This window comes from Paenibacillus kyungheensis, assembly GCF_028606985.1.
Lineage (GTDB): Bacteria > Bacillota > Bacilli > Paenibacillales > Paenibacillaceae > Saccharibacillus > Saccharibacillus kyungheensis.
The window spans coordinates 3891927-3949597 of sequence record NZ_CP117416.1; the positions used below are offsets into that span (position 1 = coordinate 3891927).

The window sequence follows — 57671 nt, forward strand, 5'->3', positions numbered from 1 at the left end:
GATATCAGAGATTATTATCAGATTGACCCCAAGTATGGCACGATGCAACAATTCGAGTCTTTACTTGATCAGTTACATGATATAGATATGAAGCTAATTATGGATCTGGTCATTAATCATACTTCAGACGAACATCCATGGTTTCAACAATCCAAAAGTGCGAAAGACAATCCTTATCGGGATTACTATATATGGCGACCTGCCAAAAGCGATGGCACCGAGCCGAACAACTGGCGTTCTTTTCAAAGTGAATCGGCTTGGACGTATGATGAGCAGACTGACGAGTATTATCTACATCTATTTGACCGCAAACAACCTGATCTGAACTGGGAACATCCACCATTACGGCAGGAAGTCTACAAAATGATACGCTGGTGGTTAGATAAAGGGATTGATGGTTTTCGTCTGGATGCGATCAATATGATCTCCAAGCATCCTGATCTTCCTGATGCTTCAGAAGAAGATCCACATCCAATCGGACAAAAACTTTATAAAAATGGCCCGCGTATTCATGAGTTTTTGCAAGAGTTACATCGAGAAACGTTTGCTCATTATCCACATATTTTGACGATAGGGGAAGCGCCTTCATTAACGATGGAGCAAGTGTTGGAATATACGTTGCCTGAACGTAAAGAATTGAATATGGTACTGGCAATGGATATGATGCGTATTGGTAAAGATCCTCATGATCCGTGGGATTCAGCTGATTGGTCAGTATTACAGTTAAAAGAATCAGTAGCCAAATGGTATGAACATGTTTTTGCCCGTGGAGAGTATGGTGTGTACTTGAGTACCCATGATCATCCACGTATGATTCCTGATGTGATCGGGCATAATGAACATAATATGACAGCCGCCAAATTAGTAGGCACATTTCTCCATCTTATTCCCGGTGTACCACTAGTGTATCAAGGTGAAGAATTGGGGCTACGTAATACTACTTACGATCGAATTGAAGATTATCGGGATCAAGGAACAATTCATTATTATAACGAAGCGATACAAGAAGGTAAGTCTTCGCAAGAAGTGTTATCTGGTATTCATAAGCGCAGTCGTGATGGTTCACGTTCGCCTATGCCGTGGGATGGAAATCGTGAGAACTTTGGCTTTAGCCCATCTGCCACTACCACACCCTGGATTCCTTTTCCAGCTAAAGAGAATCTAACCCACTTGAGTGTCACTGAACAAGAAGAACAGCGCGGCTCTGTCCTTTCGTATTACCGTCATCTGATTGCGATGCGTAAGCAGTTCCCGATTATGTCGCATGGTTCGTTTACGATGTTATTAAAAGATCATCCAGAAGTGTTTGCTTTTATAAGAGAATGGCAAGGACAACGATGGTTAATTTTATTGAATTTTGCTGATATAGAAGCCGAGATTGATTGGACACAGGAATATAGAGTCTTTCCTACTTCGATGGTCAAAATTCTCGGTAATTATCCTCATAACGCTCATCCTCCTCATCTGGAAGAAGAACATCATATTGATGATCTGCAATATTTGCGCCCTTATGAAGTATTGATTTATCGAATGTAATTACGCCACTCCAACCAACACTTATCATCGAATAAATCAATCTAATGATAAAAAAGACCTTTTTCTTCTGCACAATCAAGCAGATTAGAAAAAGGTCTTTTTAATAAAAATTTGTAGCTTCTAGCTTTTTAAATGTATAAATAATGTTTTATTTATGGAGTTAATGTTTTGGACATTTGATAGTCTGTAATCTGATAGCCTGCTTTTTCGTATACATGGAGCGCTTTAAGATTATGACCGAATACATGCAGTCCTATTTTGACTGCTCCTTCTTGTTTTGCCACCTGATCAAGTGCTTGCATCGTTGCTTGACCATATCCTTTGCCTTGATGTGCCTCATAGATCAAAATATCGTATAAAAAGGCTTGCTTCCCTGCTGGAGCATCACTGATATGTAACCAGATATATCCGATAATCTGCTCACTCGCCACCTCAACAATATGATAAATATAAGCTCCCGGTGTATCTTTTCCCTGAGGCAAATATTTGGCAAAACTTTCTTGGGCTAATCGCTGTGCGTCGGTAGCATCCCATGTACCTGCCAATACTTTTTCAGCAGCATAATCCGCTGCCGATTGATCGCGAAAAGCTTCATATTGCTCCTGATTCATCAATACTAATTCAATCATACAATAGCCTCTTTCTTTTTGCGGTTTTTAAAAATAAGATTAATGATCAACGTAATTACAAACGAACAGGTAAGACTTCCTAGCATAGCGATAGCAAAACCTGCGATATGATTCGATGAGAATGGAGCGGCAAATGCTGGAACATACGCAATCCCACGTACATTCAGTACACCGACTAACAATCCACCTAACCCAGCAGATACAATCGCTCCTCCAAATACCCATTTACTTGCAAACATAAACGGATAAGCCGCTTCTACAAATGTGCCAAAGCCAATATTAATTAGAAATCCGGGTGCGGCTACAGCGGCTGCGCCTTTATCTTGTGGAGCAATAATATTGGCAAGTGTAATCCCTGCGGATACCATCACCAAGCCTGTCATATCGACAGCTCCCAAAAAGCTGTTACCGCTTCGTTCCATTTCTAACAATACGATTGGCAAAATGGCAGCATGGTAGACTCCACCCAAAATAGCAGGCCAGATTAACAATCCAGCAATTAGACCAGCAAGTGCACTATTGGCGGCTACCAGTGTTTCTAATAAATATCGTATCCCTTCACCAGCTTGAGCGGCAAGAGGTGCGATAAAAAAGTACACCACTAACCCTGCTACAAGACCCGATACTCCACCTGCTACTATATTAACGGTTGTGGCAGGAAATCGCCATTCGACACATTTACGAAATAAATAATTGGCTAACAATCCAGCTCCGATCCCGCCAATCAATCCGCCAATAATACCACCATTCACAGACAATACACCGGCTACAATCCCAGCTACAATCGATACTTCATCTAATTCAGCCACTTGCTTAGTGGCAACCACTGCAATAATAACAGGCAATGCCGCAATCATAATATCAAACACTTTACTCAAAGCAGTCAATCCGGGAATCTGACTTGCCGCTAGAATCAACGCCATCGCTATAAAACCCGGTAGTGATGCCAGCATAATCCCTCGAATATTAATACGTGAAAATCCTGTACCTTGCTGTATCCCTTGCCCGCCGGAAGCTTTGCCGATCACCGGACGGTACGACAGACCCCAATACTTGCTCAAAGAAGTAACAAAAGAAACTGCACGCGTACGGTTCGTTGTTCCTGTGGTGCCGGACGTAGAGATCACTTTCAATCCTTTGGTTGCCGCTGCCGCCATCGATGTTCCACCTGTACCTGTAACAGGTAATTGAGCAGTTGCAGCCGCTTCAATCGCTAATCGGTTCGATCCACCAGGGCTTGCACTCATCAAAATCACACCATCGACTTCACCACTAGCAATCATCGCAGCTAATCGCTCATCTTGGGCTACAGCTGCTTGATTGATTTCTTCTAACGTGCCCTCCACACTAATCACCGGACGTTGTTCTTCTTCGTTCCATATGTATAAAGAAGCAGGGGTGGATTCTTTGATATGATCCATAGATGTTTGCGCAGCAATAAATTGGATACCTGCACAATGAAGCTCTGCTGCCTCTAATTGTATCAGTAATTCTTGCAATAGCCCTTCTGGATTTTTGCCACCAAGACTATATAAATTGCCTCCGCTACTCCCTAAGATAATAATATTTTTCATACGATCCTCCCCTGTCTATGTGTTCGATTCTAATTACTATACCTTTTTAACGATTCTGTGGTAAAGCGATAACTCATTAACCCGATATACTTAACCGGAAGTAACCTATTGTAAACGAAAAAAAGATTACTGCTAATATACACAGTAATCTTTTTTCAGTAAATATCTATGCTGTTTGCTTATTCATTATTTCTACTATTATCAATGATTACAGATCATCGCTATCTTTTTTGTCGATAGGTGTGTATTTATCCAACATTTTTTGCTGGAAATCAGCGATATCTTCATAATCTTCTTCAAATTTACGAGATATGCGAATATAGATCGGCAATAGCTCGCGGTAAATGGCAACATGTTCTTTGTATGGTTTGTGCTCATACGTTGTACCGATCATTTTAGACACTTCATCTAAAGAATCGATCCGTTTAAGAGCATACAATCCAAGTACTGCCGCACCCAGACAAGAACTTTCGATGCTTTCAGGAACGACTACTGTCTGATCGAAAATATCAGCCATCATCTGACGCCACAATTCAGAACGTGCAAATCCGCCTGTCGCATGGATTTTTTTCGGTACACCGATTTGCTCTTCTACTGCTAACATTACTGTATACAAATTGAACAAAACGCCTTCCAGTGCCGCGCGAATCATATGTTCTTTTTTATGATGCAATGCAAGTCCGAAGAATGAACCTCTTGCATCTGGATTCCATAATGGAGCGCGTTCCCCTGATAGATACGGATGGAATAGTAGTCCATCTGCGCCAGGATGTACTTTTTCAGCGATACGAGTCAGTACATCATACGCACTAAGTCCAAGACGCTTCGCTGTTTCTACTTCAGAAGCGGCGAATTCATCACGAATCCAGCGGAAAATAATACCACCATTATTTACAGGCCCACCGACGACCCATTTATCTTCAGTAAGTGCATAACAGAAAAAGCGTCCTTTAGGATCGGTTACCGGCTTATCTGTCACTGTACGAATCGCTCCACTGGTTCCGATCGTTACTGCTACAACACCCGGTTCTATCGCATTCACACCTAGATTCGAAAGTACTCCATCACTTGCTCCGAGTACAAATGGAGTGCTTTCGATCAGACCCATTTCAGTCGCATATGTCGCATGTAAGCCATGCATCACATGTGTTGTAGGTACTAATGTAGATAGGTGATCACGCGTAATGCCTGCTGTTTCTAGCGCTTCTTGATCCCAATCGAGTTCCTTCAAATTCATCAAGCCTGTCGCAGAAGCCATCGAATGGTCAGCAACATACTCCCCGAACAATTTTAGGAAAATATATTCTTTAATCGAAATGTATTTGTACGCTGCATTGGCAATTTCTTTGCGATCATGTGTAATCCACATAATTTTGGTCAATGGAGACATCGGGTGAATCGGTGTCCCTGTGCGCATATAAATCTCATGCCCTTTTTTCTCTTTTTGCAATTGACGAGAATACGCTGCACTCCGATTATCCGCCCATGTCATACACTGCGTAATCGGCTTGCCTTCTTTATCCACAACTAACATACTGTGCATCGCTGAGCTGAAAGATACAAATAGAATATCTTCCGGTGCTACACTGCTTTTGTCCATCGTTTGTCTTACAGAATCAATCACTGCACGGAACAATTGATCTGGATCTTGTTCAGCAATGGAAGGTACAGGTGTATGCAAAGGATATTCTGCTCCACCTTGTGCTACAATTTTGCCATCTTCTTCAAATAATACAGCTTTGGTACTGGTTGTTCCGATGTCTACACCGATCATATATTTTGCCGTGCTCATGATCTAACCTACTTTCGCTCTAATTTCCAGAACTTCTTTTCTTATTTAGACTACTACATTCAGTAGCAAAATTAAACCAAACGCCACTAGAGACAATAAGGTCTCCATCACTGTCCATGATTTCAGTGTCTGTGGAACGGTCATATTAAAGAATTCTTTGACCATCCAGAAACCTGCATCATTCACATGAGAAAGGATCAATGAACCTGCACCTGTTGCCAGTACAACCAGCTCAATATTCGCTCCCGGTGTCAAAGCCAGTACAGGCGCAACAATACCTGCTGCGGTTGTCATCGCTACTGTAGCTGATCCTGTCGAGACACGAATCAATGCAGCAACCAGATAAGCAAATACAATTACATTTACATGGGCTGATGTAGCCACTGCGGCGATCGCATCACCGACACCACTATCAATCAATACCTGTTTGAATGCTCCGCCACCACCGATAATCAAAATAATCGAAGCTGTTGGCGCCAGACAATCTCCTGCAAATTTGGATACTTGCTCTTTGGTGAACCCTTGTGCAAATCCAAGAGAGAAAAAGGCAAACACAGTCGCAATAAACATCGCTACAATCTCATTACCAACAAATCGCAAAAATACACTTATACCATGAGTGCTTTGCGGATCTGCAATTTCAGCGATAGATCCTGCTAACATCAGAATAACGGGCATCAGAATCGTCAACATCGTAATACCGAATCCCGGCAACGGTTTGTCTGGACGATCTAATTTATTATTCGTTGTAAATTGCTCTGCCAATCCTTCAGGCGGATGCACGATGATTCGTTTCCCAATAAATGAACCGAATAACGGCCCAGCTACTATCGCTGTAGGAATCCCTACAATCAACGCATAAATAATCGTTTTACCAATACTAGCTCCAAAAGCATCAATAGCAATCATAGGTGCAGGATGCGGAGGCAACAGTCCATGTACAGTCGATAGTCCTGCCAGCATCGGAATCCCGACACGCAATAGCGAAATATTCGTTTTGCGAATTACAGTAAATAAAATAGGAATCAGCAAAATAATACCGACTTCAAAAAAGACCGGCATCCCTACAATAATCCCTACAATCAGCATCGCCCAGGGAATATTTTTCTCCCCGAATCGATTGACCATCGTCGTGGCAATCTGTTCCGCACCACCCGATTCAGCCATCATTTTACCAAGCATGGTACCCAGACCAATAACGATCGCTATCGAACCCAGTGTCCCACCTAGACCACTTTGTACCGATTTGACCACGTCTAGTGGCTCCATCCCGATAATCAATCCCAAAAACAAGGATGCCATGAGCAGAACGACAAATGGATTCCATTTGTACTTCGCAATCATGACAATCAAAATAACAATAGCAACAAGAGCCCATACCAATAGTGTGGTTTCATGGCTCAAACCAAAAATGGAATACATTCATTTTCCTCCTTTTTCTGCTTATGTACATCTTTTCCCAAATAAACCCCTTCTATTATTACCCCAAATTAAAGATTTTTCAAACGATAATGTCATTTTAATTATTTCATGCTCATTTGTGACCGTTTACATTTTCTGAGAATACAGAAAAGAGACAGACTGAGCATACCTTTGCAGATAACACGTATACAACGCAAAAAAAGCTGTTAGCACATCATCGTTAGATGTGTACTAACAGCTTTTTTATATTTATGAACGAGGACGTGAAGAAGCAGATTCAGCTGTAAAAAAATGGTGTGAAAGACCGTCACTGAGCCCCCGCCAACTAGCGAGCAATGCTGAACATTTCATATGCTTTAACAGCGTACGCAAAATCAGTGTACCTGCTACAATAATGTCTGCACGATCTTTACCAAGATCAAATTGATTAACACGTTCTTCCAGACTAAGCGTTGCTAGCGCTTCTGCATAAAAGAAAATCGTATCCGGATCAATGCGATAAGGATCACTAGCTGGTTTGGATTGACGTTTGCGTTCTCGCTCCATTCTTGCCAGAGCACGAATCCCTCCACCCAGACCGATTAAAGGCAAATCAGGGTGCATTGCTGTCCAGGGATAATCTGCTAATTGCTGATTGATTTTCTGTTCCAACTGCGCTGTTGATTGTTCGCTCCAATGGTCTGTTCCACCATTTTGCATCGTCATATTCACCGCCCCGCAAGGCAATGATGTACTTTGTATTAATTGATTATTTTTGAAATATGAAATCTCTGTACTGCCGCCACCAATATCAACAATAAATCCTTCTGTGACATAAGCTGGCATTGAGCGCATCACACCCAAAAATCCAAAATAAGCTTCTTCTTCACCTGATAATATCTGAACTTTGATATCTGTATGGCTTTCCCAACATGCAATAATATCTTTGGTATTGGTTGATTGTCTGACTGCGGCTGTAGCTACAGCGCGAATCTGACCTGTATGATTGGTTGCACAAATATGCTTAAACTTCTGGAGGATAGGAATAACCGTTCGGATATCTTCCTCAATCATGCTGCCATTCTCATCCCTGCGTACACCGAGTCGAACCGTTTCTTTGGCTTTGTGTATCATACGACAGGTTCCATCTGCACCTGCTTCATAAATGATCAGACGGATTGAGTTTGAACCAATATCAATGACTCCGAGTCGATTCCGGTTTTCGCTCATCTTATATTCGCCATGAACGCGTCCGCTATTCCATTAATCGCCATTAACGAGTTCCTCCTTCTATCTATTTTAGGTGCTGGCTATTCCACATTCTTAACCTCTGTATACATATTTGACTTTGTAACCATCTTGTTCATTTGACACCAGATCTATATTGCCAAATGTTTAGTTGGTTATGATTTTATCAGGAACGGTCTCTCATTTCCATAATTACTCTGTAGAAACCCTATTTATTATCAAAAATAACAACAAATAGCCACTCTTTGTTTATAAAGAAGTAGCTATTTGGAGTCATTACATAACCGGTTCTATTTCAAATTGCGGATCGCCGCTTTTAATTAATACTTTGATCGCGTCTTGATTGGTATTTACGAAAATATAACGATCGGTATCGACATCTTTGGCTTGCCAGTCTTTCAGACGGATAATAAAGCCTACACTGGTCTCCTCAGGGGCTACAATAATTTTGGCAACCGCTCTGCCTTCTTCGATCCGTTCAAAATCCACCTGTCTGTGACCTAAAATCGGCCCCCATACCCACAGATTCCAACCTTTGTAATCTTGATTCGGACGCTCGTATTCCACTTCAATACTGCGAGGAATATAAGGTAACACTTCTACCAACCACTGTGCAGTCGCTTTGCCACAAGAAGCAGTAATCTTCGCTGTACCCGGACGAATACCACGTACCAATCCATCTTTGTTAACACGAATAATTCGTTTGTCGCTGGAATCCCAATATACTTTCGGGCGAGCAATAGGACGACTGTATTGATCTAGCACTTCCGCTTTTAACGGAATGCGTTTGCCACCATACACCTGATGTTCTCCATGCAAATGAATCATATGTGGCACCAAAGTCTCCACATGTAACAAAAGCGTACTTTTCACACTGCCACAAGAAGCACAGATTGTACTGTCTCCTTCGTGTAGAGCAATAATCTGTCCATTTTCACGAACGATAATATTTTGCTCATTGGAAGAACGGAACACTACAGCTTCTGCTTCAAAAATACGTCCCCGTTGATCGCGCGGAGTTACTTTGAGTTGTAACTTTTCACCTGGCTCCATAATACTTGGCGTATAATCCCACTCCAAGCTAGCTGCTACTGGAATATATTGATCTTCTTCATCGTACAATACCATCATAGATAGCTGTGGAACGATCACTTCTTGACCGACTACACTTGCTAATGGATGAATACCGGCTTGGTTCTCATTAACAACGATTTGCCATGGACTGACCGATGCTGGCAAAGACACGGTCTGATCATGAGTACTAGCGTTATAAATGACTATAATTCGGTTCCATTTATCACCATGCGCATATTCTCCCAGTTGAAACGCAACCACTTGCTTATCACTACGCAATACTTTTAAATGTTTTTCGACATCTTCTCGTTGATCCATACGAAAAGCAGGATGAGAGCGCCTTAACTGAATTAGACCTTGATAATAATCAAACACAGGACGGAAACGATGTTTATTTTTCCAGCGTAATCCATTGATCACATCAGGGCTACGATAACTATTATGATCGCCAAATTTGGTACGTAACATTTCATCACCAGCATGGATAAATGGAATCCCCTGACTGGTTAACACAATACCATTAGCTAATAAAGAGCGACGAACCCAATCATTCGATAATACATGTTCAGGATCGATATATTTGTAAGGCTCTGCCGCTTGTACTGCTTCTTCTACACTGCTTCCATCGGCTAATTGACCGTTATCCATATGCAGGAATGAAAGTGCATCATCTTGCCCGTAAGTGCGTACAAGCTTGTCCCATAGATTCAAATTATCATGAGCAGTCACATAGTTGACCGTTTCACTAGGATGATCGGTAAAGTCTCCGATAGCGCCATAAATGCCTTTGACAACATCGCCTTCTACGCCAAATGATCCTGTAGCAAATCCCTGTGTATCTCCATCGCTATCGCCTTTGATCGCTTCACGGAAATTATCATTAAATACAGCAAATCCTTTACCGCGTTGAGAGCCTTTCAATGTCTGTTGTGGAAGAAGTGACCAACCACCTGTCCACGGCTCTCCATAGATCAATATACAAGGGTCTACATCACGACGTAGCTCTTGTGTCAATTGAGTAACTGTATCTGTATCGATCAAGCCCATCAAGTCAAAGCGGAATCCATCCAGATGATATTCATTCGCCCAGTAACGTAATGAGTCTTTGATATATTTGCGTACCATTGGACGCTCTGTTGCAATCTCGTTACCAACACCAGAACCATTGGTTAATTGACCTTTTTCATCAGTGCGGTAGAAATATCCCGGAACCAAACGATCAAAAGGCCCATCATCTACAGAATACGTATGGTTATATACCACATCCATAACTACACGCAGACCTTGGGCATGCAATGCTTGAATCAGACGCTTAAATTCACGAATACGTGATGTTGGATCTGTAGGATCGGTCGCATAAGCACCTTCAGGCACATTATAATGCTGTGGATCATAGCCCCAATTGTATTTGATTTGAGTAGACTCAGGATCTTGTACTTTTAATTCATTGACTGTATGAAAATCAGCAATCGGCAATAAATGAACGTGAGTCACACCCAGTTCTTTAAGATGATCGATACCGATAGAATTGCCATGTTCATCTTGCAGACCTTTTTCAGTAAAAGCAAGATATTGACCTTTATGCTTCATACGTGAAGATTCATCAATAGAGAAATCACGCACATGCAATTCGTAGATCACCGCATCAGTAACACTGGACATACGAGGTTTGATATCATTTTCCCATCCTTCAGGATTGGTTGTCTGTAGATCTACAATAGCCGTACGTTGCCCGTTCGGAGACACTGCGCGAGCATAAGGATCAACAGCGTATTGAACAGAACCGTCAGCAAATGTAGCACGGTACATATAATACTGACCTGCAAGATCACCGTATTGCACACATTGCCATACGCCGCCTTCTTCTGCTTTCATTTTATGAGCTTCACCTGTTGTATGATCATGGACAAGACCATCTTCATCATACACACCCATATCTGTATATAACATTAGATCCATTTGAATTGCATCAGGTGCCCAAAGTTTGAATATACTTTGCTGAGGCGTATAGTGCAGTCCAAGATCATCTATATCGTAAAAGTAGTCAGCGGCTACGTCTAAGTTTCGAATTAAAGAATGATTCATTTTATCTAACATTATATTCACCACCATATTTTAGGTTAACAATGAGCATCAATGCTCATCTTCACTTCATACCATCAAGCTTTACTAACAAGTCTAGTATTTATTTACAAATGCTTATAATAATAGTATCGGAAATTTTGTCGAATTGTTGAAGGTTTGATGGAACTTTAGTCCTATGTCATGGGGGTTTTTGTAATATTCAAAACGTGCAATCGTTGGCACAAATATTTAATGAATATCATACCGACTATTATTATTTATCCGATTAGCGATTGTATAGTTGGAAAAGCGGAGGTTGTATTGCATATCGTGTGTTTATTATTTACCTCAATAACTTGCTTTTGAATACAAAAAAGGATAACAATTCCTAAACCCTATCTCTGCTACCTATGATAATACCATGATAGCAGTCTCAACAATGCACTTGTTAAAACTGCTACTACATCGATATGTTCAACCACTTTATCGCAGCAAACTATTATTGAGCTGTCAAAATAATCGGGCCATCTGCTGTAATCGCTATAGTATGTTCATACTGAGCAGACCATCCTCCATCGGCTGTGCGTGCTGTCCAGCCATCAGCATCAATCGTCATCCGATACGTGCTTTCATTAATCATCGGTTCAATCGTAAATACCATACCTTCTTTTAGACGTGTACCTTTGCCCGGTTTGCCTGTATGGGTAAAGTTAGGTTCTTCATGAAGATCACGTCCGATGCCATGACCCAATAGATCACGTACCACATGGAATCCATTACTTTCGGCATGATGTTGTAGCGGAGCCATCGCATCTCCTAGACGATTGCCTACGATAGCATGTTCTATTCCGATATAAAGACATTCTTTGGTAATACGCATTAGCTTTTCAGCTTCTGGCGAAATGTTACCGACTGCATAACACCATGCAGAATCGCCTAGCCAACCATTATATTCAGCAACGATATCGATTTTGGCAATATCGCCTTCTTGTAAAGGCGTACGATTTGGAAAGCCATGAGCGATTACATCATTAACCGATGCACAAGTCTCATATTCAAACCCATTATATCCATTGGTGAATTGTTTACCACCTAATTTGGTAATATGCTTTTTGACAAATTCATTAATTTCCATCGTTGTAATTCCCGGTTGAATCAGCTTGGCAATTTCACGATGACAATCTGCTACGATCTGACTAGCTGTTTTCATTTCTTCTATTTCTTGAGGTGATTTCAGTATGATCATTGATCGGCTTCCTTTCCACAAGCTATTTCCTTTGGGCATCTGCCCCAAATACATATTATCTCTGTATAACTGATATGGTTCCTCATACATATTACCGTCAACTGTATATTTGAGCAACCTACCGGGCGGGTCATATCATGCTAGCAATCAGTTGTTGTTTGCTGAAATAGACCAAAACACCTGATAATCATTAGACGCATTATCAGGTGTTAGGTTGCATCTATACAGTTAACGTTTTAACCTCTGTTACTTGGCTTCTATACGTTTGCCTACAATCGCCAAATGACGTTCTACATCGTCCAAAATAGCAACACGTGGCAAATGTCCCCAATCTTCAAATCCAAATTTACGCAACAAATTCAGACTTGGATCATTATGAGCAAAAACAAAACCAAGCAGCGTATGTATATGCATTGCTGGAGCTTGCTCAATCGCATAAGAGACTAATTTGCTACCGATACCTTTTCCTTGATAATCGTTGTGTACATATACACTTAGCTCTACCGTACCGTTATAAGCAGGTCGCCCGTAAAATGTCTGTAGACTTGCCCAACCTGCAATCTGTCCATCTTGCCACAGCACCCACAATGGACGACGATCAGGAACATGTTCATCGAACCATGCTTGTCGGCTTTCTACTGTTACAGGTTCTGTATCCGCAGTAGCCAACCTTGCAGGAATAGAAGAATTGTAGATATCGACAATAGCAGGTAAATCTTCTTGTCTAGCTATTTCTATCGTGTAAGGTAAATGTTGATCACTCATTTAATCTGCCTCCTTGTATAAAAACAAATGTAAAGATCAGCGTGATTGACGAAAGATTACGTGATGGATTAACGAACAAATGTGTTTTTGACACGTACAGAACGCATAAAGTAGAAAATCCAAGCAACCAGCGTAGCAATACCAAAAATGCTACTAATTGTTGGTGATATACCTACCTTTGGAATCAACAACAATGTCACAACGCTTACAGCGATTTGGAATAAGCAGTATGCAATCATAACACGTGGCAAGAATTTTTTACGTTTGTAAAAGAACACTAGATTAGTAATCATCCACAGAAACGAAATAATGGATAAGACAATTCCCATAATCATCACCAACATAAAGTTGTTGCCATAAACAGAAAATACACTATTAGTCATACCAGGTACTACCGCATCAAACTGCCCTGGATTATTGTGCATCCAGATTAAAAATATGTAACTAGGAATAGTAAACATAAAAGCAATAAGTACATAATACATATACACTTGAAAACAAGCTAACCAGCCGCCTAATCCTTGCAAAGGTGGTTGCATATACGGCGGGTATGGTGGCATTCCTCCATATTGCTGTTGAGGTGGAGCTTGATACGGATTCTGCTGAACGTCATTAGGATTCGGCGGATATTCGTTACTCATTCGGTATCATCATCCTTTCTTTTTTTGTTCTGATTATAACAGATATCAGATGATTCTATTGTACCAGTAGATGATAGATCATGTAAGACAGATCGCATAACAGATTGGAACGATTAGACCTGATACTGTCTGTGACCGAAATTGCTTTCTTATTACTCTTGCAAGCCCACCTGCTCTTTACTCCATTCCCAGAAACGAAGCGCTTCTGCATCATCCAGTGCTTTGGGCTTGAGCTTATGGATCTTTTGGCGATAATAATACAGTCCTGAATGTTGAGCTACAGAAGAATCATCTACAAGGAAAATAGCCGTTTCTGCGCCTTGCTCGGGTGTCTGGAAAAAAGGAAGATACGCTACTCCAGCCAAAATGTGCTTACCAAATCCGGTATCCCGATCTACTCCAATATTAGTCGCTACTGCTCCAGGATGCAGACAATTGATCGTTACATGAGTATCTTTTAACTTTTCCGCCATAATACGTGTAAAAAAGATATTCGCGATTTTGGATTGAGCGTATGACTTGATGACTGTATATCCGTTGTGTAAATGAGGATCGTCCCAATGAATTTTACCAATCTTATACGCCCCTGAACTGACAACAACGATTCGTCCTTGAGGGGAAGCTTTGAGTGCATCTAACAGCAAATGAGTCAGCAAAAAATGACCGAGATGATTAACCCCGATACTCATTTCAAATCCATCTTCTGTTTCTTGACGCTTCAAATTAACAACCCCTGCATTGTTAAGTAAAACATCCAACCGATCATATTTCTGATTAAATTGTTCTGCAAATTCACGAATATGTTGCAGTGACCCTAGATCACATTTCATCAGTGTAATCTGATCAGAACCACTTTTTTCACGTGCTTCTTGTAATGCTTTTTGTCCACGTTCTTCATTGCGACAGCCCATAATAACTTCATAGCCACGCTTGGCTAATTCTATAGTAGAAGCAAGTCCCATGCCGGAATTGGCACCTGTAATCAATACACGTTTTGTATTCATGATGTTCCTCCTGTAAGTGATTCTTTTCTTGTTAATAAACCAGTCCATCTATTTCTACTCATCTGCTGATTAGTAATAACATCGAATCGTGGAAATGACATACCAAAAAACTGTAACTACACCTCATTGACTACTCTGTCTGAGCAGAATAGAACAAGACGTAATTACAGTTTTTTGGTATCTAGCATTTTTTGTTACCTAGCATTATAGAATCGTTTTGATAAACATTTCGTTATCGCTGATCATTTATTTGTTTATGCAACAAATGATTTACTGCTTTAATTTGGCATACGCTTCTTCGTATTCTTTGATCAATTGATCACCACCGGCAGTACGCCAGCTTGTAATCGCTTGTTGCCAGCCAGCATCATCTAACTCACCCATAATGTATTTGGTCTGTGCATCACTAATCATCTGGTCTAGCTCTTGTCCGCGCTCTGTATAGATATCCGATACTAGATTGTATGCAGGATTAGAGATAGCATACTTGCGATCATCTTTTGATAATTTTACTCCTTTGGTTCCAAGTTCGGTATCGACCAATTCAGGTACATGATAACCTTCAATATTTAGCAAATTATCACGATAAGGCTTCACATCTCGTTGATATCCATCGAAATCGATAAATTCTGTTTTGCCGTCTGCTGTTTTTTTGTAATGTTTGCCTTCGATCCCGCGTAACTGCAATGTACTTGTAGGCTCGTCCATCAGTTTATCGAGTGTACCTAATAATTCTTTCAGTTGTGCTTCGTCTTGGACGGTCGCTTTGGGGAAAGCTAGAAAACCAAAGTTACCGGGTTCACCTGCAATACGAATTCCTTCTGGTCCGACAAATGGAGAAATATCAACCACTCCATCCGGTACTGCGGCTGTTAATAATTGTTGTGTACTTTTTCCATTGGTTGCTACGCCATTTAGTTTCATACCAATTCTACCGGATGCCATCATTTTATCGGCTTCTGTAGAATCCAGTGAAGGGAAGTCAGCATTGATTAATTTTTCAGCATAAAGACGATGCATCATTTGTAACACTTCTGTATATTGCGGTGTGATAAATTCAGGCGTGAATTTCCCATTTTCATCTACTCCCCAGCGATTAACGCCACCTAGACTGACTGCAATCCGGGTCAGAGGAGCTTGAGAACCTTCGGTATATGTTTTGAATAGTGGAAAAGCATACGTATCGTTTTTGCCATTACCGTCAGGATCTTTAGTCGCTATCGCTTTAGCGGCATTGTACCAATCATCTATACTTTTGGGCACTCCTAATTTCAATGTATCAAACCAGTCTTTGCGGTATACGATAGCAGCACGCCCTATATCGCGGAAATTCGGAACGCCGTACAATTTACCATCGACCGTGATATTGCTGTAATACTCAGGATCTTGAGCCGCTAGATTCGGATAGTCTTTAAGATAAGGGCCAATCTCCCAAAATTGATCTGAACGAATCGCACCCACTGTTGTTGGAATATAATTCAGACGCATAATATGAGGCAAATTGCCTGAAGCGATCATCACATTGACTTTATCGTTAAACGCAGAGCTGGGAATCCATTGAATATCCAAATCTTTGCCGATATGCTTTTCCAGTCCTGTCTCTACATCATTTCCAGTTTTGGGAATATCGCCGACTTGCATGAGTGAAATACGTACGGTTGAAGAATCCGCTGTTGCCGCTCCTGAATCGCTGTTCCCACAACCTGTTAATCCCAAAGCCAATACAGCAGTAAGTGTCCAACAAGCAGTTTGTTTAACCACAAATTTCATTATTATTTCCTCCCGATCATTATGGTATGAACATGGTTATTTGCTTTGCTTTTGTTGTTGCTGTTCTTTGTAGGAGCTTGCGTATTCTTGCATCACTTTGTCGCCGCCGGATGTTTTCCACAGTTCCACTTGTTGTTGCCAGCCGTTTTCGTCAATTTTGCCCATAATATACTTGGTTTGTGCATCATTAATCATTTGATCGAGATCCCCACCGCGTTCTTCATATGTTGGTGAATACAACGTCAATGCTGGATTCGGAATAGCATACTGTGTAATTTCTTTTGCCATCGCTACTCCTTTTTCACCAATTTTGGTATCTTTTTGCGCAGGCACATTATATCCTTCTACCAGTGGCAAATTATCACGATAAGGCTTCACTTCACGTTGAAAAGCAGCAAAATCGGTCATTTCTACCCGTCCATCCTCTAACTTTTTATAATGCTTTCCATCGACTCCACGCAATAACAGTGTAGACATTTCAGGGTCCATTAATTTATCCAAAAAAGACAACAGCGCTTTGAGGTCTTCTTCTGTAGGCACAGAGACTTTAGGAAATACCAGAATACCTGCATTACCGGATTGAGCAGGTACACGATAACCGTCCGGCCCTTCTAATTTGGCAAGATCGACTTCGGCATCAGGTACATTTTCTTGTAAACGTTCAAGCTGACTTTTGGCGGTCTGTGCCACAGCGATCTTCATACCGGTTAGACCGGAATCGAATTTCTTATCTGCTTCGGTAGAATCAAATACTGCAAAATCTTGATTGATCAATTGCTCATCATATAGACGCTTGAGTAGATCCATTACACCTTTATATTCAGCAGTCATGAATTCTGGGGTAAACGAACCATCATCTTCCACTTTCCACTTATTCGGTGCTCCTAGACTAACAGCCAGACGTGTTGTAAATGAATACTCGCCTTCGTTATATTTTTTGAACAACATCATGCCATACGTATCTTTTTTCCCATTTCCATCAGGGTCATTTAATGTTAACGCTTTCACATCGTTGTACCAGTCTTCTGTACTTTTCGGTACATCTAGCTTGAGCTTTTTAAACCAATCCGAGCGGTAGAGCAATGTCGCACGGGCAATATCGGAAAAGCGAGGTACGCCATAGATTTTGCCATCGACTTTGACATTATCGTAAAATACATCTGCTTGTGCCGCTAAGTTGGGATAATCTTTGAGATAAGGCCCGACTTCCCAGAATACATCGTTACGCATCGCATTGGTAACAGCAGGTGTGTAATTCACTTTTAAAATATCAGGCATATCTCCTGAAGCGATCATGACATTGATCTTGTCATCATATGCCGAGTTCGGTATCCATTGAACGTCTAATTTTTTGCCGGTGTATTTTTCGATTTGTGTTTGAATCGGGTTGCCTGCGGAAGGAATATCGCCTACTTGAGAAATTGCCATCGTGATCGTATCATCGACCGATGCTCCTTGAGATCCTTTGCTTCCACATGCACTCAGTACAGTAGATGTTGCTAATACAAGGCACATTAAAACTGCTGTTTGCTTTTTCATAAATGATTATCTCCTTTCGTTGAGGGGGTTGTGGAGGGCTGCGGGGGAGATGGTTCTTGCAGTCGCTGGTAAGACCGGGATATCTTGATTTGACCGCTGGCGGTCGATATCCCAGTCTTAAAGGCGACTTTCAGAATCCATCTCCCCCTCCGCCTAGCACAATTGGGTGGGTAGTGGCAGAAAAGATGTAAAGATATAAAGATTTTAAGATCGTTTTAATGGATTTGAGTTTTGAGTTTTTGAAAATTAGGGATTAGGGACTTGAGTTTTAAAGTTTTAAATATTTAAGGATTTAAGGATTTAAGGATTTAAGGATTTAAGGATTTAAGGATTTAATAATTATTGTAGTGCGAGTTGAGATGGTTTTTTAGCATGTGATATAGGTGTTATTGGGTTTGGTAATGATTTTTTGGTGCGACACTTGTTGTAGGTCGTTAGTGTAATGGTTAGTGATGGACATGTATGGGTGTGATGTTTGGTTATTGAATTAAATGGTGAGAATAAGGATTTGGTTCATTTTACTTATTTAAGTTATTTTAAATTACGTTATTAAGTTCTTATGGATTATGGATAGAATTTAGCCTTTGACTGATCCTAGAAGTGCGCCTTTGGCGAAATGTTTTTGTAGAAATGGGTAGACCATTAAGATAGGCAATGTTGAGAATACGATAACTGCCATTCGAATCGTAAGTGGCTGGATATCGGCTTCTTCGATGCTGGTGTCTCCGATTCGGCTTTGAGCTAGAATAACAATTTCGCGTAGCCACACTTGTACAGGCCATTTGTCGCTATCGTTGATATACAGAATAGCGCTGAAGAAGCTATTCCAGTGAGCTACCGAGTAGAACAATGCGAATGTTGCCATGGCTGGTAGCGATAACGGTAGCACGATACGGAAAAGGATTGACACGTCGTTACATCCATCGATTTTGGCGGCATCTTCCAGTCCGTCAGGGATTTGTTGGAAAAAGTTTTTGAGTACAATCAAATTAAAAGCACTGATCGCACCTGGAATCATTAGCGACCATAATGTATCGGTCAAATGAAGAGAATTGACAACAAAGTACGTCGGAATCATACCGCCACTAAATAACATGGTGAACAATACGCCGAGCATAATGTACTTTCTGCCTCGCAAATAAGGTCGTGATAACGGGTACGCCATCAATGTGGTCAGCAGTAAATTAATAAATGTGCCGAGCACTGTAATATAGATCGATACCCATAAGCTATTCAGTAGTGTAGATGTAGAGAAAATATAGCGATACGCAGCAAGCGAGAATTCTTTCGGAAAAAGAATGAATCCCCCTTTAGCGACTTCTGCCGGACTGGTAAATGATACAGCAGTGATATAGATAAAAGGCAATACCGTTACAATCCCTAACAATAACAACAAAGTATGATTGGTATAATCAAATAGCCGATTTCCTAATGTACGATCTTGTTTCATGATGTTGTCTCCTTCCGAACGATAGATAACTTTAGAATGCATAACATCGTTTGCAAAAGATTGTTTATACTATTTGATTTCTTTCTACAAAGAATAGATAAATCAATAAATACCTTCTTCTCCGCATTTTTTCGCTAACTGATTCGCTCCGACCACTAACAGCAAGCCAATCACTGATTTGAACAATCCAACAGCAGCACTATAGCTATACTGCGCTTGCGTCATTCCTTTTACATAGACATACGTATCAAAGACTTCACCCACATCCCGATTTGTGGAAGTCAACATTAAGAAAATTTGTTCGAATCCGGTATCCAAAAAAGTACCCAGACGCAAAATAAGTAAAATGATGATCGTACTGCGGATAGCAGGTAAAGTAATATGCCATAACTGTCTCCAGCGGCTTGCTCCATCCATTCGTGCAGCTTCATACAATTGAGTATCTACACCTGACAACGCCGCTAGAAAAATAATTGTTCCCCAACCTACTTCTTTCCAGATCGATTGCGAAATAATCATCGTACGGAACCAGCCTGGCTCAAGTAAAAATGCTATTTTTTGACCGGTGATCGCAAAGATTAATTCGTTTAAAATTCCGCCTTCTGTCGTAAAGATCATATAAAATACACCGACAACAACAACCCATGACACAAAATGCGGTACATAGATTAATGTTTGTACAAATCGTTTAAATCGTTCTGTCACGACTTCATTTAACATCAACGATACAATAATAGGTAAAGGGAAAAAGAAAATAATATTGTATAACGCCAGAATAAATGTATTGCGAAATAACATCCAAAACTGCGGTTCACTGAAAAAGCGTTCAAAGTGCTTGAATCCTACCCAGTTACTTTCCCATATTCCGCGGTACGGAACATAATCTTGAAATGCCATCACAATGCCGTACATCGGTACATACTTGAATATGACAAAATAAATAATCCCGGGTAACAACATAATGTATAACCAACGATTTTTGTAAAATTCCCTCCATGACATATTCGCTTGGCTTTCTTTTGTACGTATACGTGTAGATGATTTGACTGATTTGGCTTCCATCCTTCACCCTCCTTGAAAGCGTTAACATTTGTATAGACTTATTGTCGCTTCCAGAAGGATAACAGGCTATCATCCAATTTTAGCTTTATATGTAAAAAAAGAAGCTAATCCTTGCTGTATCAGGGTTTTAGCTTCTTTTTTTCGAGAAAGAATAACCTTTTATTAACCTCTATATATGCTAGATTCAACTACAATATTCTTATATTAACTTCCGACTGCGATGTTCTTCTCGATATTTACCAGGTGTAGTGCCGACAATTTTACGGAAAATACGAATAAATGCAGTCGTGTTACTATAGCTTAATCTTTCTGCAATATCGGCAATTCGCCAATCTGTCGTTTCTAACCACTTCTTCGCCTGATTCATCCGATATTCAGCTACATAATCACTGAACTTAATCCCTGTTTCTTTTTTGAATACACGACTCAAATACACGGGATGGAAATTAAGCTGTTCTGCACACATTTCTAATGACAAATCTTGCTCATATCGCTGATGAATCATCTGGATCATCTGATCGGCAATATTCATATATTGAGACTCTGCCTGACTTTGCAAAAACTGCTGTAACGGCTCAAATAATGAGTGTGTAAACCACTGCCTGATTTCTTCTACCGTCTGCAATTCTAGCAATTTATGAAGCGATGCTTTTTTGCCTAATACACTATTTACGGTTCCACCTTTTTGTTGCACAATCTCATAGACACGAGCCGCTAATTGAGTGAGCAACACCGGATAATCGCGAAAATGAATTTCTTTTTCCATCACATGAGTAATATACTCATCAAAATAAAGAGGTGTCTGCTCGTAATCGCCATTTTGGAGCGATTGAATCACCCGATCTTCTAACTGCTTGAGCTGAGTATACACAGCCACTTCCATAGAAGTACTATGATCGATATCTTCAAAATGGATAATTAATTTGTTCCCCAGACTCATTCGTTGCTTGAGCGCTTCTAATCCTTCTCCATACGCATCAGGAGCACCTTGATAATGTTCAAAAGGACGACTAATCCCGATACTCACCGATAACGACAAATAGTCTTGAACCTGTGTACGCACCCGTTCTGCTTGAGCATGATACCATAAGGTCGCATCTTCATTGTCTACAGGTTCTACCAGAATACTGACTTGAGATTGTTCTATCAATACAGGGCTAAATCGATGCTCTGCCGAAATCAATTCAGACACCATATTATTAATAGCAAATAGAAGCAGTTCACGATCCGTCTCTTCATAACGTGTTCCTTGTACTGTATCAATCTGTAATACCAATACCGCCATAGAATGCACAGGTTTAGGGAATCCATAGATTTGGCGACGACGTTCAAATTCATTAGCTGGAATCTGCCCACTAATCAGCTTGATAACCGATAATTCACGTAACTGCGGGATTTGCTCTCGAATCTGCTCTTCAAGCTCTTTTCCTGTTAAGCGCATCCGCTCTACTTGTTCACCAATATACGCAAATTCATCTTGTCGCTTCACAGACTTTTTGTCATATCCAGTGAGTGAATTGCTTTTGCCAAATGGAAACCGTAGCTGCCTGATCGTTGTAGACGATTGCTCTGCGTTCAGTCCTGCCTGATAATCTGCTGAATCTCCTGCTCCCAACAACTGCATTAATTTGGAGACAGGGGAATACATACGCCGACTGCTAAGAAAAGCTAACAAAGCCGTTAATAATAACATCGCTACACAGACACTAATTGTCAAAATCGCTATTTTTCGCGTCTGGGACGTAATCTGTCCTATTGATACCACAGATACATACACCCATCCATTTAATGTGGACGAAGAATAAGTTACGCCTACTTCTTTGCCTTCACTTTTCCAATTAAAAAATCCTTGTCGTTCCCCTTGTTCCACATGTTTAAACACTTCATTCTGCAAGCCTGGATATTGCGTATTCTGACCACTATCTAGAAATTCTTGTTGATATTGATCAAATACATAGATTTGTCCAAGACGAGTACTGCTGGTGACCCAGTTATCAATCTCATCATTAGCAATATCTAAAACTAACAATCCACGTGGCTCACCGGTTGAAGGCAATAATGGAATTTTGAACACCATACTGACTACTTTGGTTTTCTTTTGGGAAGAGATCGAGGTTAATTCATTTTCAGTCATCATATCTATATTTGACGTATATCCGTTATTAGCGATAGAAGTATCTGTTACCCAGAACATACTATTTCGATTGTGTCGATACGAGCGAAGCACAGCTTGATCGTCTGCATCAGACACCTGGCTAAATGATGTTCCCGATACCACCCAATTGTGTTCAAAGTTAATTAACCGTATTTGATCCAGCGATGTAATCGTTTGCAAATTATTAAAGCCTGTTGTTAAATTTCGTATTTTTTCAAAGTCTCCTGATTGTAACGGCTGTTTCATCGTTTCCGTCACTAATGGAGAATTAACATATTGCACTGCCGATAACTGTAACGTTTTGAGCACCTGATCTACACGTAATTGAGTCTCATTTAATAACTGTGCATTCCCATCCTGTACTTTTTGTTCCACATCGCCGGCTGCTAATGTATACGAAAATATTCCGATAACCAGTACAGGCAGTGAGCCCAATATCACCATAATCAAAAATAAACGATATAGATATTTTGACAACAATCTCCCCTCCAGATGTAGTCATCCCTATATAGAAGTGCAGTGCACATTTCGTACAAGATGGTACTATTGAATCTATGTAAAAAAATTCTATTTCTGCTTTATTTAATCATTCTATCGTATTATGCAGATTCCTCCAACCTAAAATTACAAAACATCCATATATAACAAAAAAGACTGATCGCCTGCTAGGCTTTCAGTCTTAATCTTGTTACAATACAAATAACTAGATGGTTTCTACTTATTTTGTATGTATTCACTTTTTTTAGAACTTAGTCTTGTGCATGTTCAGCATATGCTTCTGCACTTAATAGACTGGATAAAGCTTCATCCAGATTACCACTAACTTTCACTTCTACCATCCAGCCACGTCCGTAAGGATCAGAGTTTACCAGTTCAGGTTCTGTTTCTAATTCAGGATTGAAATTAGTAATTGTTCCTGTGACCGGACTAAAAAGATCAGATACGGTTTTAACCGATTCAATCGTACCAATTACAGCTTCAGAAGCAACTTCTGCACCTGATTGTGGCAATTCAACAAACACGATATCTCCTAGCTGATGTTGAGCAAAATCAGTAATCCCGATACGAACAGTATCATCACTAATGCGTTCTACCCATTCATGTTCTGCACTGTACAGCAATTGATCTTTAATCTCACTCATTGTTCATTCCTCCGGTTCATGGTTGTAATGTCTTCATGCACACAAGCGTATAGCAAGGCAGATTATACTGTCAATACTCTTGACATTGCTTTTTGAATCAAGTATTAATATAATATACATACATTCATTGCTGTTTCAATACTTAATGTTCGGAAATACATAACATCATATGTAGCGAATGAAAGTACAGGGAGAGACTGTTCAGAATCATGACAGCGCCGAAGGAGTAAGCCAGTAATGGTGAATCTCTCAGGTAAAAGGGACCTGTACCGGACGCAGCTCTGGAGAGAATTGGCATTATTCGGTCACCGACGATATCCGAATGATTACGCCCAATCACCCAAGGGGAAACTTGTTGCTTCTGACGTATTTAGAAGTGCAAGGTAACTCTCAGGTATCAAGGACAGGGAGAAAAAGAAATAGTTCAGGTATACGACCTGCTTATTTCCTTTTCTCTCTGTCTTTTTTTGTTGAGCTTTTAAGGTGTTGTGACCTTTTGTCTATTTCGCAACATATTGATAATCTTACTTTTTCGCCACAATACTAATTTGATGAGGTGACGATGATGACAACAGAATTGAAACGTACGCCTATTTTCCCTCTTTATGCTCAATCCGGTTCACCACGTTGTATCGACTTTGGCGGTTGGGAATTGCCTGTTCAATTTACAGGGATTCAAAAAGAACATGAAGCTGTACGTGAACAAGCAGGGTTATTCGATGTTTCTCATATGGGTGAAGTGATCATTTCAGGTGAAGGTTCACTTGCTTATCTACAGCAATTATTAACCAACGATGCTTCTCGTCTGCAAGATGGACAAGCTCAATACACACTGATGTGCTATCCAACAGGCGGTGTAGTCGATGATCTACTTGTATACCGTCTAGGCGAAGAACATTATATGCTTGTGATCAATGCTTCGAATATTGATAAAGATATCGATTGGATGAAGCAGTCTTTACCTGCTCATGTCACACTTGAAAATATTTCAGAACAAACAGCATTAATTGCTCTGCAAGGTCCTCAAGCAGTTGCTATTTTACAAGCGGCTACGCAAAGCGATCGTTATGCTGAACTAGCAGGATTTTCTTTTATCGACAAAGCTGAAATCTTTGGTGTTCATGCTCTAATTTCTCGTACAGGTTATACCGGTGAAGATGGATATGAATTGTATGTATCTGCTACAGATGCTCCGGTGATCTGGGAACAACTGCTACAAGTTGGAGAACCACTTGGCTTGATCCCTTGTGGACTTGGCGCGCGTGATACACTTCGCTTTGAAGCTCGCCTGCCACTGTATGGTCAAGAGCTATCCGCAGATATTTCTCCGCTGGAAGCTGGACTTGGTTACTTTGTCAAATTAGACAAAGAAAACTTTACAGGTAAAGATGCATTAGTGGCGCAAAAAGAAAAAGGATTAGCTCGTAAATTGGTTGGTGTCGAAATGATTGATCGTGGTATTCCTCGTCCTCACTATCCTGTATATCGGGATGGCCGACAAATCGGCGAAGTGACTACAGGAACTCAATCTCCTACACTCAAGCGTAACCTTGGACTTGCTTTAATTGAAGCTGATAGTGCTGCTCTAGGAACACCGATAGAACTTGAGATTCGCGGTAAAATGCTCAAAGCTGAAGTGATCAAAGCCCCTTTCTACAAACGAGCATCTGCTGTCACTAAATAAAATCACAAGGCGACTGATATGTTGCCCCAAAGGAGTCTACCTTTATGAAATCGCATCGTTATATTCCCATGACCCCACAGAATGAAGCTGAAATGTTAGAGGTGGTGGGTGCTTCTTCGATAGAGGATTTATTTACAGATATTCCGGCATCCCTTCGCTATCAAGGTACAATGCCGATGTCTGACATGCTAGATGAGTATACACTTACTCGTCATATGTCCAGTCTTGCGGGTCAAAATGCAGATACAGATCGGTATACCAGTTTTCTTGGTGCAGGCTTATATGATCATCATTTGCCTTCTGTGATCAATCATGTGATTTCTCGCTCTGAATTTTATACAGCTTATACTCCATATCAACCAGAGATCAGTCAGGGTGAACTACAAGCGATTTTTGAATTTCAATCTTATATTTGTGAATTAACAGGAATGGCTGTTGCCAATGCAAGTATGTATGATGGTGCAACTGCTCTCGCTGAAGCGGCTTCTCTTGCAGCATCTGCTACAGGACGCAAAAAGATTATTGCTCTTTCGACGATTCATCCCGAGTCCCGCGGTGTTGTGCGCAGTTATGCTCGCGGCTTGAATCTGGATGTAGTGGAAGTTCCTTATGGAGATGGAGTTACCGATATTCAAGTTCTTGCTGAAGCGATCGATGAACAGACAGCTGTAGTGCTTGTTCAATCCCCTAACTTTTTTGGCGGTATTGAAGCGATTCAAGCAGCGGCTGACCTAGCACATGCCAAAGGTGCTTTGCTAGTAGTGAGTACGAATCCAATTTCACTTGGACTACTTGAATCTCCAGGTAAGCTTGGAGCTGATATCGTTGTTGGTGATGCACAGCCACTCGGAATCTCGATGTCATTAGGTGGCCCTACTTGTGGATTCTTCGCTGTTGCTCAACCGTTAATGCGCCGTATGCCAGGACGCATTGTTGGACAGACCAAAGATATCGATGGTAAACGTGGTTTTGTATTAACATTGCAGACTCGTGAGCAACATATTCGTCGTGACAAAGCGACTTCGAATATTTGTTCTAATCAAGCATTGCTTGCGCTATGTGCATCGGTGTATCTATCTGTGATGGGTAGACAAGGTATGGTAGATGTCGCTGATCTGAATTTGCAAAAAGCACATTATGCTGCACAAACACTATCTGCGATTCCTAATGTAACATTAGCGTTCCAATCTCCTTTTTTCAATGAGTTCGTGCTTGCTTTACCAGAAGGCACTTCGGTCGCTGATATCAATACTCAATTGTTAGCAAAAGGCATGATTGGTGGTTATGATCTAAGCTTGTCTTACCCTGAATTGTCCGGTCATATCTTATTCGCAGTCACAGAGAAACGTACCAAAGCAGAGATCGATCTATTGGCAACTGAACTGGAGGCAATCCTATGACAAACGAAACTGTAGTCCATGAGACCGTTACTTCTGTACAAGGCGCTGTTGTTACTGAAAAAGCTTTGATTTTTGAATTGAGTCAACCGGGTCGAATCGGTTATTCTTTACCAGAGTGTGATGTTCCTCGGATCGATGTATCTCAATTGATTCCGCAGGAAATGCTTCGTCAAGAAGAACCTGCTTTACCTGAAGTGTATGAAGTCGATGTGATTCGTCATTATACCGAATTGTCCCGTCGTAACTTTGGCGTCGATAACGGATTCTATCCACTGGGTTCTTGTACGATGAAATACAATCCTAAAGTCAATGAAGATGTAGCACGATATGCTGGATTTGCCAAAATTCATCCGTATCAACCAGAACAAAGTATTCAAGGTGCACTTGAACTGATGCATACATTGCAAAAAGACCTTGCTGCTTTAACAGGTATGGATGCTGTGACTCTACAACCTGCTGCTGGTGCTCATGGAGAATGGACAGGTCTGATGATGATTCGTGCGTATCATGAAAAACGTGGCGAGCATCGTACCAAAGTGATCGTGCCTGATTCTTCGCATGGTACGAATCCTGCGAGCGCAACAGTGGCCGGATTCCAGACGATTACGATTCCTTCGACTCCAGAAGGTTTGGTTGATCTCGATGCACTTCGTGCTGCTGTTGGATCGGATACCGCTGCTCTCATGCTGACGAACCCGAATACACTCGGTCTTTTTGAAAAGCAAATCAGTGAAGTAGCTCAAATCGTCCATGAAGCTGGTGGATTACTATATTATGATGGTGCCAACTCCAATGCGATTATGGGAATTACTCGTCCAGGTGATATGGGCTTCGATGTGGTTCATTTGAATTTACACAAAACAATGAGTACACCGCATGGTGGCGGAGGTCCTGGTGCAGGTCCTGTAGGGGTGAAAAGCAGATTGCTTCCTTTCTTACCTGAACCTGTAGTCGAAAAATTAGAAGATGGTACATTTACTCTTCGTAGCGGTTCGCCTGATTCGATCGGTCGTGTCAAAGCATACTATGGTAACTTTGGGATTCTTGTTCGTGCGTATACGTATATTCGTAGCTATGGCCCAGAAGGTCTACGTAGAGTATCTGAATGTGCTGTGCTGAATGCGAACTATATGATGCACTGTCTTAAAGATCATTATGAAATGCCTTATACAAGCGTATGTAAGCATGAATTCGTAATGTCGGGTAAAGGGCTCAAGCAGTATGGTATTCGTACACTGGATGTTGCCAAACGATTACTTGATTTCGGGTACCATCCACCTACTGTCTACTTCCCGTTGAATGTGGAAGAATGTATTATGATCGAACCTACCGAGACCGAAAGTAAAGAAACACTAGATGCTTTTATTGATACGATGATTCAGATCGCTGGCGAAGCGAAAGACAATCCAGAATTGTTACTGAATGCTCCTTATGGAACAGCAGTCAGACGTTTGGATGAAACGACAGCAGCTCGTAAACCAGTATTGAACTGTGCTTGTAACTAAGTTCAATTCAGATTTTATTTTATGGTTGTATGAATCACTTATAGACATTGCTAGTTGATCACTTTCAATTCTATTTATGGATACGATCATAGCTCAAATCTACAATATCCAAAAAAAGACTTTGCTGATTATAGCAGAGTCTTTTTTGGATCCATCTATTGCATTTTATTTATTCTAAAAGAACTATACATTATTTCACAGCAATAAAATTTATTCTATAGTCATAAAAAAAGCTGATTTCTCTATAAAGAGAAACCAGCTAAAAGTGAATGTTGGGAAAACTATTTGTTCAAACGAAAGTTATTTAGCTATGCAAAAATCACTTTGTTTGAACAGATTCGTGCTTATAATGCCAAGCACGTAACGGAAGAAAATATTAAGCGTGGATTGCTTGTACCAGTTCAACCACTTGCTCAGCTGTTTGCATATCCAAAGCTTTAGCAGCTAATTCTTGCATATCTGCTTTAGACAATTTAGCTAATTGGCTACGTGCTGGAAGAATAGAGCTTGCGCTCATACTGAACTCATCCAGACCTAGACCAAGTAGTAATGGAATTGCTGTAGCGTCGCCAGCCATTTCACCACACATGCCTGTCCATTTACCTTCTTTGTGAGCTGCATCGATAACCATTTTAACCAAACGCAAGATAGAAGGATTGTATGGTTGATACAGGTAAGATACCCGTTCATTCATACGATCTGCTGCCATTGTGTATTGGATCAAATCGTTTGTACCGATACTGAAGAAGTCCACTTCTTTAGCAAATTGGTCAGCAAGTACTGCTGTAGAAGGAATTTCAACCATGATGCCAAGTTGGATGTTCTCAGAAACAGCAACACCTTCAGCAACCAGTTTTTCTTTTTCTTCTAACAATACTGCTTTTGCTTCACGGAATTCCATCAATGTTGCGATCATCGGGAACATAATACGTAGGTCACCATATACACTTGCTCTAAGCAATGCACGTAGTTGAGTACGGAAAATGTCTTGACGATCTAGACAAAGACGAATTGCACGGAATCCAAGGAATGGATTCATTTCTTTTGGAAGAACAAGGTAAGGTAGTTCTTTGTCGCCACCAATATCTAGTGTACGAACAACAACTGGTTTACCCGCCATTTTTTCCAAAACCGTTTTGTACGCATTGAATTGCACATCTTCAGAAGGCAATTCATCGCGACCCATGTATAAGAATTCTGTACGGTATAGACCTACGCCTTCGCCGCCATTATCCAATACACCAGCCACATCGTTTGGCGTGCCAATATTAGCAGCCAATTCAACATGTACACCATCTTTGGAAACTGTTACTTCATCACGCAATTTGCGCCATTCAGTAACTTGAGCTTCATACGCTGCACCTTTAGCACGGTACTCAGCAAGAGTTGCTTCATCAGGGTTAACGATAACATTACCTTCAAGACCATCAACGATAACGATATCCCCATTTTGAATAACTTCCATTACTTCTTTTGTACCGACTACTGCTGGAATTTCCAACGAGCGAGCCATAATTGCGGAGTGAGAAGTACGTCCGCCAATATTTGTAGTGAAGCCTTTAACAAAATTACGATCCAATTGAGCTGTATCCGAAGGAGTCAAATCTTCTGCAATAATAACCACTTCTTCACGAATCTCAGCAGGACTTTGGAAGTTTACACCCATCAAGTGATTCAAGATACGCTTGCTTACATCTCTCATATCAGCAGCGCGTTCTTGAAGATAAGTGCTCTTCATATTTTCAAACATGGTTACGAATTGAGCAGCAACTTCATTTAGTGCGAACTCAGCATTAACCATTTCAATAGAAATTTTATCTTTTACAGGGCTAATCAATTCAGGATCGTTCAGAATCAACAAATGTGATTCGAAAATCTCTGCTTTTTTAGCGCCCATTTCTTGTAACGTACGTTCTTTGATCGCCTCAAGTTCAGTTTTGGAAATTTCCAGCGCTGACTCAAGTTTAGCCAATTCCGCATCTGTATCGCTAATCGAGCGTTTGGTAATCTCGTATTCAGGATGTTCTAGACGGAATGCTTTGGCAATGGCGATGCCCGAAGACGCCGCGATTCCCAAAATATTAGCCATTGATTTCGCCTAGCCCTTCATTCACCATAACGTCAGTCAAAGCTTTCAATGCTGCATCTTCTTCTGCACCTTGTGTAGAAAGAACGATAACGTCACCTTGCTCAAGACCTAGAGACAATACTCCAAGGATTGATTTCAAAGTTACTTTTTTACCTTTAGCTTCTGCAAAAGATTCTGTAGAAGCAAATTTGTTAGCAGCTGTTACCAATGCTGTTGCTGGGCGTGCGTGGATACCATCTTCGTCAACGATTTTGAATGTTTTTTCCATTATAAAATTCACTCGCTTTCTTCATCATAGTAGGATAGTAAAAATAAATCATAACTAACTAATAACTAGATCATCCCTTATATTGTACAGCATTATAAAGCATGATGCACGTCTCAAAACAATTATTTTCGACTTTTTTCAGCAATCGCTAACATTATTCAGCAATATCCTGCAAATTCATGGTGTTTTTAGAAAAAATAAATCATTTTCTAAGTCTTGCTTACAATGCAGCTTAATAACAAAACTATAAGCATTTTGTAAGTTAAAGACGATAAGGATAGATTATTGCTGTAGCAAACATCATGTCGACCCTTATCGCACTTTAACTTACAAGTACGTATAGTTTGTTATTTTATATTCTTTTGAGATTCATTGCAAAAGTCGAAATGAATAACATTACTTGATTGTAACGATATTGCCTTCTCCTGTTTTCACATTACCTGTTTTGTGCAATGTTACTGTAGCACCTTCTGGTAAGTTAGAGAAAATGATCGGAGTGATAATCGATGGTGCATTAGCTTTTACATACTCCAGATCCACTTCAAGGATTGGTTGTCCAGCCATAACATCATCGCCTTCTGCAACCAATACAGTGAAACCTTGACCTTTCAATTTAACTGTATTTACGCCTACATGCACAAGAATTTCTTTACCGGCTTCAGACATAATACCGATCGCATGTTTACTAGGGAATACGTTAAATACTTTACCATTAACCGGTGAAGAGATCGTTCCGTTTGTTGGTAATACAGCGAATCCATCACCTGTCATTTTTTGTGAAAATACAGGATCTGGTACTTCACTAATATCCATCAATTCACCATCAGCAGGAGCTACGATTACTTCTTCTGCCAAAATGTTTACTTGATTCTCTGCTGTTCCTTCTGCTGGAACAGAGTCTACTGTAACTGGTGTTGGGCGTGGAGTACGTCCTGCAATAATATCTTGCATTTGTGATTTGATCGTATCAGAACGTGTTCCGAAAATCGCCTGCACATTATTACCCACTTCTAGGACACCGGAAGCGCCTAAAGATTTCAAACGATCTTTATTTACATTTTTAGGTTCTTTAACTTGAATACGTAGACGAGTAATACAAGCATCTAGACTTGAAATATTTTCTTGTCCACCAAATGCTTCAAGAATATTATGTGGCAATTCGTCTTTGCTATTACCACCACTACCTACTTCACTATCATCACCTGCCGGCGTATCTTCACGACCTGGTGTTTTCAAGTTGAATTTGCGAATCGCAAAGCGGAATCCGAAGTAGTAGATAACTGCTAGTACTAGACCGACGATGATAACATCCCACCATGCAGTACGGTTAGGAATAACGCCGAACAGGATAAAGTCAATCAGACCACCTGAGAAGGTCATACCAATTTTAACGCCTAGAATTTGCATAGTCATGAAAGAAAGACCAGCGAAGATTGCATGAATACCGAACAATACTGGTGCTACGAACAAGAATGAGAATTCAAGCGGTTCAGTAATACCTGTTAAGAACGAAGTCAATGCTGCGGAACCCATAATACCTGCAACGTATTTTTTGTGTTGTGGTTTGGATTCATGGTAGATCGCAAGTGCAGCAGCTGGAAGACCGAACATCATGAACGGGAATTTACCAGTCATAAATGTACCTGCTGTAAATGGAACACCATCACGAAGTTGCGCCATAAAGATTTTTTGGTCACCACGTACATATTGTCCTGCTTTATTTACATATTCACCAAATTCATACCAGAATGGTGAGTAGAAAATGTGATGTAGACCGAAAGGAATCAATGAACGTTCAATCACACCGAAAATAAATGCAGTTAATGTTGGGTTCGATTCAACCATACTGTGAGAAACAGTGTTCAAGAATGATTGGATTGGAGGCCATACAAGAACCATTACCAGACCCAAAATCAACGAAGTAATAGCTGTCATAATTGGTACAAAACGTTTACCTGCAAAGAATCCAAGATATGAAGGCAATTCAATACGGAAGAAACGTTTGTACATCGTTGCGGCTAGAATACCGACGATAATACCGCCGAATACGCCTGTTTGTAAGGTAGGAATACCAAGTACAGAAGCTACTGAGAAGTCACCTTTACCGACCATATCAGCTGTAACGCCCATCACTGTACCCATTGTTACGTTCATGATCAGATAACCGATAATGGCTGCGAGCCCGGCTACCCCTTCTCCTCCTGCAAGACCGACGGCTACCCCGACGGCAAAGAGTAGAGATAAGTTATCAAAAACAATTTGTCCGGAGTTCATCATTACTGTTGCAGTAATTTGAACCCAGTGTGCATTTAATGCAGGAATATACTGCAAAAAGTCAGGGTTAACCAGCATGTTACCAAAACCAAGCAACAAACCTGCTGCTGGCAAGATTGCCACTGGAAGCATCAATGCTCTACCTACTTTTTGCAAAACGCCAAACAGACGTCTAAACAATACCGCCACTTCCCCTCGAATAGTATAAATAGTATATTGTTGCTTCAACAAATTAAAGCGGAAAGCCACAAAAAAAGGCACGAGTGAACAACGCATCTGATAGGATAAGGATCTCGGTACATAAGGATAGACTACCCCTGTGTGCTTACAGCCTTACATCAAATACTTTGTTAACTCATGCCTGATCGAATCAGTAACACGTTAAAAAATCCGCTATTCATTTGTTGATTACGTTCTGAATTATAGCACCCACTTTTTAAATCTGCAAGCCTTTTCAATAAAAAAGGTTAAATCGATTTTGAATCTATTCTTGCGTACTTTCCTCTTCTTCTTCACGCTTCTCGACAAACCGTTGTAAATGCATGGTCAGGTAGCTTACTTCTGCTTTATAGACCGGTCGGCGTAATCGTTTTTCCATCATCTTTGTTAATTTCCATGATAACGAATACACTTCGGGATATTCCATTTTGAGCATTTCTTCTAAGCGATGAGTAGCGGCTACTTTCTCACCTCTACGGATACGTTCGATTGCAAATCGCAAATGAGTAAGTAAACGCGAATAATCCAGCGTATCTCCTGTAATCGAAATTTTGAGACTATCTTCGATAACTTTGACCATATCGGCAATCAGACGAGAATCGGCTTTGATCGCTGTGATATGTTGGTCGGTTAGTGCACTATAAATATGCAGTGCTACAAAACCAATCTCATCTTCTTCTAAAGCTACACCTAGCTTGTCATGAATTATTTCTAACGCATGAGCAGCTAATTTATATTCTAACGGATACATTTCTCGCGTCTCATATAGAAAAGGATTCTGAATCGTCATCCCTTGCTCAGCACGCTTAATTGCAAATGCAATATGATCGGTTAAAGCAATATGAATATGTTCATTCAGTGGAGTCTTACTTTCAGAATTAATATAATAAATAATTTCGTTAATGACTTCGATAATACGCTCGTCGATCTGAACTGCGAGTTGCTTGTATTGTTCCTGTTCTTGCTCATTGGTTAAAATAAACATCTTCTCGACAACATCCAAAGGAATCACATCACGCGCTTTACGGTTAAAGCCGATTCCTTTACCGATCACCACAACTTCTTCATACTGAGGATGATCAGCAATAATAACGTTATTATTCAGCACTTTAGCCACAAGTAGGCTGCTCACATTTGCACCCCTTTTACGATCACCTTCATCCCGTAAAGTTACCAAAAATTCACCATCTAGTCAATACAATCTACTCGTTAGTTATGTATACAAAGAAGACGACAAATCCTTGATGAATAAGGATTTGTCGTCTCTGCATCATTGAAAGCAAGTTTGCTTTATAGCATGATTGTTACATATAAATCTTCCATTATCATTCTTGTTCACTGGAAATTCCGATTCCTGTGGATGTTGTTTCACGATCTTGATCGTGTGAGCTTTGAGTTGGAAGTGTCAATATAGCTTCAGAACGGGCTGTCTGTTGGGGATGATTATTTGCATTTACGCCAGCCGTAGTGTTAGAAGTACTAGATTGAGCTTGCTGAGATTTGCCACCTGCAAATCCTTTAATTAATTCTTCTATATCGAGTCCCGATACACTTTTCAACATTTCTGGAGCGGTCGCCATCAGTTCTGTCACATAGTTACTGACTCTTGTTGCTCCGCCGCCTTCTCCTTTACCTGTATCCACTACAGTTAATTTATCAATCGCACCGATTGGTTCTGCAATTTTACCTGCTAATTCAGGGAGCATTTTGGCAACCAGATCAAGTATAGCGGCTTGTCCATAATTTTCGAATGCTTCTGCTAATTTCTGCTTCGCTTCGGCTTCAGCAAGACCGCGTAGACGAATCACTTCAGCTTCCGCTGTACCTTTAGCACGTTCAGCATCGGCTTCCGCTTGTCCGGCTAGACGTTGTTGTTCAGCAGAAGCTTTAGCTTCTGTTTCTATCGAGTATTGATGAGCTTCTGCTTGACGCATTTTGCGAGCTTTTTCCGCTTCGGCTGCTTGTTCCACCGAGAAGCGATCTGCTTCGGCTTTTTTCTTCACTTCTGCATCATAGTATTTCTCACGTACTGTAATTTCTCGTTCTTGTAGATCTATTTCACGCTCTTTACGAACCAACTCGATCTTCATTTGCTCTTCCATCATAATCTGTTTGGCTTTGGCTTCTTGAATATGATAGGCCTGATCGGCTTCGGCTCTTGCAGTATCTTGATCTTTTTTAAATGAAGCTACTTTTAATTCTTTTTCTTTGGAAGCTTCAGCTATATTGGTATCTCTAAGCAACTCTGCTTTTTGCCCGGCTTCTTCTGCCAGTGCTTTCTGTACTCTAGAATCTCGAACAGCTTCGGCTTCAGCGATTTCTGCATCTCTTTTCACTGCTGCGATTCGAGGTTTACCAAGCGACTCCAGATATCCATGCTTATCGCGTATATCTTTAATTGTAAATGAGACGATTTGTAGACCCATCTTTTTTAGATCACGAGCAGCGACACTTTGTACTTCTTGTGCAAATCGATCACGATTCCGATACACTTCTTCTACGGTCATCGAACCCATAATCGAACGCAGATGTCCTTCCAATACTTCTTGGGCTTCGGCTTGTAACGCTTGAATGGGCTTACCCATAAATTGTTCTGCTGCTGTAGCCACATCTTCTACAGAACTACCGATTTTGATAATAGCTACTCCATCGGCAAGTACAGGAACGCCTTGTTCGGTGTACACTTCAGGCGTTGTTACATCCAGTTTGTGCGATAACAACGATAGAAATTCAGACTTTTGAAACACAGGTAAAATAAATGCACCACCACCGCGTACAATCTTAATTTTGCGCCCTGCTCCATCATCTGAGATATTACGGCTTCCGAGAAAAGAACCGGTGACCACCATTGCTTCGTCTGTACTTACTGTTTTGTACCTTGCCCAGAATGTAATACCAAGTACGATCAATACTACAATCACAATCGCAGGTACAACAATCATTTCGTTCAAAAATGCCATAATCCTCGCCCCTTTTGGTTTGATATAGGCTTGCTTGCCAAAAAGCTGTTATACTGCTCTCACACTACTATTCCTTATAATGCATCTTCTAAAAGCGATATACCTAATGTTCCTTCTTTTTCTTCTACGATCACTACCCGCATACCGGCGGCAATAGCACAACGATCGAAACTGTATGCAATATGTAACGTGTTGCCACCTGTAAGCTTAATCATGACCTCACCGTATCCTACTTGAGGAATCGGGATAGTCACTTCTCCTATACGACCAATCATTTCTTGAATCGAATAACTTGTCGATACTTCACTATGTTCCATCGGTTTGACATAGACAAAAAATACAAACATTCCTCCGACAACAGCAATCAAAAGTGCAAGCAGTATAACAGCGACAGGAGCGAAAGAACTGTAACGTATTAACATGATTCCTGCTCCACCGAACAACGTAACAGCCGCCGCTAAAATAACAGGCTTAAACAGATCAAATCCAGGCAGATCTATACCGCCTAACACATCACCAAGCAAGTCACCGAATAACAGACTGAACAATGCGTACAAAGCACCGGTGATCAAACAAATCCAAAATAGCGTTTCCATTTCTGTTCGCTCCTTTCTTTGATTTGACGGAAAAAGGCGATATTCAGCCCTTTTCCACCATTTTTTGGCGTTATATCTATATTTACGTATTATTGGTAAGGAAAGTTTCATTTTTTTACGATATAGACAAAAAAAGCTGTTTATTCCTTATCATGACTGACAGGAATAAACAGCTCGAACATGTATGATTGTATTAATAAATGGAGAAATTATAGAGACATGCTATAGATTTTACGCACATCTTCTGCTTCTAACTTGTTAAAGTTACCAAATGCGCCAAATTTCATTGCTTTGTCTACCATTACATCGATTTGGCTATCATCGATTTCATAATCTGCTAGACGGCTAGGTGCATCGATTGAAGTCCAGAAGTCGCGCAATGCTTGAATACCTTCATTTGCTACTTCTTCATCGCTTTTACCTGTTGGATCTACATTGAATACATTCACTGCTAATTTAGCAAAACGAGCAGGATTCACTTGCAAGTTGTGTTGCATCCAGTTAGGGAACAAGATCGCTAGTCCACCACCATGAGGGATATCATAGACAGCCGATACAGCATGCTCAATATTATGAGTCGCCCAGTCTCCGTTGTAACCCATATTCACTACACCATTCAATGCCATTGTACCTGCGTACATTACAGTTGAACGTAATTCAAAGTTTTGTAGGTCATTGATCAATTTAGGTCCAGCGTCAATAACTCCACGTAGAATCGATTCACAGAATCCATCTTGAATATCTGTATTTTTTTCAGCATGGAAATAGTGTTCAAGTACATGAGACATCATATCTACGATACCATAGACTGTTTGATCTTTTGGCAAAGAATATGTGTTTTCTGGATCAAGAATAGAGAATGCTGGGAATGAATACGCACTACCCCAACCTAATTTTTCTTGTGTTTCTGTATTTGTAATCACAGAACCGCTGTTCATTTCTGAACCTGTTGCTGCCATTGTTAATACGGTACCTAGTGGCAATGCATCTGTAGGAGCTGCTTTGCGTTGTGCAAAATCCCACATGTCGCCATCATATTTTGCACCTACAGCAATTGCTTTGGCACAATCCAGTACGCTACCGCCACCAACAGCAAGAATTAGATCAATATTGTTGGATTTGCACAAGTCTACACCTTTGTGTACTGTGCTAAGGCGTGGATTCGGTTCTACGCCAGCAAGTTCAGTTACATTAGCTCCTGCTTCGTTCAAATAACCGATCACTTTGTCATATAGACCTGCACGTTTGATACTACCGCCACCATATACAAGCAATACGTTTTTACCGTAGTTACCTACTTCTCTTTTCAACTTTTCCAGTTGACCTTTACCAAAAATAAGACGGGTTGGATTATAAAATTCAAATGAATTCATTCAAAATGCCTCCTTGGGATATAACGATTAGTAGATAAAGTTATCCTTCTCTACACATATAAAAATACATCTAACACCTAAACTGTAGGATCACTGTTGTAATAAGTTATAAGTAAGTTACCGTTCCTCAGCCCTTTACAATTATATACCTTATACACATAAAAACAAAGTTTTCCGATCAAACTGCTTTTAACATCAATTTGACACAATTATATTTATGAAAACCATAAAAAAATCTACTACCTCTTATCATTACCCAGAGATAGTAGATTGACTAGCATATAATTTAACTTTTTAACACATAATTCATGCGAGTAATAAAACGACGGAACGCTTTGCGTCCTTCATCATTGCGTTTATATACACCTGCATGCTCTAAAATCTCAGCAAACTTCGTACCGACTTCATCTTGAATCGTTAATGTTGCTTGATCGTGATCCAGCTCTGTACCATATGCTTCTACCAAATGTTCAATCCATAACAAGTGTATGGCTAATGGATGGTCAGGTTGTTGTCTGATCATTTCCAATAAGGCGATATCTCCTGTCAAAATAGAAGCAATCTGATCCAATTCTTCTTTCAATCGACCTGGTAAAATCGCTAAGCCCATCACTTCAATTAATCCGATATTTTCACGCTTCAAATGGTGCATCTCAGGATGAGGATGGAAAATACCATCTGGATATTGTTCATTGGTACGGTTATTACGCAGTACAAGATCAATCTCATATTGGCCATCACGACGACGAACAATCGGAGTGACTGTATTGTGACGAACCGGTTCTCCATTTTGGATCGTTGATGCCAGAATATCCACTTCAGCGTCACTGTATTGTTTCCACGCTTCATAGATATCATTAGCTGAATTCAACAATAAAGAAGAATTGTTCGCACGTAGACGCACTACAGACATCGGCCAGTTGACCAATTCTAAAGTAATATCATCATGAACAGTATGACCATATACTTCCTCTACTGCTGCTTGTTCGATCGGGAATGTATGTCGTCCACCCTGAAAATGATCATGTGTTAGAATCGAACCGCCTACGATCGGCAAATCTGCATTAGAGCCAAGGAAATAATGCGGGAATTCATCGACAAAATCGAGCAAACGACGGAATGTATCTTTTGTTAATTTCATCGGTACATGATCATGATGCAGTACGATACAATGTTCGTTGTAATACACATAAGGTGAATACTGGAACAACCATGATTCTCCATTCAATTGTAGCGGAATCACACGTAAATTTTGTCTGGCTGGATGATTGATACGTCCGGCATAACCTACATTTTCGCGACACAACTGACATTTTGGATATGATGGTGGAGGCATTAATTTCGCCAAAGCAATTTCGGCTGACGTCTTCTCAGGCTTAGATAGATTGATCGTCATTTCCATTTCACCATAGGAAGTTGGTTGTTTCCAATATACATTTTTGGAGACACGATCCATCCGAATATAATTAGAATTGATCGACAATTGATAAAATTCACTTGTTGCTGATTCAATGCCTTCACGATCTAATGTATCGAAAAAATCACCTGTTACTTCAGATGGACGAGCCATCAGTAGTCCCATAATTTCTGCGTCCATCAGATCACGGTACGTATCTGTATTTTCAGCTAGTAACCCGATACTATACGCATAATCGATCAACGTATCTAACATGACTTGAGGTTCTGCTGCTGCTTGTCCTTGAGCGACCATATGAATAGCAGGTATATCTGGATTATAAGGCTCATCGAAATGGAATTGTTTTAACAATAGATTCCGTCCGTAATCGATATCTGCACCTTTAATCAATCCTTTATCAAATGCGAACTTAATCAGTTCATCTATCGCAAGTAATGCACTATTTTGTTCTGTTGTACGTTCTACTGGATTACTCATGATCACCATATCCTTGTGGATGAGATTCGTGCCATTGCCATGCACCACTGATAATATCTTCTAATTGATTATAAGAAGGCTTCCAACCTAGTACAGAGCGTGCTTTTTCTGAAGAAGCTACTAATACTGCTGGATCACCACTACGACGTGCTTCAAATTTCACAGGAATATCGCGTCCAGTCACTTTGACCGCTGTCTCAATCACTTGTTTAACCGAGAATCCCTGACCGTTGCCTAGATTGAATACATTGCTTGCACCATCATTGTTCAAATACTCTACCGATTTGATATGAGCATCTGCTAGATCACTTACATGGATATAATCACGTACACATGTGCCATCTTCTGTTGGATAATCTTCACCGAATACCGAGATAAATTCGCGTTGACCTAGCGCTGTCTGTAGTACCAAAGGAACCAAATGAGATTCTGGACGATGATCTTCTCCAATTTTGCCACTGATATGTGCACCTGCGGCATTGAAGTAACGCAATGCTACATAACGAATACCATGTACTTTATCGAACCAATTCATCATGCGTTCCATCATTAACTTGGTTTCACCGTACACGTTAGCCGGTTCTGTACGATCGCTTTCTTCAATAGGTACTTTTTCCGGTTCGCCATACGTTGCCGCTGTTGAAGAAAATACGATTTTTTTCACGCCTGCTTGTTGCATAGCATCTAGTAGACACATGGCTCCGTAGACATTGTTATCATAATATTTGAAAGGATTCTGCATACTTTCGCCTACTAATGAGCTGGCTGCAAAGTGAATGACTGCTGTAATTTCATTTTCTGCAAAAATACGTGCTAGCAATTCTTTATCACGTAGATCACCTTCATACAATGTACCACCTAACAGTGCTTCACGATGCCCTGTCAATAAATTATCAATCACCACTACTTCTTCTCCACGCTCTAATAAATCTGCTACCGTATGCGATCCGATATAACCTGCTCCACCTGTTACTAATATTGCCATTTCATTCGCCTCCTAATAGTAGTATATCCGCTGATGTCTAGTGTAACGCTCTTTTGTGAAGAGCATATAAACAACAGATTTGCACAATACATTGATTTGAGAAAAGCTGATACTGATCTATATGTAGATCATAATGAGCAGTATCGATGTGACCTTATGTCTTTAATGACTAATTATGATTATACTGAATAAATATACATTTTGCGCAGTGTTATCCAATAAAAGATACTCTTTTCGCCTTTATTTGCTTTAAAAAATATGTTTTTGAATCTTTAGCTTGAACTAAGTATACTATATGAATATCATAAGATGTAATGAATAGATGTGTGATCTATATGGACAAATGTGACTTCGGCTTTGGAATAGTCAAAAGGAGTGCTTTGTAATGGCAACCGCCAAAACGTATCAAGTTTCACCTAATCCTATTTTTCATGATCAAGGAGCTTTGTATGTATTGTTTGCTGGAGAAAGTCAGACTGCTCCTGATCATCGACTGGGTCCCAAAATATATGATTATTATTTGCTTCACTATATCGAAAGTGGTCATGGACAATTTATTACTGAAGAACGAACGTATCATCTTTCTAAAGGCGATCTATTTTTGATTCATCCGGGTCAACTGGTTAGTTATATTTCAGATCAAGAGCAACCGTGGCATTATCGCTGGCTTGCTTTTGCCGGACAACATGCGACTCCTTTAGTAGAACAGGTAGGATTCACTCTACATGCTCCGATTGCTCGTTCTGGTGATCAAGAACGAATCGGTGCTTATTTGGAACAATTGCTTGTATCATTCGCCAGTCAAAAAGAAAGCTCTGATCTTGCCGCACTGGGATATCTTCATCTTATTTTGGCAGAGGTCAGTGAATTGATGATGCAACAGTCTGTACTCCCTGGCACGCAATCGATGACCCGTCGTATCGTTAAGCAAATGATTCATTATATGTCCAGTCAATATGCTCATCCTGTATCGATTGAAGATATGTGCAACAGTCTCGGTTATAATCGTGCGTATATGTCTCGCATTTTCAAAAAAGAAACAGGCATGACACCTGTAACCTATCTGCTCAAATTACGAATCGATAAAGCTCGTCAATTATTACGAGAACGTCCGGAGTTATCTACCCAACAGATTGCGGCATCGGTAGGTTTGACAGATGCTCTTTATTTTTCCAAACAGTTCAAACGATTTTATCAAGTGTCGCCTACTGGATATCGAGCTTCTGTTCATCAATACAAACATCAATAACCTAGATAGACGTAGATAGGCTCGTGATAGTGATCATAGGTATACAGAGACTATCATAACCGGGAGGAGACTATGAGATATGAATAAAAAAGAACAAGTACTTACTGATTTTCGAGACTTATTTAGTAAACTGGTCTGGCTAAATAAGCTTAAAATGGAAAGTACTCTTCATGATTATAAGCCTTCTGAAGTACACTGTATCGAATATATTGGTAACCATGCCGATGCAAATGTCACTAAGATGGCAGAGTCTATGTATATGACCAGAGGAGCCATTAGTAAAATCACTAAAAAGCTGATCGACAAACAACTGATCGAAAGCTATCAGAAACCAGATAATAAAAAAGAAATTTATTTCAAACTTACAGCGCAAGGAAGTCAAATCAAACAAGCGCATGATCAATTACATCAAGAATTTGAAGAACGAGATCAAGTCGTATTTGAACAAGTCACCGATGAACAATTTGATCATATGCTTCAATTTATACAACGATACAGTGACCATTTAGATGATGAAATTAAAAAGCTAGATCATAGTCCAAAGTCTGAATAAACAGATACAGTATCAAAATATAGGATCTATCCGAGACAACGACTCTTTCTCAAGAGCAAGTTGTCTTTTTTCTATATTTATTTTTGTTGACAAGGAAACAAAATAATAATATTATAAATTTGTTTCCTAGGAATCAATATAAAATCATAAGGAGAGATGACTATTGGCTACATCTCATCATGCACAACCTATCGAACCATCTGTAAATAAACATGCTTTACGCTTTGGACTGATTTCTGTATTTCTGTGCGGACTTGGATTCAGTATTATAACGCCTGTCGTGCCTTTTTTAGTTCAACCGTATGTCCATTCTTCATCAGAACAAGCGATTATGGTAACACTGTTGATGTCTGTATATGCTCTTTGTGTGTTTCTGGCTGCGCCTGTACTTGGAGCGTTAAGTGATAAATACGGTCGTCGTCCTATTCTGTTATTATGTCTTTTCGGTTCAGCTATCGGATATTTGATTTTTGGTATTGGTGGTGCGTTATGGGTACTGTTTGTAGGGCGTATAATTGAAGGAATCACAGGGGGAAGTATCAGTACAATCTTTGCTTACTTTGCAGACATTATACCTTCACAACAACGAACCAAATATTTTGGATGGTTAGGTGCGATTGTAGGTGTAGCGACTATCATCGGCCCTACATTAGGCGGATTACTCGCTAAATTTGATTATGCATTCCCTTTATACTTTGGAGCTGTTATCACGTTGTTAAATATGTTGTATGGATTCTTTTTTATGCCAGAAAGTCTTGCACAGCAACATCGACAACCAGAGATCACGCTACAAAAGTTAAATCCTTTTTCTCAACTTGCTAGTCTGCTTTCGACGAAATACTTGAGTCGATTATTGATATCTGCTTTTTTACTCTGGATTCCAAATGGATCTTTGCAAGCGATCTTCTCTCAATTAACGATAGATACATTTCAGTGGAAACCTGTATTGATCGGACTGATGTTTTCGATACTTGGTATTCAAGATATTATTTCTCAAGGTCTGATTATGCCCCAACTGTTGAAAAAATACACTGATCAACAAATCGTTACATTTGGTATGATCGCCGAAATTATTGGTTATGGACTGATTGCATTATCAATTGGATTCACATATTATCCTCTTTTTATCGCAGGGCTGTTTGTATTTGGCTGTGGTGATTCTATTTTCGGACCTGCATTTAACGGAATGCTTTCCAAATCTGTCGATGCAAGTGAACAAGGGAGAATTCAAGGAGGAAGTCAATCGATCCAAGCTTTGGCTAGAATGATCGGTCCACTTATTGGAGGTCAATTGTATATTTTACTCGGTCATGCTGCTCCTGCTTGGTTGGGAATTATACTGATTGTATTAGCTATCATGGTTCTACACAAAGGGGTAAAGACTGTACAGCAAAAAGGCTTTGGAACGTAACCACGTTCTAAAGCCTTTTTAACTTAAAAATGAAAAATAATTATATTATTCAAATTCCTACTATACATTACTTATTTTCGTCTGCTTGCAAAATCGAATCGATACGATCCAATTCAGCTTGAGTAAAATCAAGATTGTTTAGTGCAGCTACATTTTCTTCAATCTGAGAAACACGACTTGCACCGATAAGAGCAGACGTTAATTTGCCTCCACGTAATGCCCATGCTAATGCTAATTGAGCTAGACTTTGCCCACGCTCCGAAGCTACTTCGTTAAGAGCTTGTGCTTTGCGAATACTTTCCGGTGTAATCGAATCTTCACTTAAAAAGACAGACGAACCGGCTGCTCGTGAATCTTCAGGTACACCGTTCAGATATTTGCTCGTTAACAATCCTTGTGCTAGTGGACAGAACGCAATACTTCCTGTACCTGTTTCTTCCAGCACATCTTGCAAACCATCTTCGATCCAACGATTAACCATAGAATAATTAGGCTGATGAATAGTTAATGGTGTACCTAATTGTTTTAAGATAGAAGCCGCTTCTCGTGTCTGTTCTGCGGAATAACTAGAGATTCCTGCATACAAAGCTTTACCCGAACGTACAGCATAATCTAATGCCATCATCGTTTCTTCTAAAGGAGTCTCTGGATCAAAACGATGAGAGTAGAAAATATCAACATAATCTAGTTTCATCCGTTTAAGACTCTGATCTAGACTGGATAATAAGTTTTTGCGAGAACCCCATTCTCCATAAGGGCCTGGCCACATATAATAACCGGCTTTGGTCGAAATAATCATCTCATCTCGATAAGCCGCAAGATCTTGCTTCAATACTTGTCCAAATGTTTCTTCTGCCGAACCAGCAGGAGGGCCGTAGTTATTCGCTAGATCAAAATGCGTAATTCCTATATCAAAAGAACGTGTGATCATTTCACGACTGTTCTCATAGACGTTAATTCCGCCAAAATTATGCCACAATCCTAACGAAATCGCTGGTAATTTTAATCCCGAACGACCGCTACGATTGTATTTCATCTCTTCATAACGCTTTTCTGAAGCTACATAGACCACAATAACCCCTACCCTTCTTCAAGCAAAATAGATATATTCACATCTTCCAAATCATAGCGTAAGCGTTACCATTATGCAAATAAATTCATTTCGCTAAACTTATATTAGAGGCGCTGTTGTACTTGCTCCATCACACTGCCCATTGGATCGGTAATCAATAAATCAGCATGACGATCATGACCTGTCGGTGAAGCATTCAGTAATACTGTATGTTGACCACGGAAATAAGAAACCAATCCTGCTGCTGGATACACAGTTAGCGAAGTCCCCCCAATCAACAATAAATCCGCTTGAGATAATACCGCCACTGTCTGCTCTAATACAGCTTGATCCAATGATTCTCCGTATAATACAACATCCGGTCTGATCACTCCTTGATCAATAGGACAACGTGGCACTCCTGATTGAGCCAAAACATCTTCTAATGTATATTGTCGCTTACATGTTGTGCAGTAATTACGATGAATAGAACCATGTAATTCCAACACTTTTTGATTACCTGCCATCTGGTGCAGACCGTCTATATTTTGTGTAATAATAGATAATAATTTGCCTTGCTTTTCTAACAAAGCTAATACATGATGTACCGGATTAGGCTTAGCTTGTGGATGGATTAATTTACTGCGATAAAATTCAAAAAATAACTCTGTTTCTTTTTCAAAAAAAGAACGGCTTAACATTTCTTCAGGCGAATATCCTCTTTTGCCATTTTCACTATATAATCCTTGTGCCGAGCGAAAATCCGGGATACCACTTTCTGTCGATGTTCCTGCTCCACCGAAAAAAACAATTTTTTTGGATTGTTGTATCCATTCTGTTAATTGTTCTATGTTATCCATTATTGTATGCTCCTCTCTGCTTCCTTTTATCTATCTTATTATCATGATTTATTACTTGATTATACTAAGCTGATCATAATGCGTAATAATGATATGAGCATCTGGCAATTCGGTATGAGCTGATTGTTCAGAGGAACTGATACCAATACAACAAGGCACACCCGCATTCTGCCCCATCTGCATATCTGCATTACTATCGCCGATCATTACTGTCTGAGTCGGTGAAATACCCAAACGTTCACAAGCTGTATAGACCAGATCAGGTGCTGGCTTGCTTTGTTGTACTTGATCACTGCCGATAATATGTTCAAAATAACTTTCCAACCCACTCCAACGAAGATGCTTTACCGCTTCAGAAGTCCAATCTGCGGTAATCACTGCAAGTGGAAGCTGTACTGCGCGACATTGTTCTAGAAATGGAAGCAGTCCGGGCAATGGTTGCACCGGATGTTCCTTTTCAATATGTTCTATAGCAATATCACTGAATCGACGAATCTGAGCTATCGCTTGATCCCATGGTGTACCTGTAGCATATAACTGCCATGCTAGTATCGCGGTAGATTCTTCGACAGAAGCCATCGCGAGCGGGCCACAACGGTCATAATCGATCAGATGACCTTCCTGATTATAGCGAGTACCAAATACATGCTCTCGATCTCCTGTAAAAGTATGACCACTTGCTTGCAAATGATTCTCGATCTGGGTCAACATACGTTCAGCCCATGATCCCCATAACTGCATAAAATCAAGCAATGTGCCATCTTTATCAAATAAAAGAGCATCGCAATCCACTTGTTGTGTTCCAATTTGCAAACGTACCATTGACATTTACCCCTTTAGCTACAGGTATCTAGAACGTTTTATCGAAATCCTTACTTTTTGGTGGCAGATTTTGAAGTGGTCGGAATTTCTTTCATCCAGCCAAGAATAGTGTTTACCGTCTGCTTACGTTGCTCGTCTGCATCAATTTGAGCAGGAAGATCATCTTTTTGCTCTCCGTAGCTACCGAATTGAGCATGATTACCACCTTCAATACTATAATAAACCGTTTGTTGCGGTAAAAAAGCACGTGCCGCTTCATACGTATCTTTTTTGAGCAATCCATCGTTAGAAGCAGTAATTGATAGTACAGGGATATCTGTTTTTTGCAAATTTCCTTTTTGCTCTGGATAAGAAGCTAGGAAAAATACACCGGCTATATGATCCAGATGCGCTGCTGCATAACGAGCTGCAAAAACGCCACCTAATGAATGACCACCAATAACAAATTTTTCATCAGGATGGCGATCAATCACAGCTTGCGCTGCATCGGTTTTGAAAAAAGCAAAATTAAACGGCAATTTCATAATGTATACCGTATGCCCACTTTTAGCTAGATCATGAGCGAACACGCTATACGCTTCTGGCTTGACTCTTGCACCCGGATAAAAAATAATGCTATTTCCTTTAGGTTTGGCATTGCTAAATGATATCCATTCTTCTGTATCTTGCACTGCAATCTTGTCAGTTCCAGAGACTAAAGCTTGCTCAGCCTGACTTGTTGGCGTATACGGGGTAAATACATACCATGCCGCCGCTCCTGCTGCAAGAATAAGCACAATAAGAATAACGAGTAGAATTTTACCGATCTTTCCAGCTCGACTGCGCTTACGTGTACTACCATAACTTCCAAATTGATTACGATTCTTTCTAAACATAAATCTGTGAGTCCCCTTCCACATTCATCCTAGCGCTATATAAAGCAACAGCCCGTTTCCTTCGCAGGACAACAGGCTGCTTCTTATGTGATTATATCATGTTAGGGAATCATTGTTTATTTTTAAATAGTCTATCATTTATGCACACGTCTGCATTTTTTATGAAGACTAAACCTTTATTGCTGCTTAGCCTGATAGAAAGCTTCCATATATTGTTCTGCTTTTTGGCGTACCAGACTGTAATCACCTGTTTTGAGTGCTTCTGTCGTTAGATCTGAACCGATTCCTACAGCGACAGCTCCTGCTTTGACCCATTCTCCTAGATTAGCTAAGGATACACCACCGGTAGGCATAATATTGGCTTGAGGCATCGGTCCTTTTAACGTTTTGATAATAGATGGATCATACAGGTTGCCCGGGAATAATTTGACGATATCGACACCAAGTTCAAGCGCATGTTGGATGCCTTCAAGCGTAGTCACCCCTGGTAATACAGGCACACGATATAAGTTGCAGATTTTGACCGTTTCAGGATTCAATGAAGGCCCAACAACAAATTCTGCTCCTGCCATAATTGCAGCGCGTGCTGTCTGTGGTTCTAGTACTGTTCCTGCTCCGATAATCGCAAAGTTTTCTGACGCATCTGCTTTCCAGCTATACATGCGACTTAATTTTTCGATGGCTTTTAATGCACCAGGCACTGTCATTGTAATCTCAATAATTTTGATTCCACCAGCAATGGCTTGTTCTGCCATGGTAAACACTTGATCTGCTGAATCTCCACGTAGCACAGCTACAACGCCGTTATCGACTATTTTTTGAATTAGTTGTAATTTTTTCATCGGTATATGCTCCTTTAGTTTGTAAATTTAGCGTTCGATATGAACTTTGTTGTTCAGCTTCGCTTCTACCTGCTCATGAGTCGGTAATGCTTCCCAATCGCCTACAGCTTGAATCACCATAGAACCATTTAGATTACCCAGACGTACAGCTTCAATCACTTCATACCCGCGTAACAATCCAACAATAAATCCAGCGCAGAATCCATCTCCTGCTCCTACAGTATCTAATACACGTTCTGCTTTGAAATACGGCACTTCTAACTTCTGCCCTTGATCCAACACATAGGTCAAATTAGGTCCGCCTTTGACAATACAGACTGCTGATAATGCATTCAGACGTTCAAAAATCTGTGTTTCATCTTCAGTTTCATACAATAAACTCAGTTCATCCAAACCTGGTAAAAAATAATCACATTGCTCGGCTAAACGCAATAATACAGGACGCGCTTGTTCGATACTCCATAATTTGAGACGCAAATTGGGATCAAAACAGACTTTGACACCTGCACGTCTAGCGATCTCTATCGCTTTCTCTACAGTTGCCAGCCCGGATTCACTAATAGCTGCTGTGATTCCTGTAACATGTAATATTTTAGCTTGGCTGATATACTCTGCGTCCAGATCATCTGGAGTCATCCGACTAGCTGCTGAATGTTTGCGATAATAATGAACCGAAGCATGACCGGATACATTTTCTCGTAACATCAACCCTGTCTGTTCTCCTTCTGCTAGCATTGAGCGAGACACATCTACGCCTTCACCACGAATTGCTTTTTGGATCATACGCCCTAACGGATCAGCGCCAAGACGACCGAACCAACCGACTGTATGCCCTAAGCGAGCAATACCAATCGCTAGATTACTTTCAGCACCGCCAAATGATTTGTGTAGATTGGCAGCGTACTCCAGACCACGAGAGTCATTCGCAGTCATCAACCCCATAGACTCACCGAAAGTGACCACTTCCGGGTAAGTATGCTGATTGTTCATTGTTAAGCCTCCTGAGTGCATCAAATATCATGCGTAATATGTAGCTGGTCATATTTACCATTGTCGCAACCGCTTTCTTTGTTGTCAATGACATAGCTTCATCATATATACACAATTTTAACGATAGATACCGTTTTCAATTGTGAATTAAATCACAATATTAAAAAGTTTTTTGTTTTATTTTTAAAGTAAATTATAAATACCATTGAACACACTCTATGTAAGGTCACTATGGCGACTGGATAGATCATATATATTTAGGAGGAACAACAGATGAATTCGTCAATAAAAACCCATACCTCTACGTTGAATACTATAGGAGAAACGTATTTTTTAAATATACGATTTTTGTTAATTGTATGTGTAGTGGCAGGCAATTTATTAGAGCCACTTATTCAGCAGTCTGTCTGGGCACATACTATCTTTTTATGGATTTTTTCATTTCATATGCCTTTGTTTGTATTGGTAACCGGTTATTTTGCTCGCTTCAATCTACAGGGACCCGCAGGTAGCAAAGTATTACGTCATATTGCTCTTCAATATGTATTATTTCAAAGTATCTATTCTCTACTCGATTATACTATTTTTCGTGTTCCTCATATTACTCATTCTTTTTTTGCTCCTTACTTGTTGCTATGGTTTTTGGCAGGTCATATCGTATGGCGTTTGTTGCTCATTTCGCTACGCACTTTTACATTCAAGCAACAACTTATGATCTCTCTAGCACTTGGATTAGGTGTAGGATTACTTCCTGTAGACGGTGTGTGGCTTGCTTTATCACGAACGTTGATTTATTTTCCTTTCTTTATTGTAGGCTATCATATGAATGTAGATAAAATGATGAGTTTCTTCTATAGTTACCGACACTGGATAGCCATTTTTTCTTTTGCTTTATTAAGCGTAGTGTTTTATATGAATCTTCCGCTTTCGATCGGATGGTTTTATGGAAATCAGACTTTTGTGCAATTAGGTGTAAGTGCAGGTGATGGACTTTTCTATCGGATGTGTATGTACATTCTTCAATGTATCGCTTCGATTGGTTTTCTAGCTATTGTGCCTCTGTATGCTCATTATATAACTGAATTAGGTAGACGAACATTATATGTGTTTTTGTTACATGGTCTTTTAGTCAGAGCTATCGAAACGACAGGAATCTTACATCATCTGAATACACCTGTAGAAATCATAATCCTGTTGATCTTTGCTGTACTGGTGGCTGTAGTATTAGCTCAACCGCAGGTCAAATACTGGACTTCAAAATTGGTGGAACCTTCTATTCCTCAGCCGTTCTACTCTATGATTCATTATGTTCAAAGACATACTTTATTTCAAAAATAATAACGGTCTATAACAGGGAAAATAAGGATGATTTTATAGCTTAATCTTATATTTTTTTCCAACTCATTCCTTATTTTTCGTTTCACTATAAATGAGACGGGTAAGTAACGGATAAGTATACATGGCGTTCCATGCTTACACTTATATGAATAAGGAGTGATTTGGTGATGGCACAGAATAACAACAACGGCAAAATGAGTCGTGAAGAAGCAGGTCGTATGGGTGGCCAGGCAACCTCCAAAAAACATAACAAACAATTTTATCAACAGATCGGCAAAAAAGGCGGGGAAGCTACTTCTGAGTCTCATGACAAAGAATTTTATCAAGAAATTGGTAAAAAAGGTGGCGAAGCTACTTCCGAATCTCACGACAAAGACTTTTATAGAGAAATAGGTAAAAAAGGCGGCAGTCGTTAATACCATAAAAAGCAGACTTTTCCATTAATGGTGGAATGTCTGCTTTTTTTTCGCATTTCTTTTGCATTTTATTTTGTTTTACTACAGATTTAATATATATTCGCTAGAAAAAAGCTAACACATATGATAGACTCTATAGAAAACTTCCGCGTAATTCGTATCTGTATACTACATTATGCAAGACTTTTTTAGCTTTTACCTTTGGCGTTACAACGCGCTAAAGCTTAAAAGCTTACTATTATATATTTGGGGGGAAATCGACACCATGGTAGTCAACAAGGGCAAAAAAATGCGTTCCGATATGATCAAAAAAGGGTTCGATCGTGCACCACATCGTAGCTTACTTCGTGCCGCTGGCGTTAAAGAAGAAGATTTTGGTAAACCGTTTATCGCGGTATGTAACTCTTATATTGATATCGTACCCGGTCATGTACATTTGCAAGAGTTCGGTAAAATCGTTAAAGAAGCGATCCGTGAAGCAGGCGGCGTTCCGTTTGAATTTAACACCATCGGCGTAGATGATGGTATCGCAATGGGACACATTGGTATGCGTTATTCGTTACCAAGTCGTGAGATTATTGCAGATTCACTTGAAACTGTTGTTGCAGCTCACTGGTTTGATGGCATGGTTTGTATTCCAAACTGTGACAAAATCACACCAGGTATGATGATGGGTGCTCTTCGCGTAAACATCCCTACGATGTTTGTTAGCGGTGGACCGATGAAAGCTGGTAAAGACAAAAATGGTCGCTCGATTTCCCTAACATCTGTATTTGAAGGTGTAGGTGCTTATCAAGCTGGTAAGATTGATGATGCAAGTCTACTTGAATTAGAACAATTTGGTTGTCCAACTTGTGGATCTTGTTCAGGAATGTTCACAGCGAACTCCATGAACTGTCTAGCAGAAGCAATGGGTATTGCTTTGCCAGGTAATGGAACTATCCTTGCAGTCTCTGAAGATCGTCGTGATTTTGTTCGTAAATCAGCGACACAATTAATGGAATTGATCAAATTAGACCTTAAACCTCGTGATATCGTAACAAAAGAAGCTTTGGATAATGCTTTTGCTTTGGATATGGCGATGGGTGGTTCTACAAATACAGTTCTTCATACATTGGCACTTGCTCAAGAAGCAGGTATCGATTATCCGATCGAACGTATCAATGAAGTCGCTAACCGCGTACCTCACTTAGCAAAATTAGCTCCAGCTTCTGACTGGCATATCGAAGATGTGCACTTGGCAGGTGGCGTAAGTGCTGTATTGAATGAATTGCTTAAAAAACCAGGCGCTCTACATCCAGATTGTATTACAGTTACAGGTAAAACAATTCGTGAAAATGTAGAAGGTCAAGAGATTCAAAATACAGAAGTTATCCACAAAATTGATAATCCTCACTCTGAGCGTGGCGGTCTAGCCGTATTGTTCGGTAATCTGGCTCCTCAAGGTGCAATTATCAAAGTTGGAGCAGTTGATCCTTCTGTTGGCGGATACCATAAAGGTCCTGCTATCTGCTTCGATTCACAAGATGATGCTCTATACGGTATTGCTAACGGTCATGTTAAAGAAGGTCATGTCGTTGTTATCCGTTATGAAGGTCCTAAAGGTGGCCCTGGTATGCCGGAGATGCTTGCTCCTACTTCTCAAATCGTAGGTATGGGTCTTGGTGCCAAAGTCGGTCTAATCACTGATGGACGCTTCTCAGGAGCTTCTCGTGGTATCAGTATCGGTCATATTTCTCCAGAAGCCGCTGAAGGCGGCCCTATCGCTTTCGTTAATGACGGAGATATTATTGAACTGGATCTGAACGAACGCAAAATCGAACTTCATATCAGTGAAGAAGAATTTGCTGAACGTCGTAAAGGTTGGGTTGAATTTGAACCTAAAGTAAAAACAGGATATCTAGCTCGTTATTCCAAACTTGTAACGAATGCAAGTATGGGCGGAGTTATGAAAATATAGTCTTCTCTCCTTTCTATTATTCGATAGAAAATGATGCACCACTCAAAAGGAACTGTCCTCAGGGGCAGTTCCTTTTTCTGTTGACGTAGATGAAATCCACTTATAAAATGCTTGTATACTCTGTTAGAAAAGGAGATTTAGTCTGCTTATGCTTCCTTTATACAAAAAATATTGGCGTACTGCTTTTGATATCGGGATTGTCATTTTGACGGTATATCTAGTATTATTGCTTGCTAGCAAGCTTTATCATATTGCAGCGCCTATCTTTTTATCTTTTATTATTTTTGCTTTAATCGAACCTTTTGCTATGTTTTTAAATCGTCGTGGATTGCCCAAAATGGTCTGTTCAGCGATAGCAGTTCTTACGTTTGTATTATTTCTACTTGGCGCTTTATTTGGAGCAGGATTAATCTTTATTTCTCAATCTGCTCAGATTGCTGATAACTTACCTGAATACGCTAGAATTGTGCAAGGTCATTTTACAAGACTGACTACACTAATGCATCAAGAGTTAAATACATTACCAGATAATGTTACACAGCGAATCAATGAATATTTTGCTATCTTTACAGGGAATTTAGCGATCTGGGGCAAAACAGCTTTTAATTATGTATTAGGCTGGCTTAGTTCATTTTCTACATTTATCGCTAACTTTGCTGTAGGTATTATTTTAGCTTTCTTTTTGAGTGCTGAAATTAATCTTTGGCGACGCGTCGCTACCGAACGCACACCGAATACGCTCAAAAAAGCTTATTTCTTTTTGAAAGAACATGTTTTCTATGCGATTGGAGCTTATCTGAAAGCACAATTGATAATGGTGATGATCACTTTTGTATTGGTGTACATAGGATTGCTGATTTTAGGAGTGAATAATGCTTTTTCAATCTCGTTACTCAGTGCAGCATTTGATATTTTGCCATTACTCGGTATTCCCGTCATTTTTATTCCATGGATTGTGTATCTTTTTGTAGTTGGTGAGACAGGGCTTGCTATCGGATTGATCGTTTTACTGGTCGTGGTGATGTTAACCCGTCAATTGCTTGAACCCAAAATCACTGGTAATTCGATTGGTATTTCTTCTGCTTACTTGATGTTGTCTGCAATGATTATCTCATTATCGATTTTTGGTGTGGTTGGATTGGTATTATCACCTATTTTAATTATTTTGTTAAAAGAATTATGGTTACAAGGATATCTACAACGCTGGATTCGACTTCCAAAAGAAGAATTTGAACCGATTACCGAAGATGTCCCTCCGCCGCCTGTACAATAGCTGTTAGTTTAGCAGACTTGGTGAGTGTAAATGGTGATAATGATATGGTATAGATAGCAAAAAGCCGAAAAACCTTTATATAAAAAGGTCTTTCGGCTTTTCTTATACATAGCTGTAGATAAAATAATGACGTGATAGATACATCTGTACTCACATAAGCAAGTATATCTGTATTACGTTCTTTTGTCTGACTCGTTATTTAATGGTGTATCATTTTCCGCTGTTTGCGATTGGTCGATATCAACAGGTGTAGAAGAATCAGATTCTTCTACTTGTGCAGTCTGTTCCTCAACAACATCCTCTGGAGAATCTGAAGATACCTCAGAAGAATGAGTCTCTTCTTCATCTACTGTAAAGCGAGAAATAGTTTCTTTCAGATCAAGCGATACATTTTCCAATTGACCGGATAGTTGAACAAGCTGCCCACTAACATTGTGTTGTTCATTGCTCAGTGAAGCTACTTCTTGTGAAGTGGCAGAAGATTGTTCCGCTACCGCACTCACATTACTCATCGCTTCAGACATCGTATTCTGTACTTGACTCAGATCATTGATCGAAGCTGTTACAGAGTTTAACTTCGTTACAAAAGCAGACATCTGACCTTGTACTGATTCGAAAATAGTTGTTGTGTCTTTAACTGCTTCAGTTTGTTGCTTGAATAACGGATACGCGTTATTCAGAACTTTAATCGTTTCTTCCATTTCTTGCTGAATATTAGTTGTGATTTTACCAACCATAAGAATAGATTCGCGCGATTGTTCTGCTAGTTTGCGTACTTCATCAGCAACCACCATAAATCCTTTACCAGCAGCTCCAGCACGAGCGGCTTCAATCGTTGCATTGAGTGATAAAATATTGGTTTGTTTCGTAATATTCTGCATGACATCAAGTACTTGTTGTACAGATGAAGTACTTTGTTGCAATGAGTCAATACGAGCACCTAACGAACGAATCATATCTTCTGTCGTTTGTGTACGGGTTAGCAATTTCTCCATATGCTGTACACCTGTCTCACTTGCTTGTTCTACATCATGCGCAGAAGCACCCATTTCATTATTAGCACTGATCACTTTGTTCATTTGACCCATAATGCCATCAGCAAGTTCTGTACCTCGTTCTGCTTCTAACGCTAGGCTACCTGCACCATTTGCAATTTCTTCTGTTGCTACTGCTATTTCTTTCGCTGATGTAGCGGTCTGCTTAGACGCATTACTCAATATTGTTGCAGTACCCAGTACTTCTTGAGCCGATTGATTGGTCTGTTTTACAAGGTTCGTAATATTTTCCATCATTTCATTAAAAGCGGCACCCAGTTGTCCAATCTCATCTTCAGACTTATGAGTCGTACGCACATTCAATTTACCTTGTGCACCTTTGCGCATCAATTGTTGTAGATTTTGTAATGGCTTCGCAATAATACGAATAATAAAGATACCGATCAATACAGCAAATACAGCGTCAATCACTGCAAAAATTAATGTCATATTCAAAATAGGTTTGGCACTAGATACCAATTCATTAATCGGTACAGTTCCTACCAATTTCCAATCTGAATTTTGAAGTGTACTATAAGCGATTAGAATAGGCGATTGACCATCACTATTTTCAACTCGACCGCTTTTCTCTGTCAATTGAGGTAAAAAACTATAGTTCGATGGCTTGGAAATGTCTGTACTATTCGTCGATGCAATCACTGTATTCGTAGCCCCACCAATAAGATCAACACGACCACCTGTACCCATATTCACATTAGCAATCTGATCTTCAATCAACTTACTATTAGCACTAATCACGAATACAAATGAATCGGAAGAATTCGTCGTACGCACAGCTCGTGCAAATAAAAAGTTTTTGACAGTGCCTTGCATCTCCATAGTAGGAACCCATTGCATTACACCATTGCCACTTTCTAATTCTTTGTACCAGGCTGTATTACGCACATCCTCGGCTGCTGGAATTTGTACACCGGCTCCGACTACATTTACATTTTTGTTCATAGGTACGATATAGATCGAATCAATCGCATCTAATGAATTTAATTGATTTTGTAGATTACTGGTAATCGCATTAACAGCTTGGAATTTATCAAAATCATCTATACCGGGTTTGGATAAGTTGATTAACTCTTCTTGCATATTAGGATCAAAAAAGATTTGAGTCGATGAATTAACCAATTGTCCCAAAATAACATCTAATTTTTCACCTGTTTGAATAATCGTTTGTTCATTACCAACTGCTGCATTTTCTTTAATAATACTTTTGGCAGTTAAATACGAGAATGTGCCTAATGATACAACAAGCAACATAATGGCGATAAAAAAGATAAGGAATAATTTAATCCCTACCGATTTAGCTGGATGTAAGCCACGCCAGCGCTGAGCAGGTACAGATGGATCATTGGATGGATTGTCTTTGTTTGTGGAAAAAGTCATTTTTTTAGGAATTTGCGCCCACTTCGGAAATGTACGCGCCGTTTTGACGGTAGGAGAGGGAAAAGAAGAATCGGTTGTATCCGTTTTCTTTTGTTGTGTAAACCATTTTTTCTGAGCTGTTTCTTTCGCCTTTTTCGATAAACCTGTACGTTCACGTTTGAGTTGCTTTTTTTGCTCTTTTTCAAGCTTCTTGATGTCTGGAAGTGTTATTTTGCTTTTTGTTTTGCCTTTTTTCTGCAATAACCCCATAATCTTCACCG

42 protein-coding genes, 1 pseudogene and 1 riboswitch (1 of these 44 only partly in view) are annotated in these 57671 nt (G+C 40.0%); of the genes and pseudogenes, 11 read left to right on the top strand and 32 right to left on the bottom strand.

Translation table 11 applies throughout. From position 1 onward, the window contains the following. Nucleotides 1–1536 carry the 3' portion of a glycoside hydrolase family 13 protein gene (locus PQ456_RS16635; RefSeq protein WP_273613296.1) on the top strand. Its footprint begins 189 nt before the window's first position, so only the last 1536 of its 1725 coding nucleotides appear in the window; the start codon falls outside the window, past its left edge; it ends in the stop codon at nucleotides 1534–1536. A gap of 152 nt (nucleotides 1537–1688) precedes the next feature. Here PQ456_RS16635 and PQ456_RS16640 read toward each other — a convergent pair whose 3' ends face one another. The 16 genes from PQ456_RS16640 to gcvH all read right to left on the bottom strand — a co-directional run bounded on the left by PQ456_RS16640 (nucleotide 1689) and on the right by gcvH (nucleotide 24092). After that, a complete protein-coding gene (locus tag PQ456_RS16640; RefSeq protein ID WP_273613297.1) occupies nucleotides 1689–2165 on the bottom strand; it encodes a GNAT family N-acetyltransferase in 477 nt (158 codons plus the stop codon). Next, a complete protein-coding gene (locus PQ456_RS16645; protein WP_273613298.1) occupies nucleotides 2162–3739 on the bottom strand; it encodes a PTS sugar transporter in 1578 nt (525 codons plus the stop codon). The genes PQ456_RS16640 and PQ456_RS16645 overlap by 4 nt, the downstream gene beginning before the upstream one ends. Before the next feature lie 208 nt (nucleotides 3740–3947). Continuing rightward, the gene (gntK, locus tag PQ456_RS16650) at nucleotides 3948–5531 is read right to left on the bottom strand and encodes a gluconokinase (protein WP_273613299.1); all 1584 of its coding nucleotides are present in this window, start codon (nucleotides 5529–5531) and stop codon (nucleotides 3948–3950) included. A gap of 45 nt (nucleotides 5532–5576) precedes the next feature. Further along, nucleotides 5577–6953: a GntP family permease gene (locus PQ456_RS16655; protein WP_273613300.1), complete on the bottom strand. Its 1377-nt coding sequence runs from the start codon at nucleotides 6951–6953 to the stop codon at nucleotides 5577–5579. A 249-nt stretch (nucleotides 6954–7202) separates the two neighbouring features. Then, nucleotides 7203–8162 (bottom strand): Ppx/GppA phosphatase family protein, encoded by a 960-nt coding sequence (locus PQ456_RS16660; RefSeq protein WP_273613301.1) that lies wholly within the window; start codon nucleotides 8160–8162, stop codon nucleotides 7203–7205. Between the two features lie 294 nt (nucleotides 8163–8456). After that, complete coding sequence (gene pulA / locus PQ456_RS16665) at nucleotides 8457–11351, bottom strand: type I pullulanase (protein ID WP_273613302.1); 2895 nt, start codon at nucleotides 11349–11351, stop codon at nucleotides 8457–8459. Between the two features lie 466 nt (nucleotides 11352–11817). Then, the gene (gene map / locus PQ456_RS16670; RefSeq protein WP_273613303.1) at nucleotides 11818–12564 is read right to left on the bottom strand and encodes a type I methionyl aminopeptidase; all 747 of its coding nucleotides are present in this window, start codon (nucleotides 12562–12564) and stop codon (nucleotides 11818–11820) included. Nucleotides 12565–12810: 246 nt separating this feature from the next. After that, nucleotides 12811–13329 (bottom strand): GNAT family N-acetyltransferase, encoded by a 519-nt coding sequence (locus PQ456_RS16675; RefSeq protein ID WP_273613304.1) that lies wholly within the window; start codon nucleotides 13327–13329, stop codon nucleotides 12811–12813. A 68-nt stretch (nucleotides 13330–13397) separates the two neighbouring features. Beyond that, nucleotides 13398–13970, bottom strand: a complete 573-nt coding sequence (locus PQ456_RS16680; protein WP_273613305.1) for a DUF2569 family protein — start codon at nucleotides 13968–13970, stop codon at nucleotides 13398–13400. Nucleotides 13971–14122: 152 nt separating this feature from the next. Continuing rightward, a complete protein-coding gene (locus PQ456_RS16685; RefSeq protein ID WP_273613306.1) occupies nucleotides 14123–14974 on the bottom strand; it encodes an SDR family oxidoreductase in 852 nt (283 codons plus the stop codon). 270 nt (nucleotides 14975–15244) lie between these two features. Next, nucleotides 15245–16744 carry an extracellular solute-binding protein gene (locus PQ456_RS16690; RefSeq protein ID WP_273613307.1) on the bottom strand — a complete coding sequence of 500 codons (1500 nt, stop codon included), beginning with the start codon at nucleotides 16742–16744 and terminating at the stop codon, nucleotides 15245–15247. A 36-nt stretch (nucleotides 16745–16780) separates the two neighbouring features. Continuing rightward, the gene (locus tag PQ456_RS16695; RefSeq protein ID WP_273613308.1) at nucleotides 16781–18283 is read right to left on the bottom strand and encodes an extracellular solute-binding protein; all 1503 of its coding nucleotides are present in this window, start codon (nucleotides 18281–18283) and stop codon (nucleotides 16781–16783) included. A gap of 577 nt (nucleotides 18284–18860) precedes the next feature. Then, nucleotides 18861–19733 (bottom strand): carbohydrate ABC transporter permease, encoded by an 873-nt coding sequence (locus PQ456_RS16700; RefSeq protein ID WP_273613309.1) that lies wholly within the window; start codon nucleotides 19731–19733, stop codon nucleotides 18861–18863. A 102-nt stretch (nucleotides 19734–19835) separates the two neighbouring features. Further along, nucleotides 19836–20735: an ABC transporter permease gene (locus PQ456_RS16705; RefSeq protein ID WP_273616344.1), complete on the bottom strand. Its 900-nt coding sequence runs from the start codon at nucleotides 20733–20735 to the stop codon at nucleotides 19836–19838. Nucleotides 20736–20994: 259 nt separating this feature from the next. Further along, nucleotides 20995–23427 (bottom strand): helix-turn-helix domain-containing protein, encoded by a 2433-nt coding sequence (locus PQ456_RS16710; RefSeq protein WP_273613310.1) that lies wholly within the window; start codon nucleotides 23425–23427, stop codon nucleotides 20995–20997. A 272-nt stretch (nucleotides 23428–23699) separates the two neighbouring features. After that, nucleotides 23700–24092 carry a glycine cleavage system protein GcvH gene (gene gcvH / locus PQ456_RS16715; RefSeq protein ID WP_273613311.1) on the bottom strand — a complete coding sequence of 131 codons (393 nt, stop codon included), beginning with the start codon at nucleotides 24090–24092 and terminating at the stop codon, nucleotides 23700–23702. Between the two features lie 178 nt (nucleotides 24093–24270). After that, a riboswitch (glycine riboswitch) is annotated at nucleotides 24271–24368 on the top strand. A 289-nt stretch (nucleotides 24369–24657) separates the two neighbouring features. On the opposite strand from gcvH, the gene gcvT reads away from it, so the two are divergent. From gcvT to gcvPB, 3 genes are read left to right on the top strand one after another with little or no spacing between them, the layout of a single operon-like run. Then, a complete protein-coding gene (gene gcvT, locus PQ456_RS16720) occupies nucleotides 24658–25776 on the top strand; it encodes a glycine cleavage system aminomethyltransferase GcvT (protein WP_273613312.1) in 1119 nt (372 codons plus the stop codon). Nucleotides 25777–25820: 44 nt separating this feature from the next. Then, entirely contained in the window at nucleotides 25821–27176 is a 1356-nt protein-coding gene (gene gcvPA, locus PQ456_RS16725) for an aminomethyl-transferring glycine dehydrogenase subunit GcvPA (protein WP_273613313.1), read from the top strand. Continuing rightward, nucleotides 27173–28681 carry an aminomethyl-transferring glycine dehydrogenase subunit GcvPB gene (gene gcvPB / locus PQ456_RS16730; protein ID WP_273613314.1) on the top strand — a complete coding sequence of 503 codons (1509 nt, stop codon included), beginning with the start codon at nucleotides 27173–27175 and terminating at the stop codon, nucleotides 28679–28681. The genes gcvPA and gcvPB overlap by 4 nt, the downstream gene beginning before the upstream one ends. 376 nt (nucleotides 28682–29057) lie before the next feature. Here gcvPB and ptsP read toward each other — a convergent pair whose 3' ends face one another. From ptsP to galE, 9 genes are all read right to left on the bottom strand, one after another. Beyond that, on the bottom strand, nucleotides 29058–30770 hold the full coding sequence (ptsP, locus tag PQ456_RS16735; RefSeq protein WP_273613315.1) for a phosphoenolpyruvate--protein phosphotransferase: 1713 nt from the start codon (nucleotides 30768–30770) through the stop codon (nucleotides 29058–29060). Further along, on the bottom strand, nucleotides 30763–31038 hold the full coding sequence (locus tag PQ456_RS16740; protein ID WP_069329214.1) for an HPr family phosphocarrier protein: 276 nt from the start codon (nucleotides 31036–31038) through the stop codon (nucleotides 30763–30765). The genes ptsP and PQ456_RS16740 overlap by 8 nt, the downstream gene beginning before the upstream one ends. A gap of 396 nt (nucleotides 31039–31434) precedes the next feature. Then, nucleotides 31435–33492 carry a glucose-specific PTS transporter subunit IIBC gene (gene ptsG, locus PQ456_RS16745; protein WP_273613316.1) on the bottom strand — a complete coding sequence of 686 codons (2058 nt, stop codon included), beginning with the start codon at nucleotides 33490–33492 and terminating at the stop codon, nucleotides 31435–31437. 304 nt (nucleotides 33493–33796) lie between these two features. Beyond that, nucleotides 33797–34663, bottom strand: a complete 867-nt coding sequence (glcT, locus tag PQ456_RS16750; protein ID WP_273613317.1) for a glucose PTS transporter transcription antiterminator GlcT — start codon at nucleotides 34661–34663, stop codon at nucleotides 33797–33799. A gap of 193 nt (nucleotides 34664–34856) precedes the next feature. Further along, nucleotides 34857–36491 (bottom strand): flotillin lipid rafts scaffold protein FloT, encoded by a 1635-nt coding sequence (locus PQ456_RS16755; RefSeq protein WP_273613318.1) that lies wholly within the window; start codon nucleotides 36489–36491, stop codon nucleotides 34857–34859. Between the two features lie 74 nt (nucleotides 36492–36565). Then, nucleotides 36566–37087: an NfeD family membrane protein gene (locus PQ456_RS16760; protein WP_273613319.1), complete on the bottom strand. Its 522-nt coding sequence runs from the start codon at nucleotides 37085–37087 to the stop codon at nucleotides 36566–36568. Between the two features lie 209 nt (nucleotides 37088–37296). Beyond that, nucleotides 37297–38460, bottom strand: coding sequence for an iron-containing alcohol dehydrogenase (locus PQ456_RS16765; protein WP_273613320.1), 1164 nt, complete (start codon nucleotides 38458–38460; stop codon nucleotides 37297–37299). A 286-nt stretch (nucleotides 38461–38746) separates the two neighbouring features. Further along, nucleotides 38747–40354, bottom strand: coding sequence for a UDP-glucose--hexose-1-phosphate uridylyltransferase (locus PQ456_RS16770; RefSeq protein WP_273613321.1), 1608 nt, complete (start codon nucleotides 40352–40354; stop codon nucleotides 38747–38749). Then, nucleotides 40347–41339 (bottom strand): UDP-glucose 4-epimerase GalE, encoded by a 993-nt coding sequence (gene galE, locus PQ456_RS16775; protein ID WP_273613322.1) that lies wholly within the window; start codon nucleotides 41337–41339, stop codon nucleotides 40347–40349. Before galE ends, PQ456_RS16770 begins: the two co-directional genes overlap by 8 nt. 385 nt (nucleotides 41340–41724) lie before the next feature. Between galE and PQ456_RS16780 the strand changes: the two genes are divergently transcribed. From PQ456_RS16780 to PQ456_RS16790, 3 genes are all read left to right on the top strand, one after another. Beyond that, a complete protein-coding gene (locus PQ456_RS16780) occupies nucleotides 41725–42588 on the top strand; it encodes an AraC family transcriptional regulator (RefSeq protein WP_273613323.1) in 864 nt (287 codons plus the stop codon). Nucleotides 42589–42667: 79 nt separating this feature from the next. Then, complete coding sequence (locus tag PQ456_RS16785; protein ID WP_273613324.1) at nucleotides 42668–43141, top strand: MarR family transcriptional regulator; 474 nt, start codon at nucleotides 42668–42670, stop codon at nucleotides 43139–43141. Between the two features lie 163 nt (nucleotides 43142–43304). After that, nucleotides 43305–44552, top strand: a complete 1248-nt coding sequence (locus tag PQ456_RS16790; RefSeq protein WP_273613325.1) for an MFS transporter — start codon at nucleotides 43305–43307, stop codon at nucleotides 44550–44552. Nucleotides 44553–44619: 67 nt separating this feature from the next. Here the strand turns inward: PQ456_RS16790 and mgrA are convergent, their stop codons facing one another. The 6 genes from mgrA to PQ456_RS16820 form a co-directional block, all read right to left on the bottom strand. After that, the gene (gene mgrA, locus PQ456_RS16795) at nucleotides 44620–45624 is read right to left on the bottom strand and encodes an L-glyceraldehyde 3-phosphate reductase (RefSeq protein ID WP_273613326.1); all 1005 of its coding nucleotides are present in this window, start codon (nucleotides 45622–45624) and stop codon (nucleotides 44620–44622) included. A gap of 104 nt (nucleotides 45625–45728) precedes the next feature. Further along, nucleotides 45729–46463 (bottom strand): NAD-dependent protein deacylase, encoded by a 735-nt coding sequence (locus tag PQ456_RS16800; RefSeq protein WP_273613327.1) that lies wholly within the window; start codon nucleotides 46461–46463, stop codon nucleotides 45729–45731. 51 nt (nucleotides 46464–46514) lie between these two features. After that, on the bottom strand, nucleotides 46515–47285 hold the full coding sequence (locus tag PQ456_RS16805) for an HAD family hydrolase (protein WP_273613328.1): 771 nt from the start codon (nucleotides 47283–47285) through the stop codon (nucleotides 46515–46517). A 50-nt stretch (nucleotides 47286–47335) separates the two neighbouring features. Further along, the gene (locus PQ456_RS16810) at nucleotides 47336–48160 is read right to left on the bottom strand and encodes an alpha/beta fold hydrolase (protein WP_273613329.1); all 825 of its coding nucleotides are present in this window, start codon (nucleotides 48158–48160) and stop codon (nucleotides 47336–47338) included. Between the two features lie 176 nt (nucleotides 48161–48336). Further along, the gene (locus PQ456_RS16815; RefSeq protein WP_273613330.1) at nucleotides 48337–49002 is read right to left on the bottom strand and encodes a bifunctional 2-keto-4-hydroxyglutarate aldolase/2-keto-3-deoxy-6-phosphogluconate aldolase; all 666 of its coding nucleotides are present in this window, start codon (nucleotides 49000–49002) and stop codon (nucleotides 48337–48339) included. Between the two features lie 27 nt (nucleotides 49003–49029). Continuing rightward, nucleotides 49030–49992, bottom strand: coding sequence for a sugar kinase (locus PQ456_RS16820; protein WP_273613331.1), 963 nt, complete (start codon nucleotides 49990–49992; stop codon nucleotides 49030–49032). Between the two features lie 273 nt (nucleotides 49993–50265). Between PQ456_RS16820 and PQ456_RS16825 the strand changes: the two genes are divergently transcribed. The 4 genes and pseudogenes from PQ456_RS16825 (at nucleotide 50266) to PQ456_RS16840 (ending at nucleotide 54979) form a co-directional block, all read left to right on the top strand. Then, entirely contained in the window at nucleotides 50266–51330 is a 1065-nt protein-coding gene (locus PQ456_RS16825) for an acyltransferase family protein (RefSeq protein ID WP_273613332.1), read from the top strand. A 167-nt stretch (nucleotides 51331–51497) separates the two neighbouring features. Further along, a pseudogene (locus tag PQ456_RS16830) lies at nucleotides 51498–51737 on the top strand (KGG domain-containing protein); the annotation flags it as partial. A gap of 298 nt (nucleotides 51738–52035) precedes the next feature. Further along, on the top strand, nucleotides 52036–53706 hold the full coding sequence (gene ilvD / locus PQ456_RS16835; protein ID WP_273616345.1) for a dihydroxy-acid dehydratase: 1671 nt from the start codon (nucleotides 52036–52038) through the stop codon (nucleotides 53704–53706). Between the two features lie 148 nt (nucleotides 53707–53854). Next, on the top strand, nucleotides 53855–54979 hold the full coding sequence (locus tag PQ456_RS16840) for an AI-2E family transporter (protein WP_273613333.1): 1125 nt from the start codon (nucleotides 53855–53857) through the stop codon (nucleotides 54977–54979). A gap of 173 nt (nucleotides 54980–55152) precedes the next feature. Here PQ456_RS16840 and PQ456_RS16845 read toward each other — a convergent pair whose 3' ends face one another. Next, nucleotides 55153–57660, bottom strand: coding sequence for a methyl-accepting chemotaxis protein (locus tag PQ456_RS16845; protein ID WP_273613334.1), 2508 nt, complete (start codon nucleotides 57658–57660; stop codon nucleotides 55153–55155). Between the last annotated feature and the right edge of the window lie 11 nt (nucleotides 57661–57671).

Coding starts and splice junctions, on each gene's coding strand:
- PQ456_RS16640 (WP_273613297.1), bottom strand. CDS start 2,165: ATGATTGAATTAGTATTGATGAATCAGGAGCAATATGAAGCTTTTCGC.
- PQ456_RS16645 (WP_273613298.1), bottom strand. CDS start 3,739: ATGAAAAATATTATTATCTTAGGGAGTAGCGGAGGCAATTTATATAGT.
- gntK (WP_273613299.1), bottom strand. CDS start 5,531: ATGAGCACGGCAAAATATATGATCGGTGTAGACATCGGAACAACCAGT.
- PQ456_RS16655 (WP_273613300.1), bottom strand. CDS start 6,953: ATGTATTCCATTTTTGGTTTGAGCCATGAAACCACACTATTGGTATGG.
- PQ456_RS16660 (WP_273613301.1), bottom strand. CDS start 8,162: ATGAGCGAAAACCGGAATCGACTCGGAGTCATTGATATTGGTTCAAAC.
- pulA (WP_273613302.1), bottom strand. CDS start 11,351: ATGTTAGATAAAATGAATCATTCTTTAATTCGAAACTTAGACGTAGCC.
- map (WP_273613303.1), bottom strand. CDS start 12,564: ATGATCATACTGAAATCACCTCAAGAAATAGAAGAAATGAAAACAGCT.
- PQ456_RS16675 (WP_273613304.1), bottom strand. CDS start 13,329: ATGAGTGATCAACATTTACCTTACACGATAGAAATAGCTAGACAAGAA.
- PQ456_RS16680 (WP_273613305.1), bottom strand. CDS start 13,970: ATGAGTAACGAATATCCGCCGAATCCTAATGACGTTCAGCAGAATCCG.
- PQ456_RS16685 (WP_273613306.1), bottom strand. CDS start 14,974: ATGAATACAAAACGTGTATTGATTACAGGTGCCAATTCCGGCATGGGA.
- PQ456_RS16690 (WP_273613307.1), bottom strand. CDS start 16,744: ATGAAATTTGTGGTTAAACAAACTGCTTGTTGGACACTTACTGCTGTA.
- PQ456_RS16695 (WP_273613308.1), bottom strand. CDS start 18,283: ATGAAAAAGCAAACAGCAGTTTTAATGTGCCTTGTATTAGCAACATCT.
- PQ456_RS16700 (WP_273613309.1), bottom strand. CDS start 19,733: ATGAAACAAGATCGTACATTAGGAAATCGGCTATTTGATTATACCAAT.
- PQ456_RS16705 (WP_273616344.1), bottom strand. CDS start 20,735: ATGTCATGGAGGGAATTTTACAAAAATCGTTGGTTATACATTATGTTG.
- gcvH (WP_273613311.1), bottom strand. CDS start 24,092: ATGAGTGAGATTAAAGATCAATTGCTGTACAGTGCAGAACATGAATGG.
- gcvT (WP_273613312.1), top strand. CDS start 24,658: ATGACAACAGAATTGAAACGTACGCCTATTTTCCCTCTTTATGCTCAA.
- gcvPA (WP_273613313.1), top strand. CDS start 25,821: ATGAAATCGCATCGTTATATTCCCATGACCCCACAGAATGAAGCTGAA.
- gcvPB (WP_273613314.1), top strand. CDS start 27,173: ATGACAAACGAAACTGTAGTCCATGAGACCGTTACTTCTGTACAAGGC.
- ptsP (WP_273613315.1), bottom strand. CDS start 30,770: ATGGCTAATATTTTGGGAATCGCGGCGTCTTCGGGCATCGCCATTGCC.
- PQ456_RS16740 (WP_069329214.1), bottom strand. CDS start 31,038: ATGGAAAAAACATTCAAAATCGTTGACGAAGATGGTATCCACGCACGC.
- PQ456_RS16755 (WP_273613318.1), bottom strand. CDS start 36,491: ATGGCATTTTTGAACGAAATGATTGTTGTACCTGCGATTGTGATTGTA.
- PQ456_RS16760 (WP_273613319.1), bottom strand. CDS start 37,087: ATGGAAACGCTATTTTGGATTTGTTTGATCACCGGTGCTTTGTACGCA.
- PQ456_RS16765 (WP_273613320.1), bottom strand. CDS start 38,460: ATGAATTCATTTGAATTTTATAATCCAACCCGTCTTATTTTTGGTAAA.
- PQ456_RS16770 (WP_273613321.1), bottom strand. CDS start 40,354: ATGAGTAATCCAGTAGAACGTACAACAGAACAAAATAGTGCATTACTT.
- galE (WP_273613322.1), bottom strand. CDS start 41,339: ATGGCAATATTAGTAACAGGTGGAGCAGGTTATATCGGATCGCATACG.
- PQ456_RS16780 (WP_273613323.1), top strand. CDS start 41,725: ATGGCAACCGCCAAAACGTATCAAGTTTCACCTAATCCTATTTTTCAT.
- PQ456_RS16785 (WP_273613324.1), top strand. CDS start 42,668: ATGAATAAAAAAGAACAAGTACTTACTGATTTTCGAGACTTATTTAGT.
- PQ456_RS16800 (WP_273613327.1), bottom strand. CDS start 46,463: ATGGATAACATAGAACAATTAACAGAATGGATACAACAATCCAAAAAA.
- PQ456_RS16805 (WP_273613328.1), bottom strand. CDS start 47,285: ATGGTACGTTTGCAAATTGGAACACAACAAGTGGATTGCGATGCTCTT.
- PQ456_RS16810 (WP_273613329.1), bottom strand. CDS start 48,160: ATGTTTAGAAAGAATCGTAATCAATTTGGAAGTTATGGTAGTACACGT.
- PQ456_RS16815 (WP_273613330.1), bottom strand. CDS start 49,002: ATGAAAAAATTACAACTAATTCAAAAAATAGTCGATAACGGCGTTGTA.
- PQ456_RS16820 (WP_273613331.1), bottom strand. CDS start 49,992: ATGAACAATCAGCATACTTACCCGGAAGTGGTCACTTTCGGTGAGTCT.
- PQ456_RS16825 (WP_273613332.1), top strand. CDS start 50,266: ATGAATTCGTCAATAAAAACCCATACCTCTACGTTGAATACTATAGGA.
- ilvD (WP_273616345.1), top strand. CDS start 52,036: ATGCGTTCCGATATGATCAAAAAAGGGTTCGATCGTGCACCACATCGT.
- PQ456_RS16840 (WP_273613333.1), top strand. CDS start 53,855: ATGCTTCCTTTATACAAAAAATATTGGCGTACTGCTTTTGATATCGGG.
- PQ456_RS16845 (WP_273613334.1), bottom strand. CDS start 57,660: ATGGGGTTATTGCAGAAAAAAGGCAAAACAAAAAGCAAAATAACACTT.